This is a genomic window from Okeania sp. KiyG1 (genome assembly GCF_014132355.1).
Classification (GTDB): domain Bacteria; phylum Cyanobacteriota; class Cyanobacteriia; order Cyanobacteriales; family Microcoleaceae; genus Okeania.
Window position 1 is genome coordinate 1 of the sequence record NZ_BLZO01000169.1, and the last position, 50,878, is coordinate 50,878.

38 protein-coding genes, 1 tRNA gene and 1 pseudogene are annotated in these 50,878 nt (G+C 37.1%); 21 read left to right on the forward strand and 19 right to left on the reverse strand.

From position 1 onward, the window contains the following. The first annotated feature begins 102 nt into the window (after positions 1 to 102). Together SAGCYANO_RS37085 and SAGCYANO_RS37090 are read left to right on the forward strand one after the other, a co-directional pair. A tRNA-Leu gene (locus SAGCYANO_RS37085) sits at positions 103 to 184 on the forward strand. 31 nt (positions 185 to 215) lie between these two features. Next, positions 216 to 386, forward strand: coding sequence for a hypothetical protein (locus SAGCYANO_RS37090; protein ID WP_202224610.1), 171 nt, complete (start codon positions 216 to 218; stop codon positions 384 to 386). 667 nt (positions 387 to 1,053) lie between these two features. Here SAGCYANO_RS37090 and SAGCYANO_RS37095 read toward each other — a convergent pair. From SAGCYANO_RS37095 to SAGCYANO_RS37115, 5 genes are all read right to left on the reverse strand, one after another. Further along, on the reverse strand, positions 1,054 to 1,347 hold the full coding sequence (locus SAGCYANO_RS37095; protein WP_375340063.1) for a hypothetical protein: 294 nt from the start codon (positions 1,345 to 1,347) through the stop codon (positions 1,054 to 1,056). Between the two features lie 192 nt (positions 1,348 to 1,539). After that, on the reverse strand, positions 1,540 to 1,854 hold the full coding sequence (locus tag SAGCYANO_RS37100; RefSeq protein WP_202224611.1) for a hypothetical protein: 315 nt from the start codon (positions 1,852 to 1,854) through the stop codon (positions 1,540 to 1,542). Positions 1,855 to 2,153: 299 nt separating this feature from the next. Then, positions 2,154 to 2,363: a hypothetical protein gene (locus SAGCYANO_RS37105; RefSeq protein ID WP_202224612.1), complete on the reverse strand. Its 210-nt coding sequence runs from the start codon at positions 2,361 to 2,363 to the stop codon at positions 2,154 to 2,156. A gap of 142 nt (positions 2,364 to 2,505) precedes the next feature. Continuing rightward, a complete protein-coding gene (locus SAGCYANO_RS37110; RefSeq protein ID WP_202224613.1) occupies positions 2,506 to 2,805 on the reverse strand; it encodes a transposase in 300 nt (99 codons plus the stop codon). A 555-nt stretch (positions 2,806 to 3,360) separates the two neighbouring features. Further along, a complete protein-coding gene (locus SAGCYANO_RS37115) occupies positions 3,361 to 3,531 on the reverse strand; it encodes a hypothetical protein (RefSeq protein WP_202224614.1) in 171 nt (56 codons plus the stop codon). Between the two features lie 328 nt (positions 3,532 to 3,859). Here SAGCYANO_RS37115 and SAGCYANO_RS51035 point away from each other — a divergent pair. The 3 genes and pseudogenes from SAGCYANO_RS51035 to SAGCYANO_RS37130 form a co-directional block, all read left to right on the forward strand. Next, positions 3,860 to 3,949 (forward strand): annotated as a pseudogene (locus SAGCYANO_RS51035) (hypothetical protein); the annotation flags it as partial. A 203-nt stretch (positions 3,950 to 4,152) separates the two neighbouring features. Next, complete coding sequence (locus tag SAGCYANO_RS37125) at positions 4,153 to 4,704, forward strand: DUF3611 family protein (protein ID WP_202224615.1); 552 nt, start codon at positions 4,153 to 4,155, stop codon at positions 4,702 to 4,704. A gap of 624 nt (positions 4,705 to 5,328) precedes the next feature. Beyond that, entirely contained in the window at positions 5,329 to 6,456 is a 1,128-nt protein-coding gene (locus SAGCYANO_RS37130; protein ID WP_202224616.1) for a helix-turn-helix transcriptional regulator, read from the forward strand. A gap of 645 nt (positions 6,457 to 7,101) precedes the next feature. Here the strand turns inward: SAGCYANO_RS37130 and proB are convergent. Next, positions 7,102 to 8,211 (reverse strand): glutamate 5-kinase, encoded by a 1,110-nt coding sequence (gene proB / locus SAGCYANO_RS37135; RefSeq protein ID WP_202224617.1) that lies wholly within the window; start codon positions 8,209 to 8,211, stop codon positions 7,102 to 7,104. Positions 8,212 to 9,071: 860 nt separating this feature from the next. Here proB and SAGCYANO_RS37140 point away from each other — a divergent pair. Further along, complete coding sequence (locus tag SAGCYANO_RS37140; RefSeq protein ID WP_202224618.1) at positions 9,072 to 10,142, forward strand: Gfo/Idh/MocA family protein; 1,071 nt, start codon at positions 9,072 to 9,074, stop codon at positions 10,140 to 10,142. A 668-nt stretch (positions 10,143 to 10,810) separates the two neighbouring features. Here the strand turns inward: SAGCYANO_RS37140 and SAGCYANO_RS37145 are convergent. Beyond that, entirely contained in the window at positions 10,811 to 11,167 is a 357-nt protein-coding gene (locus SAGCYANO_RS37145; protein WP_202224619.1) for a phenylpyruvate tautomerase MIF-related protein, read from the reverse strand. A 483-nt stretch (positions 11,168 to 11,650) separates the two neighbouring features. Beyond that, positions 11,651 to 12,130 (reverse strand): flavin reductase family protein, encoded by a 480-nt coding sequence (locus SAGCYANO_RS37150; RefSeq protein ID WP_202224620.1) that lies wholly within the window; start codon positions 12,128 to 12,130, stop codon positions 11,651 to 11,653. A gap of 421 nt (positions 12,131 to 12,551) precedes the next feature. Between SAGCYANO_RS37150 and SAGCYANO_RS37155 the strand changes: the two genes are divergently transcribed. Together SAGCYANO_RS37155 and SAGCYANO_RS37160 are read left to right on the forward strand one after the other, a co-directional pair. Beyond that, on the forward strand, positions 12,552 to 14,345 hold the full coding sequence (locus SAGCYANO_RS37155; protein WP_237397050.1) for an ABC transporter substrate-binding protein: 1,794 nt from the start codon (positions 12,552 to 12,554) through the stop codon (positions 14,343 to 14,345). Between the two features lie 1,006 nt (positions 14,346 to 15,351). Then, positions 15,352 to 15,792 carry a hypothetical protein gene (locus tag SAGCYANO_RS37160; protein WP_202224621.1) on the forward strand — a complete coding sequence of 147 codons (441 nt, stop codon included), beginning with the start codon at positions 15,352 to 15,354 and terminating at the stop codon, positions 15,790 to 15,792. Positions 15,793 to 18,258: 2,466 nt separating this feature from the next. Here the strand turns inward: SAGCYANO_RS37160 and hetR are convergent. Continuing rightward, positions 18,259 to 19,158, reverse strand: a complete 900-nt coding sequence (gene hetR / locus SAGCYANO_RS37165) for a heterocyst differentiation master regulator HetR (protein ID WP_202224622.1) — start codon at positions 19,156 to 19,158, stop codon at positions 18,259 to 18,261. Between the two features lie 571 nt (positions 19,159 to 19,729). Further along, positions 19,730 to 19,969, reverse strand: a complete 240-nt coding sequence (locus SAGCYANO_RS37170; protein WP_202224623.1) for a hypothetical protein — start codon at positions 19,967 to 19,969, stop codon at positions 19,730 to 19,732. Positions 19,970 to 20,904: 935 nt separating this feature from the next. Between SAGCYANO_RS37170 and cysC the strand changes: the two genes are divergently transcribed. The 11 genes from cysC (at position 20,905) to SAGCYANO_RS37220 (ending at position 36,273) form a co-directional block, all read left to right on the forward strand. Beyond that, positions 20,905 to 21,432 carry an adenylyl-sulfate kinase gene (gene cysC, locus SAGCYANO_RS37175; RefSeq protein WP_202224624.1) on the forward strand — a complete coding sequence of 176 codons (528 nt, stop codon included), beginning with the start codon at positions 20,905 to 20,907 and terminating at the stop codon, positions 21,430 to 21,432. A gap of 23 nt (positions 21,433 to 21,455) precedes the next feature. After that, on the forward strand, positions 21,456 to 23,111 hold the full coding sequence (locus SAGCYANO_RS37180) for a polysaccharide biosynthesis/export family protein (protein WP_202224625.1): 1,656 nt from the start codon (positions 21,456 to 21,458) through the stop codon (positions 23,109 to 23,111). Between the two features lie 2,430 nt (positions 23,112 to 25,541). Beyond that, entirely contained in the window at positions 25,542 to 27,959 is a 2,418-nt protein-coding gene (locus SAGCYANO_RS37185; protein WP_202224626.1) for a polysaccharide biosynthesis tyrosine autokinase, read from the forward strand. Between the two features lie 390 nt (positions 27,960 to 28,349). Continuing rightward, positions 28,350 to 28,472, forward strand: a complete 123-nt coding sequence (locus SAGCYANO_RS48510; protein ID WP_255502857.1) for a hypothetical protein — start codon at positions 28,350 to 28,352, stop codon at positions 28,470 to 28,472. Positions 28,473 to 28,559: 87 nt separating this feature from the next. Continuing rightward, positions 28,560 to 28,790 carry a hypothetical protein gene (locus tag SAGCYANO_RS37190; RefSeq protein ID WP_202224627.1) on the forward strand — a complete coding sequence of 77 codons (231 nt, stop codon included), beginning with the start codon at positions 28,560 to 28,562 and terminating at the stop codon, positions 28,788 to 28,790. Positions 28,791 to 28,987: 197 nt separating this feature from the next. Continuing rightward, positions 28,988 to 29,206: a hypothetical protein gene (locus SAGCYANO_RS37195; protein ID WP_202224628.1), complete on the forward strand. Its 219-nt coding sequence runs from the start codon at positions 28,988 to 28,990 to the stop codon at positions 29,204 to 29,206. A gap of 770 nt (positions 29,207 to 29,976) precedes the next feature. After that, positions 29,977 to 30,780, forward strand: a complete 804-nt coding sequence (locus SAGCYANO_RS37200; protein ID WP_202224629.1) for a COP23 domain-containing protein — start codon at positions 29,977 to 29,979, stop codon at positions 30,778 to 30,780. 155 nt (positions 30,781 to 30,935) lie between these two features. After that, positions 30,936 to 31,757 carry a serine protease gene (locus SAGCYANO_RS37205; RefSeq protein WP_202224630.1) on the forward strand — a complete coding sequence of 274 codons (822 nt, stop codon included), beginning with the start codon at positions 30,936 to 30,938 and terminating at the stop codon, positions 31,755 to 31,757. Between the two features lie 201 nt (positions 31,758 to 31,958). Then, entirely contained in the window at positions 31,959 to 33,380 is a 1,422-nt protein-coding gene (locus SAGCYANO_RS37210; protein WP_202224631.1) for a serine protease, read from the forward strand. Between the two features lie 128 nt (positions 33,381 to 33,508). Beyond that, positions 33,509 to 34,837 (forward strand): serine protease, encoded by a 1,329-nt coding sequence (locus SAGCYANO_RS37215; RefSeq protein ID WP_237397051.1) that lies wholly within the window; start codon positions 33,509 to 33,511, stop codon positions 34,835 to 34,837. 950 nt (positions 34,838 to 35,787) lie between these two features. Then, the gene (locus SAGCYANO_RS37220; RefSeq protein ID WP_202224632.1) at positions 35,788 to 36,273 is read left to right on the forward strand and encodes a hypothetical protein; all 486 of its coding nucleotides are present in this window, start codon (positions 35,788 to 35,790) and stop codon (positions 36,271 to 36,273) included. A gap of 377 nt (positions 36,274 to 36,650) precedes the next feature. Here SAGCYANO_RS37220 and SAGCYANO_RS37225 read toward each other — a convergent pair whose 3' ends face one another. The 7 genes from SAGCYANO_RS37225 to SAGCYANO_RS37255 form a co-directional block, all read right to left on the reverse strand. Next, positions 36,651 to 38,054, reverse strand: coding sequence for a (Fe-S)-binding protein (locus SAGCYANO_RS37225; RefSeq protein ID WP_202224633.1), 1,404 nt, complete (start codon positions 38,052 to 38,054; stop codon positions 36,651 to 36,653). A gap of 626 nt (positions 38,055 to 38,680) precedes the next feature. After that, positions 38,681 to 39,061 carry a hypothetical protein gene (locus SAGCYANO_RS37235; protein WP_202224635.1) on the reverse strand — a complete coding sequence of 127 codons (381 nt, stop codon included), beginning with the start codon at positions 39,059 to 39,061 and terminating at the stop codon, positions 38,681 to 38,683. Positions 39,062 to 39,213: 152 nt separating this feature from the next. Beyond that, on the reverse strand, positions 39,214 to 39,624 hold the full coding sequence (locus SAGCYANO_RS37240; RefSeq protein ID WP_237397052.1) for a pentapeptide repeat-containing protein: 411 nt from the start codon (positions 39,622 to 39,624) through the stop codon (positions 39,214 to 39,216). 50 nt (positions 39,625 to 39,674) lie between these two features. Continuing rightward, positions 39,675 to 40,223: a pentapeptide repeat-containing protein gene (locus SAGCYANO_RS37245; RefSeq protein WP_202224636.1), complete on the reverse strand. Its 549-nt coding sequence runs from the start codon at positions 40,221 to 40,223 to the stop codon at positions 39,675 to 39,677. Between the two features lie 128 nt (positions 40,224 to 40,351). Continuing rightward, positions 40,352 to 40,522 (reverse strand): hypothetical protein, encoded by a 171-nt coding sequence (locus SAGCYANO_RS37250; protein WP_202224637.1) that lies wholly within the window; start codon positions 40,520 to 40,522, stop codon positions 40,352 to 40,354. An 87-nt stretch (positions 40,523 to 40,609) separates the two neighbouring features. Continuing rightward, complete coding sequence (locus SAGCYANO_RS48515) at positions 40,610 to 40,732, reverse strand: hypothetical protein (protein ID WP_255502447.1); 123 nt, start codon at positions 40,730 to 40,732, stop codon at positions 40,610 to 40,612. Between the two features lie 135 nt (positions 40,733 to 40,867). Next, positions 40,868 to 41,836 (reverse strand): formylglycine-generating enzyme family protein, encoded by a 969-nt coding sequence (locus SAGCYANO_RS37255; protein WP_237397053.1) that lies wholly within the window; start codon positions 41,834 to 41,836, stop codon positions 40,868 to 40,870. 254 nt (positions 41,837 to 42,090) lie between these two features. Between SAGCYANO_RS37255 and SAGCYANO_RS37260 the strand changes: the two genes are divergently transcribed. Further along, positions 42,091 to 42,771 (forward strand): pentapeptide repeat-containing protein, encoded by a 681-nt coding sequence (locus SAGCYANO_RS37260; RefSeq protein WP_237397054.1) that lies wholly within the window; start codon positions 42,091 to 42,093, stop codon positions 42,769 to 42,771. Positions 42,772 to 42,987: 216 nt separating this feature from the next. After that, positions 42,988 to 43,644: a pentapeptide repeat-containing protein gene (locus SAGCYANO_RS37265; RefSeq protein ID WP_202224639.1), complete on the forward strand. Its 657-nt coding sequence runs from the start codon at positions 42,988 to 42,990 to the stop codon at positions 43,642 to 43,644. A 31-nt stretch (positions 43,645 to 43,675) separates the two neighbouring features. Here the strand turns inward: SAGCYANO_RS37265 and SAGCYANO_RS46545 are convergent, their stop codons facing one another. Together SAGCYANO_RS46545 and SAGCYANO_RS37275 are read right to left on the reverse strand one after the other, a co-directional pair. Then, entirely contained in the window at positions 43,676 to 50,173 is a 6,498-nt protein-coding gene (locus SAGCYANO_RS46545; RefSeq protein WP_237397055.1) for a DNA/RNA non-specific endonuclease, read from the reverse strand. A 213-nt stretch (positions 50,174 to 50,386) separates the two neighbouring features. Next, the coding region (locus SAGCYANO_RS37275) for a hypothetical protein (protein ID WP_202224640.1) at positions 50,387 to 50,878 on the reverse strand (492 nt) is incomplete at its 5' end.

Below are 50,878 nucleotides of genomic sequence, written 5' to 3' on the forward strand. Positions count from 1 at the left end.
ACCTGTATTGCGTGCTAGAGAAATTGATAGATGGTCAAGTAGTCAAAAATATTTGGATCTCTTGCAAAATTTGACAAGAAATGATTATAATAGTCAAAGTAAGGGCGGGTGGCGAAATTGGTAGACGCACCACACTCAAAATGTGGCGACTTCGGTCGTGAGAGTTCGAGTCTCTCTCTGCCCACTTCTACTAAAATGAGGTGGTATTTTTATATATGGCACAAAGATTAAAAAGGTGGGAGTCTCCTCGTTACCAGGGAAGAAATATTAAAGGGAGAGGAGGAACTGCTAGATTAAGGCAAGTCAAAAAGCAACAACAGCAACTCAGAAAAAATCTAAAAAATCAGGAAAGTGGGAACCGAGGGTTCCCATTTTTTATTTTTTGATAAAACTTCGATCGACTTTAACAAATAATCATTTCAGGCACTAAAACTTTTTTTCTCAACTTCTAACCGTCCTTAATTTTTCCTGAATTGTAAGAAATGTCTTACCTACTACTATTGCTTTAGACTCTCCACATATATAACAGTACCATCTTTAGCGTTTGACAATAAATTTGAGCGAAAAGGGAGTAGGAAGTAGAGAATAATAAATAGATAAATGTCCGCATTCTATACTTTATTTTAGGACAAGTTACTTACCTAAACTTACCTAATCTTCTTGATAGTTGATGCTCCCAGTGCTGAATAATTTCCTATAGCTAAATTTTTAATATCTCTATCTGAAAACTAATCTCATGTAAGCTCAACTCTATAAACTTAGCCTGCTTAATCAAAGTAAGTTTACCAAGTACCGAGTGTTCAAATAAACTATAAATATGGTTATATAGTAGTTTAACTTAAAGATGAGACGTTTTTTCGTTTGAAACTCCCTCATAACAAGAAAGTTTTGTCTCAATCTAAAGTTAAATGACTATAGTTTTCTACAGAATGGTCTAGTAAGGCAATATTCTCATAAATAAGGTATATGCTTAATCTTAATCAAAAAGCCACGAATATCAAAAGCTTGACTAATTTTGATAGGAGATGAAGAATTATTGCCGATCATATAATTTTAAGGAAGATGATTTTTCTTTCTATTTAAAATTGGCAGTTGTGGACGAGAAGAATTAGACGGTAGATAATATTCTGGAACAGGAGTAGGTCGATCGAGATGAGAACGCTGTAACAACCAGAAACGTAATATAATAGCGACTCCTACTGTACTCATCCCCAGGAAAAACAGAGACCAACTTGCCCCTAAACCACCAATAACAGCATCAACCGATCCTACTGTCACGAAAAAACTAGCTAAAGGCTCTTTTCGATAAGCAGCCTTCAAGAATTTTGGCCATAAAGCTTCAATCATAAGCTTAATTTGATACAACTTAAATTTACTCGTAAGTTTCTTAGATTCAAGGGAATTAACTAATTGTCTAATAAATGCCCTTTATATCCTTATAGATATTAATAAACTAACTATAGTTCGTAAAAATATAGTCAAATATGACTAATCCTTATTTTGCAGGTGTTACTCTGACTGGGTGAACTACAACACCCTCTATCCCATGGTCAAAGACATAAGGGAGCTGCTTTTTTCATTATGTTTAGAGAACCGTTGACGTAACTCATTGATTAATCCAATGCTTGCGGTACAATTGCATTCCTCTTTGTCTTGATGCAGTCGCTCATGGGGGAAAACCCCTTTGGCCGCGCTGCATCGCTTTATTCTTTTTCCAGAAAAGGTGACTTGATTTTTCTCACTTTTGTTGTAAACAGGAATCAAATCATTATCTATAAAACTTGATGCGGAGGTATAAGATTCTTCTGTAATAATTACATCTATTCCTACCATCTTGGCTTTATAAGATAACATTTCTATTAACTTGTTATAGGGAACAGATACAAAGTTATGAAATATTTCTTTTCCCTAAATTTATCTTCTGCTTCCACTCTTCATTGTGCCCTATTATCAATGTTCCTATTTTCTGATTAATCAGGGTATTAATAATCAAACGAGATGATTTATGAAGATAATCATTGATTTTAAATTCTCTCTTTATTACATAAGCTTTTTCAGTCTCTTACTTGATTGATTTTCCTGGAGTTGAGATTGTAGGAAGCTTTTAACTTTATTATAGTATTGATTGATAGATTTTAACGGTCTGCCATTTATCACTCTTGGGTTTTATTCCGGCGCTTGATTAAAAGTTTCGGCTGTCGCCGACATGAAAATGTAGCTAAATTGTTTAATCCTATATCAATACTGGCACAACGATTTTTTTCTAGCTCGTATTGTTTTTCGCATTTCTCATAAATCACCTCTATTACATAATGGTTAAGTCTAGGGACGAGACGAACTTGTTTAATTTGTGAAGTAGGCACTAAAGTTTTGAGATAAATCCCTGTTTTACTTGGATTAATAATTCCTTGTTTTAATTGCCTCTTGCTGATGGTTTGTGTGGTATAAACTACAAGATTTCTTCCCGTTATTTTATTTTTATATCTAGGAAGACGAGGACGAGCATTAAACTTTGATGGGTTCTGTTTGATAAACTTCGTTCGCTGCTAAAAACTTTTCGGTGTTTCTATCTAGTACCATCAAGATTTGTTGAGATACTTTAGCTGGAATTGCTTGATAATCTGATTGAGTCGAGAGTGTTTTTTGCAGGTCATAATAAGATAGATTTGTCTTTTCAAATATAAAAGACTGACGAACTAAATAATTAGCATAGTTATAGAGATTTTTAGACAATAAACACAGTCGATCAATTTCAGCATAAAACCGATGATTTTTGTATGGGATATGTCTCTCAACTAATTTCATAAATCAAGGAGTTAAAATTATATTAGGATTCGAGGACGCGCGGAATTTTTCTGATTATTTAGTCTGAAACTAAGCGTGCCAATTTCATTATACTATTAAACCTTTAGCCTTGGAGTTATTAAATTTTGTCAAATATTTAGTAGCTATGCTTGTATAAATCAACGAAGATATTTGACATTACTTGACTATATATGACTATATTTACGTATAACTTTTATTATATTGCCATATTAAACTTTAAATCAGAAAATTACTGTTGATTTTTCTTGCATATTCAATATTTAGCAATTAATTAATACTAAATATATTGAAATTGTCAATGTGGAAAGTGAATTAATTGCTACAGAGAACTAATTCTCACTCTAGGAATAATTGAGATTAATGCAGTATAGTTGCAAACTAGATAGAAATTGTTGGTAAGTGCTTGACAATATTAGGCTTACCAACAATATACTTCTACTATATTTTTATTATAGATAGACTTTTGTATTGGTTTAATCCCTATTATATATGGTGGCTAGTAGCCCTCTGTATAATTTAGGTATAACTAAAACTTTAATTGAGACCTAACCAAGATAGTAAACCTTCTCCAGTAAAGTATTCAATTGCCAGAGTTAATACAAAGCCAATCATAGCAGCTCTGCCATTCAGACGTTCTGAATATTGGTTAAAACCGAATTTTGGTTCATCCAGATTAGGTTTAGTAGTAGGTTGTGGTTGCGTCATAATCAATGGGTCTCGAATTTAATAAAGTTTACAAATAGAGTTGTTTATTTACAATTCTTAAATATATTTTTAAAAGGAGTTGACCTAGAGTCAACCACATTGCCAAAATTCGATCAAATATCCGCAGAAAGCCCCTACTGTAATCCTCAATTCAGAATCTTATGGGAATATAAGTCTACATTTCTCATATTGCTCAAACATCAGCATAAATGTTAAAGTTTTAAGTATATTTAGGCCACTGGTCTATATATCGCTAGCGTCAGTCTCTTATTGGGCAAACTCCAAGAATGTTTTGGCAAGTCTTTAGGAGACTTTAGGAAGAACTCATTCTTGTCCGCATTGCGACATAGTAATAGACCGCGACTTAAATATCGCGATAAATATAAAAAATAGGGCGACAGGACCCAGACGTCCTTAGAGCTTCGTGGAACCCGACGAGAGACCGGGGCTACGAAACGAGAGAGCTTACACTAATTTGACGCTATAGTGTGGGAGATGTCACACCAGACAAGATTAATCTGGTCAGGTCGGTGCGCGAGAAACAAAAACCACCTGTAGCGTTTTCTCTCAAGCACAACGTCGTGAGTATATCAAAGCATTGACAAATACATAAGCATAAATATGTCAAACTTATCAGACCTACCAACTGCTGTTAAGCAAGTAGCTAATTCACTCCGGTTAGGCGGATGGGCTTGTTTCTGGTCCCAACTTGTCTTGGGGGTAATTTCAGGCTTCATGTTTTTATTTGCTGTTTTCATTTTACCTGATCGAATGAATGAAGGAGGTGCAGGAGGCAGCCTATTGTTTCCAATTTGTGGGCTTGTAGTACTAGGAGTCAGCATCTTCTTTTCATTTCGTTACACTCGCTTGGCAAGGCAATTACGAAAGCCTGAAGCTTCTTCAAGGCCAAGTAGAGCAGATACAACTCAACAAGTGAAAAGGACTTTAATTACTAACTTGGCTGGGATGGCTCTAACTTTATTAGGAGCAGAAGCAATTGGAGGTATTTTATTAGGCGAATCATTAGTTATGGGAGCGTCTGTATTTAACTCTACGGAACTAGAAAAATTTACACCGGATATTATTATACTATTGGGTAATACTCACATTATTGTGGCTCATTTTATCGGAATTGTTGTAGGACTATTTTTACTAGATCGAGTTTACAAGTAGTCAGTAAAATTGCATTTTTACAGCGCAATTCATTTAAGTAGACTACAAAATTATTTTGGTTTAGGGAGTAGCGAATAGGCATTAGGATAATGCTTTGGTCACTGTAGTCTATGTATCTGACAACTTCTATAAACTGTTTTCAATAATTATCTGAGAAAAAAATTTGTATATTCAGTTAATAGTTTTGTAGAATTGCACTTTCTATTGATACTTTAACTGGATTATTAATTTGTAGGCAATTAATCTATCTATAAAATTTACAGCAAATTTTAGGAAGCGTGAAGTACAGTTTGAGACTAATCTATAATTTTTATTCATTCCCAGTTAAGTGTTCCCTGTTCCCTAAAGCATAAAACTTTGTACCTTATAAAATAAAATCGAAAACTGCTGTATATAAAATTAATGACTATATTAAATATGGCAAAAACTATTTCGCAATAGATAAATTAAAGGTTACTCGTTAGAAAAATTTGCCAGGAAAAGAAGAAACTGAAATATTTGGAAACTTGTATAAAAAACAAAAATTAAATCTTCACGCTTCTTATATCCGGAATTAACAGTAAGTTCCAGAATAAATTACTTAGATTACTCCTATTAACTATATATAAAACTAAAACCATAACTATGGAATTAAAACCTACATCTGGTTATAGTTTTTCTGGGCATATTCCTATAGAAATTGGTCAAGATAATTGGCGATCGCTACTGAGTAATATCGAAGCTGAAACTTATACTAGCCAAGTATATAGTGTAATGTTGACTGACATAAAAACTTCTCTAGAAGAAGCAGTAGCTCAAACCCAATCTCAAATCGAAGCGTTAGGACTAGAACCAATAAAACTCAGCCTAAAAAACTTGACTAGAACATTAATACCAGAAGAAAAAACATCTTCAGCAGACCCAATTTACTCTCATTCTCACAATATCAATGAGCAGAGAGAAAATATTAATTACCAAAAAATGAATCAGGAACAGTTAATCCAAAATAACCAAAATCAGCCTCAAACAAACATGAGTACCAACCTAACTACTACCGTAGAATCAGACATTACACCCGAATCAACCTTAGCATCCATAGATACCCAAAACATGGAAACTAATCTCTCAGAAAATAACCAAAACTCCTTAGAAGAGTTACCACCAGAAAATAATCGACGAAAACGGCGAAAAAAACTCACAAAAGCAGAAAAAGCAGCCTTATTAGTTCAAGAAAGAAATACATATCTACAGCAACTAGGGGAAAAACTACAAAAAGCACGAAAAATGCGTTGTTTATCTATGAAACAAATTCATAAACAAACCTTCGTACCCCTTCATTATCTAGAAGCCATAGAAAAAGGCCAAACAGAGGAACTACCAGAAGATGTATATCTTCGAGGATTCATCTTTCGTATAGGTAACGCTTTAGGATTTGATGGAGTAGCTTTAGCAGAAGCTTTACCTATGTCCGATCCACTTCAAGGGTTAATGCCATCTTGGTCTAAATCCAATAAGAACATTGGATTAGGTATAGGTCCCATTCATCTATATGTAGGTTATACAGCTTTAATGGCCGGCGCAGTAGGTGGACTAAATTGGATGTCTCAACAACCAAGTCCAGGAGCAAATCTTACTCCAGATAAATTAGACACTCCTGATTCAGTTGCTCACTCAGATAAACATTTAGAAACTACTCAAACACCAGGATTAAAATCTACTAAAGGTAGTTTAGTAGTTGGTTCCGATGTTGCTCCACCAGAAACAATGATTTGAAGAAGAAGTTCAATAATTAATAATTAATAATTAATAATTAATAATTAATAACTGGAGAGTACAAAGTTCTTCTAAAGAATGATTAGCTGTCAAGACTAAAAGTATTACTGGAAAAGGCTTACAGCACCTACAAGTTAGATAGCTGAAAGCCTTAGCTAGCAATAGTTATTCCTAGAACTTTGCACTGTCTAGTTAATAATTAATAATTAATAATTAATAATTAATTAGGGCTTGCTGATTAAATCTCAAAGTTTTTACAGATAAAGGTAAGTGCCTTTTTAAGTATCAAAAAGTGCGAGGTTTTAGGCGACTCAGGTTCAAAATCTTAGGATTTTGGTCAAGAGTTGGACATAAAAATCAAGGGATGATTCTTTCTACTATCTCCTCTATAATTCCCCGTTCCTCCTGTCTCCTGTCTCCTGTCTCCTACCCCTACCACTAATACTTTATGAGCGCAAACCCTAATTAGGGTTTGCTGATTAAATCTAAAAGCATTGACATATAAAGACAAGTGCCTTTTTGAGGTCGAATTGCAGTGCTTGGTATCACGTCTAAAACGCTTAAATTTGAGCGTATTTTTAGGCGCATAGTTGGGCAGAACAATTGACTCGGTCCTCCTGAGGACTGACTTCCAGTTGAAGGCTGTTAACATTTGATGACAAGGTTATCCCTATGTACTACTGTGTCAGATCCTGTATAGCCCAAAATATCAGGTATATCTTCTGAGCGACAACCCAGAATTTGTTGCAATTCAGTATTGCTGTAGTTCACAAGTCCCCTAGCTATTTCCCCACCTTCTTCATCGCACAGTTCTACAGCATCCGATGGATAAAACTCTCCTTCTACTTGAGTAATACCAGCAGCTAGTAGAGATTTACCAGATTCAGAAATTGCTTGAACTGCACCCATGTCCAGATAAAGCTTGCCCGCAGGTACTAAAATATTGGCGATCCAATGTTTGCGGGCATTTACTGGTTGTGGTTGAGGTTCAAACTGAGTCCCAATGGATTCTCCATTCAGAATTTTTAGTATATTAGCAGGAATTTGGCCATCAGTAATGACGGTTCGTACTCCTGCCGCTGTGGCAATTTTGGCAGCTTCAATTTTAGTAATCATTCCACCAGTTCCTCGTCCACTAACAGAATCTCCAGTTTCAACTTGAAATTCTTCGAGTTGTTCTATTCGCTCTACTAAGGTAATAGGTAAAGCATCTGGATTATTTCTAGGGTCGGCAGAATATAACTTGTCAACGTCGGTTAATATAAATAACCAATCAGCTTCTACTAGACCAGCAACTAAAGCTGATAGAGTATCGTTGTCTCCGAATTTCAGTTCTTCCACAGCAGTAGTGTCATTTTCATTCACAATTGGGACTACATCCATTCGTAACAATTGTTGAAATGTATTGTAAGCATTGACATAGCTACTACGTCGTGAAAGCTCGCTCCTAGTCAGTAAGATTTGGGCCATTGTTTGTCGCAAAGATGTAAACAAGTCTTCGTAAACTCGCATTAGTCTTCCTTGACCCACTGCTGCTACTGCTTGCTTCATGGCAATATTACGAGGTTTTTCAGTTAGTCCTAGGCGATCGCAACCTACACCAACTGCTCCAGAAGAAACCAAAACGACTCGATGTCCCTGAGAACGTAGATTGGTAATAGTCTCGATCAAGCTAGCAATTGTGGATAAAGCCAAATTTCCAGATTCAGAACGAGTCAGACTGGAAGTGCCTATTTTTATTACTATTGTTTTCATCGAAAAATATTGAGCTAATTTTTGATTGCTTCGACTCTTAGAAATTACCTCAAAATTAGAAAACACCAAACCCTTTATAAACAAGAGATTGGTGTTTTCAGATTTTTATATTTAAGACCTTTATATTTGCTGGCCTCAATTTAATTTTTATTGAAGTTAATTATTTCATAGAGTTTTAGTAAATTGGGAAAATCATAATATTTTCTTTAGATTTGGGTTTAACGAAGTCAGGAGTCAGAAGTCAACCCACCCCTAACCCCTCCCAACCCACCCTAACCCCTCCCAGGAGGGGAAGTAGGGGCGAATGGCCATTTCCTGACGCAAAGCTGCCGCTAACGCCCTTCAATAATTGATAATTGATAATGGATAATTGATAATTACCTCTCCCTAAAAGGAAGAGGATTGAATCAAAGGAAAATTTTTTCTTGTTTCTCCTTAAAAGGAGAGGCTTTAAACCTTAATTATTCGGTAAAGAAGTTATTTTTGTAACGGGGATTTGAGCAAACCTCCAAAAATATTTCGCCTTAAAACGCGGGGTTTTAGACCCATATTATTTTGATAATTTTTTAGATATAGCGATAGTTATACTGGTTTTGAGTTGTGAGATATTGAAAACTGTTAGGGAACAAAGAACAGGGAACAGGGAAAATTTAATTTATAACTTCTGACTTCTAACTTTTGACTTTTGACTTCTAACTTCTAACTTTTGACTTCTAACTTTTGACTTTTGACTTCAGCTACAGCTATAGCACTAGCTCCCGCCAGCAAATATAAGATAAATTTGCAAAGGCTGAACAAAAAAACCTATTACCTTACTCTAAATAGGTGTGGTGGAGGAGAATCTAGGAGTGCTAAATAGAATGTCTAAAGTATATTCATCCGTTTTTACGAAACATGGTCAACCAGAATCTCTTCGTGTAGGAGTTATTGGGGTTGGTAATATGGGGCAGCATCATACCCGTGTCCTAAATTTACTCAAAGATACAGAATTAGTTGGTGTCGCAGATATTAATGTGGAAAGAGGACTCGATACTGCTAGTAAATATCGAGTTCGTTTTTTTGAGGATTACAAAGACCTTTTACCTCATGTTGATGCTGTATGTGTAGCAGTCCCGACCCTTCAGCATTACGCTGTAGGGATGACTTGTTTAGAAGCAGGAGTCCATGTCTTAATGGAAAAACCTATTGCTGCTAGTATCGCCGAGGCCGAATTTTTGGTAAATACTGCTGCTGAAACTAACCTAATTTTACAAGTAGGGCACATAGAAAGGTTTAATCCTGCTTTTCAAGAACTTAGTAAAGTCCTCAAAACTGAAGATTTATTGGCCTTAGAAGCTCATCGGATGAGTCCTTATTCTCATCGAGCTAATGATGTGTCTGTAGTTTTGGACTTAATGATCCATGATATTGACTTGTTACTAGATTTAGTTGCTTCTCCAGTTGTCAAACTAACTGCTAGTGGAAGTAGTGTTTCTAGTTCTGGAAATTTGGATTATGTAACAGCTACTCTTGGTTTTGCCAATGGTATTGTGGCGACTTTAACTGCTAGTAAGGTGACACATAAAAAATTACGTTCTATTATTGCTCACTGTAAAAATTCTTTGACAGAGGCAGATTTTCTTAACAATGAAATTCTGATTCACCGTCAAACAACAGCAGATTATGTGACTGATTATGGTCAGGTTCTTTATCGTCAGGATGGTTTAATTGAAAAGGTTTATACTAGCAATATTGAACCTCTTCATGCAGAGTTAGAGCATTTTATTCATTGTGTTGGTGGAGGAAATCAACCTTCAGTTGGAGGAGAACAAGCTCTTAAAGCATTACGGTTAGCTAGTTTAATTGAAAAAATTGCTTTTGATGGTTTAGCTTGGAATTCAAAAGATTCAGAATGTGATTTGTTGAATACTTCTATGTTAAAAGTAAGTTAAAGTATAGGGAATAGGGAATAGGCAACAGGCAACAGGCAACAGGCAACAAGCAACAGTGGGAAAAATATTTCCCTCTCTAAGGTTTATTATCAATATAAGTCCTAAGCAACCCATTCTTTGCTATGGGAATTATTCAATATAGCAATTCTCATATTGGTGAGGTACAAAATTCGTTTTTTTTAGGGAGTAAGGAGTAGGGAGTAGTAATTGGAGAAACAGGGGATAGAAAAAAAGAAAAACAACTGTATATCACTAATTTGAGAAGCGCTATATAAGTATTATTTCTTGAATTAATTACTCCGCCTTGTTGATTAATTTAGGCGGAATTTTATCGCACAAAGAAGAAGAAATACCTGGGATGGGAGCAAGATGCTCCCACTGTTCTCGTAACAAAAATAATGACAATGCACGACTATTACCAAATAATTAATAATTAATAATTAAATAATTCAGCTTACTTTGCCGACCCTTTCAAGGGGAAAAAAGCGGTCGAAGGGTGGGTCTCTACTCCCTAACCCGAAATAATTTTGTAGTCTACTTAAATGAAAAACGCTGTAATTTTTAATATTTTGATGAGGGCAGTTTTAACATAAATTATGAATAATTTACTCACTCTCAATTATGAGTTAAAACTACCCTATATAATTCTCGGAAAAAAGGTAGAAAATTTAACCAAATGTGGAACTATTCCAGCCCCACATCGAACCTTTAGCGTCAGAAAATTCTATATAAATTCGATTTTTTGGTACGCCTAAAACCTGATTAATTTGTTGACAAAAATCTTGACTTATTCCTTTTGTTTGCTGAGGGTTCATACTACCAATACTCTTAATTTCCATGTAGCAGACAGGTTCATCACTACTACCACCAAAAGTCATGGGAATATCTGATTCAAAAGTAGTCATTACATAAGATTCTGGTTTGCCAAAATGCTTCGCCATACCAGAGGAAAGGTTTTTTAAGAGGCTGTCAATTTTATCTTTTTCTGGTTTAGAAACAGAAGTTTGAACTTTAATTAGTGGCATAAATCAATCAATAATTAGGGTTTGCTGAAAAAGTCTTTAAGTAGGTGCAGGAGACAGGAGACAGGAGAATTTAGAGGAGGTAGGAGTAAGAATTGTAATAATGATTTTTCTGCCCAACTATGCGCCTAAAATATCAAATTTTTGAGCATGAAGAGCTGAAAAATTTGCACTTTTTTCGATACCAAAAAGGCACTTGTCTTTATATGTCAATGCTTTTAGATTTAATCGGCAAAGTAATAAATTAACAAAAAAATGGTTATAGCTTAATCTAGTAGATATGAGCTAAAGAGCTATTCATCAAAACTATATCTATATAGCACTCATAAACATCAAAAAGCCGATCACTGAGTGCCAATTAATATATAGTGTTTCTTAAGCTACTGAGGTAGAGTTGTTTTTGTTCTGTTCTTATTTCCTACTCCCTACTTTCTAAAACAAAGGAATTTTGTACCTCACCAACATGGGAATTGCTATATATGACAATTAACCACCATAATTCCAACCTGTACTTTCTAACAATAGAGGGTCTCCCTCACGATGTACACCTGCAGCAATTACTTCTCCTACATATACAGTATGGTCGCCTTCTTCCACAGCACCAACAACTTTACATTCCACATAACCAAGAGTATCTGAAATAATTGGACACCCAGTTTCTCCCAGATAAAATTCTATATCCTCAAATTTATTTCCCACACGACGTTGAGGTTTGAAAAATTGTTGAGCTAAATCTTTTTGTTCTGCTGCTAAAAAGCTCAGAGAAAATACCCCACTAGCCTTAATCATGGCATGGGATTTAGAATCTTTATTTACACAATTAACAATTAGGGGAGGCGCAAAAGATGCTTGCATTACCCAACTGGCTGTAAAACCATTAACTTCCTCACCATCCTTAACACCACAGATGTATAATCCGTGAGGAATCTTACGCAATATTGTTTTCTTCGCCTTTTCGTCTAACAAAGTTTTACCTAATATTATTTATGAAGGTTACATTTTATATTTTAACAAAACTTAACGCATTGTGGTCAAATCTAAAAATTTACCGAAAAATTGTGGTTTAAAGCCTCCCCTTTTAAGGGGATAATAAATAAAAATTTTCATGATTAGTCAATCCTATCCGTTTTCAAGGAGATGTATTTGTTAATAATTAATTATTAATTATTAATTATTAATTGTTGAAAGGACTTACGCAAATTCTTAGACAATACGCTATAAGTAGGGGGCGTTTTGCTACCGCATAACTCCGTTAACGCTCCGCGACATGTAAAGCGGAGCTTTGCGGAGCGCAAATGCCATTCGCCCCTACATCGAAAAATATACAGCACATTTTGTGATGTGATTATAAATTTTGCTCGCTAAATAAAAAAAAATTAATATTTTAATGATGTTTTCTCTAAACAATTTTTTCAAGAAACTAACTCATCAAAAAATTTGGCGTTTTATAGCAGTAGCATCAATAATTGCCACCTTAGCGATCGCCTGCAACAACATCCAAAACACCACAAACTCAGAAACACCAACCATCCCCGAACCAGGTACCCTCGTTTGGGCGCGCTACAGTGACTCCGACACCCTCGACCCCCACAAATCAACATCACCATTATCTAGACAAATAATCGATCAAATCTACGACACGCTTTTGGCCTTCGATGACCAAGGAAAAATCCAACCAAACCTAGCCAAAGAATGGTCAGTCAGCAATGACGGCCAAGAATATACCTTTAAACTCAACGAAAATATCAAATGCCATGATGGCACAACCTTTGATGCGAATGCCGTTAAATTTACCATCGACAGAGCGATCGACCCTGAGACAGAAAACTACACCACAGAAAGTTGGGGACCAATAGAAACTGTTGAAGTTGTGGACGACCTCACAGTTACAGTCAAAATGTCTCAAGCTTTTAGTCCCTTTCTCCGCTTTCTCGCCGATCCTTACTCCAGCATGATATGTCCTTCTGCCATTCAAACCTATAACAACAAATTTGGCATAGAAGGAGTAATAGGTACAGGTCCATTCAAATTTACTGAGTGGACTCAAGGGGAACAACTTGTACTGGAGGCTAACCCAAACTACAAAAATTATGGGCGACAGGTAGAAAATTCTGGTACTCCTTACATCAAAAAATTGATCGTTAAAACTATGCCAGAAAGGGAAGCGCATTTAGCAGCACTCAAGTCTGGAGAAATTCATTTAACTGAACCCCCACTAGAAGAAATTTCTGCTCTTGAGGAAGACTCAAAATTCAAGCTTCATACTGCTGAGAATACTGGTCAAATAGTATTTTTAGAGTTCGTTACTTCCCGACCTCCCTTTGACGATGAGAAAGCAAGACAAGCAGTAACTTATGCAATAGACCCCAAAAAAGCAACTGAGGAAGTATTTGCAGGTTTAGTTAAACCTTCCGAATGCCCGATCGCGGATGTGATGTTTCCTAGTGATGAAAAACTTTGTTCGGAGTTTAGTATTAAACCAGACCCAGAAGAAGCAAAAAATCTATTAGATGAACTTGGTTATAGTGAGGATGAACCATTAGAAATAACTCTTTTAACTTGGAAAGGAGGAAACCGTCAAAAAGTAATAGAAAATTTTCAAACTCAGCTAGAAGAAGTGGGAATCAAAACTAAGTTAGAAACAATGGATATTGGCACTCTTAATGCCAGAATACAACAGGAAAATAGTCAAACAGAAGGTAATGGTGTTATTGATATGATGGGTTGGTCTTGGTATGACCCAGATTTTCTTTATACATTGTGGCATTCCCCTGGTTGGATGGGGGGTTATCACAGTGATGAACTGGATACATTACTAACAGAAATGCGAACTACAACTAAGTTAGAAGAACGAGAAGAAAAAGTTATAGAAGTTCAGAAATATTTGTTGGAAAATGCAGTGATGATGCCACTTTATAGTCCTGGTTGGATGTGGAGTTATGTTAGTAGTTCAGATGTTGAAGGTTTTAAGATAGGTGCTTTTAATCGACCTTTATTTAATGATGTAAAATTGTCTAATAATGTAGAAGAGAAAGAAGCAGTTCAGTCTCCTGCAAGTTCTGAAAAAGAAGAAGTAGAACAACCAGTTACTACAGAAGAAGGTCAAGAGGATGGAGAGTCTATTTCTTCACCAATAAATGAGCAAGAAGTAGAAGTTTCTCCCTCTCCTGAAAATGAGTGATTAAGTCTTGAAGAAGGAAGAAGGAAGAAGGAAGAAGGAAGAAGTGGATGGGGATAGTCTTTTACCGAATAATTAACTAATTAATAATTAAATAATTCGCGCCTTGAAGCCTCCCCTTTTAAGGGGAAAAAAGCGGTCGTTGCGGAGCTTCCCGTAGGGTGGGATGGATGGGTTTCCTAACCATATCCAATCGACCAAGAGAAGAAATAATATTTCCTTATATTCAATTCCGTAACGGTTTTAACCTTCTTGTAATTATCAATTATCCATTATCAATTATTCATTAATGAAAAACCACTTCTTGTCTACAAACCTCAACTAATTGTCAACACTGTCTAAACGGGGATATTATACAATTTATCAAAAATTTTTCTACATTTTATTGAGTAGGAGCGAACGACCGTTCGCCCCTACATATCTTGAACACTGAATAGCACAGATGCTATCGGATTTGGGCGTTGGTGATTTCGGCTATGATTGTGCTTTAATGGCGATAGCCTAGCTATTAATTGAAAAGCATTTTATATTTGGCAAAATTTAGGTTTCATAGCTTGATTCACCAACGCCCGGATTTGATATTAAACTCAAAAGAAAAAGTACAAAATAATATCAAATAATTAGGGCTTGCTGAATAAATAGAAAAAGCTGATCAACTAAAGATTTGAGCCATTATCTGTGTGAAAAAAGTGCCAGTTTTTTGCTCTCGTGATCTGCAAAAAGCAAGGATTAGGAGAAGATGAAACGGGAAGTTTTGAGAAATAATTGTTCCAATTAGATTCTCTCAATCTACGATTTCTACTGACTACTGACTACTATAAACAGCAAGAATAGTTTTTCAGCAAACCCTAATTATATGCCAATTAATATGGGAAAATAATCTTTAAAATCTACCCTTTTAGTTGTGCAAATTAATTAATTATCTGGTTTATAAAATGGAGGCAAAATTTTGCTTTATTTATAATTAGATGAAGGTATCCAATAAATAATTAAAAAGTATGTTCCTGCTTTGACTACCATAGGTGTAGATTTTTTGAATTCAGAAGTAGAAGAAGCAATTTATTACTGTTCTCAAGATTTGGAAGATGCTTTTAGGACTACGATCTCTTATTGGTATTGGAAAAAAAGTAATGGAGAAGATTTTGATGCACCAAATAATTTTTTAATTAAAGCACTTAAAGACAATTGGCATCCTTACAAATGGGATGATAAATGGATGGAAAATCAAATGTTTAAAAGTAAAGGAATGAAGTTGTGGGATGAAGCTGAAGTTCACTGGGGAAAAGATAAGCGGAATTATCTAGTGGTTGATATTCAAGAAACGATTATAGGAACAAGAGCGACAATAATTTTTAGGAGTGGAAGAAGTATTGATTTGCGGAAAGTTAGTAGGATGACTTGGGAAGAGTTACTAGAATATGCTGAAGGAGGCTATAGAAAATTGTGCTAAATAATAAAAATTTATCTGAATAATTTTACAGTGAAGTTGTTTGGGCAGTTTGCTAATTACCGAAAAGCGACGTTGAAAGCCCTCGTGTTTTAACCGGGGGATGAAAACAAGCGAGTCGTTTAGACAAGACTTCTTTAGTTGTCCTGTGTTATTATCTCGATCTACAAACGTTTAGACAAAAGTAAGCAGAAAGCTAGGGTTAAACTTAAAGCCGACTGTGTAGGGGCACTTTGACTTGTCCCCAAAGAGCATATCTTTGGTCAGCTAAGAAAAAACGAAGCAATATGGATTTATCCTGTTGCGTAGTATCAACTTAGAATCCCCTCGGCAATAGCTGCGGGGAGTAGTCAAACATTACAAATTACCGAATAATTAAAACGCTTTTCACCTGAGTAGACCACAAGGTCAGCCATCTATTGTGGAATTCGCAGCTATTTGCACAATTAAATGTATTTCATGATAATATTTTCTGACGACAAAGAATTAGCCCTGGCCTACTCCTGAACGGACGCCATTCGCAGCTTTGCGGAGCGCAAATGCCATTCGCCCCTACGACCCTACGACCCTACTCCTCCACTCCCCTACTCTCTAAAAAGACTTATTCAGCAAACCCTATTTAAACTTGTCCATGTCTTGGATAAGTAGCTACAGATATTGACATACTCTCCGGTCTAAAGGCGCGGAGATTCTCCTGAAACCAGGATTCTTGGTTTGCGCTCCGCAAGGCTACGCCAACAACGAGTCCACTTAAATTAAACACCTTGCGGCACCTAACCCAGGGATGGTTCTCACGCCTGCGCGTTTGCTCTATTCCAAGAGCCTGTTCCCGTATGCCCTACGGTACAGTTCAAACCTTAAAAAAACTTTGGTTCTCTGATACTTGTTGCGAGCGAGCAATTCCTAAGTACAAGCATTCCTGTACAAAACCCCATAACTCTTCTCTTGGTCAGCATTCCGCAAGCGAGCTGACGGCGACGCGGGGTCTGACCGCAGTTTTCAAGGTGCAAACGCTACAAGTTAGGTAGCTATAGGTTTTTAGAGCGGTTGAATACCTTTCCGTGAATTTAAGCATAACATAAAGTCCCCCTAAAAGGGGGAGGCTTTAAACCCAATCTTTCGGTAAAATAACTAAAAATTATCAAAAATTAATTTAAGCATTAGTTATTTAAAATCAAATTAGCAAAATTAGTTCAACATACCTTTTTTGGGTGTAATTTAGGGCGAAAAATGATGCGATAGCACAGCTCGCACCTCTATTTCCTACCCCTCTAGAAAAAGCTGAAAATATTGATAGATGAACAATACAGCCTTTATTGCTCAAAAGTAAAAATTAGTGTATTTTGGAGTAAAGAATTTGGCTCTGCCTAGAAGCTTACTAAAATGATAATACCGCAATGTGATTTATATTTTGCCACTCTAGTTTCATTTAATGTAAAGATCGAATGCTGGAATATTCTAAGATGTTTTTCCACTCAGATCCTTCCTTCCTTTCTCCTTTTTCCCAAGTTCTATAAATCTACGGGCAACTAAGAAGTCAGGACTCATATCAAATCCGGTTGAATTTACTATTGTAGTTGAGGGTGTGGAGATGGAGATTAGGGGAGTAGAGGAGATTGAAGGCTTGAAGTAATTATAGAATTACAAAGATATATTAGATTTGTCTCTAAATTGATTGATGGAAAAAATTGCTCAAATTAAGAAACAGCAGTAATTACAGATGTCACGAAAATCTCTAAAATCCTTACTTGACTTGGGTTTGTCAGTTTTTTGTAGTTATAAAGCTACAAGTCTATATATATAGCAGTCGAAGGAAAGGTGTTTGACAGTTAATATCAAATCCGGTTAAATAACCTCACAACCAATAGCTTAAAATGCTTATTATCAGGTTATTGGATCTATGTGCAATTAGGCGGATTTGATATAAAAAGTTTAAAACTCAGATAACGTAAGACTTTTCTCTCTTCCTTGTTTCTTCTTCCTTGTTCTTTCTGCTATGTCCTATGTAAGCTGATTCTATATCAGAAGGCGCGAAGTAATCCCTGGCTAAGTTTTTCCTGCTCAAAGGCTTTGTAAAAAGCATAGATCGATGTCACAGACCTATTTGCAAGTACTATAACTACTGAATTATACGATAATTAATTATCCTGATACTATCAGGACTTACCCATGAAGTACGAAAAACTATGACTTGAGATTACTTGCCTATCAGTAGCTTCGGACGGAAATACGTTGAGATGCATAAGTCCTAACTATATCGCACCATTATCTGTGCTACCTCACATAGAATTGGTATAACACCCAACACCTACAACCTAACGCCTAATTCTGTACAGCCTCACATAAAATTGGTATAAAGTTGTTTAATAAGCTAATTACAAATTAGCCACCTTCACTTGAAAATTCAATTAAATCAGGAGCTAGAATAACTTCTAACTCCTCAATGAGCGAAGTTTACAAGTAATTAGACTAATCATCCTTGGGGCCAAAAACCATCTGTACCACCATTTGTTTTCCGTCTGATTGATGATAGCGGTCTGCCCAATGTCTAATGATTTCGTCTAACTCTTCTTTAGCTTGCTCATAGCGGTCTGGAGAAATATCAAACTCCTCCAAAATACGCATTACATTATTGTTTTGTTCTGCCCAATCTCTCATCATACGGAAATAGCGAGCTGTATCCTCGACCATGATATAAGTGCGTTCCTCCTGATCTTCTGGGGAATAAGAAGATCGAGTTAGGGCATAAAAAGGCATTCCCCAAGGAGAATCCACCTTTGTAACCGTACCAGAATAAATCAAGCGACGTTTAATATGTTCTGCTAAAGCTTCACTCAGAGGCATTCGGCGTTCTGCTGGTAAATCTTCCTGAGACCGTCTGTGTAAAAACTCAATTAATTCCATAAACTGAAAAGAATTAATCAATTTGGCATCAGGCATATTAGGGGGCAGTTTAGTTTCAGTATATCGCTTTTCCTCAGTAGTAAGATTGTTACTAGGAACCCTTGATTGCCCAGGAGTCCAAGGATACTCTTCTAGCCACACATAGGGAAACTGAATCAAATAGCGAGGCTCTTGAGAACCCAACATTTTTAGTAGTTTACCTTTAGTGAGTGCTTCTTCTACTTCTTGCACAATTACTTTAACCCGTTTAGGTTCTATGTGATGCAGATGTCCTGTCATGCGCAGATTTTGATTTTGTTCAACATAGGTCATATAAATCGCACATTTAGCCGCAGTTGCAGCTGCATCCAAGAAAGCTCCATGACGATGCCCGCTCGTCCTCATAGCACTAAACGCCAGATATAACATAATCTGATCCATAGCACTCGGGCTAAGGCTATTAATCAGATCGGTATCATTTTTCATTACAATCCCCAAAATAACAAAAACATAACAGGCATAGTATCATCCTCTATTAAAAATTAAAAATATGCTAACAATGATGATACTTAAACAATAGAAAGTCAGCCAAATACAACTCTTGTGCCAAACAAATATACATCTTTGAGACGTCTTGGATTTGGCATAAGAGCAGGCACGCAAATTCAGCGTGCAAATAGTTTGTTATATTAGTAGATTTTGACACCCTGTGTACTTTTGACTGACATACATATATATATCAATTCTATATCAATATAGCATATAAAAGTACCATCGATCCCACTTATAGCAGTAGTATCAATGGTTACTAAAGTTAATAAACCATTTAGATTTTATGTTTTCTGTTAAAAGTTAAAGGTCTGAAGCTATATAGTTTAAATATCTAACAGCTTACTTTATGGTACTGAAAATAAAATTCTCTCATTCATTAATTAACAAGAGAATTTTTGACAAATTTTCAGATATTTAAGATTGTCAAACCAAAGGCTCAAACTATTTGAGCAAAGATATAATTAAGAATTCAAACTTAATATCACAGGAGACATTTTTCTGAACCTCAGCGTCCACTACCACGATGAGGACATTTGTCACTTTCAAGCTCAGAAGTACAAATTGTGTTTACAAAAGCTCGTATGCTTCTCTTTCTGACACGCTCGTCATGAGTTCTAGTTCGAGCAGAACCTCTGAAAAATGTAGAAGATAATGCTACTTCATTGTCAGTGATTAAAGCTTTGCTACTAGGAGCATTACCTAGCAATAATAAAAAGGAAAAAATAATCGCTGTGTAATTTTGCATAGGTTTTATCCGTGTGAGAGTATCTATTCTCTGATACGGATATTGAAGAGAGAATCAGGATGTTTTGAAATAACTTATGAATTTAATTTGCTTTTATACCGATTTTTAGCACTAAAATATTTACCAATAATTGTGGGGAGTAAGTAATACTAGGACTGAAAAAAAGGGGGTTAAGTAAAAGAATATTAAAGTGGGTTGACGAATAGAAGCGGATTTAAAATTCAAACCTCAATTAATTCTAAAGATTATGAAAGAATGAAAACGAAGCTTCAACTATCTACCCATTATTATCCGGTTTAGATAGCCCCCATTCAGTAAATAAAAAATAAAATTATTAACAGGTTGATGGCCTACAGCAGTTTTTAGATGGGTAAACCACAGTTAAAAAGTTAGGTGGTAGGTGTTATACCAAGCTTGAAAAAAGAATATTACAAATAGTTTTACTCCTTTAGATGTGTAGATGTGAAATAATTTCGGTGAAATTACTGTATTGTTAAAGTTTTGAGTTCTAAAAATATTACTTTTAACTGTCAGACCTGTGTCTTATATCATGTCCGGATAATTAGTGATAAAAAAAACTTCCTCTTTCTTCTTCTTTCTTTCCTCCTGAGTCCTGAATCCTGAGTCGTTTATTTATAACTATTTAACCGGACATGATATTACATTCTGTTGGTGTAGCCTTTCCGCAGGAAATGGAAACCTCAGAATTACGCACTGGATGCATGACTTTTGACTTCCGTGAAACGGTATTAGGTGGTAGGTGAAACAAGGGCTACGAATCTCACAATAGACTGCTGACTTTGTGGTCTACTCGGATGAAAAGCGCTGTAAAATTTTATTTTTTTTTGTCAAAAAATTTACATGAGTATTACCTACTAATTCAAAAATTCTGGTAAAATATAGAATTAGTCAAAACTCGCAAAAATTAACTTAAAATGGAAAAAGGATTCATTTTGTGGTTTACAGGCTTAAGTGGAGCTGGGAAAACAACTATAAGTAAGGTTGTGGCAGAAAAGTTAAGAGAAAGAGGTCGTAAAGTAGAAATATTAGATGGAGATATAGTTAGAGAAAATCTATCAAAAGGGTTGACTTTTAGTAAAGAAGACCGAGATATAAATGTCCGGAGAATTGGATTTGTAGCTCATCTCCTTAGCCGTAACGGAGTAGTAGCAATTACCGCAGCAATTAGTCCCTACAGAGAAATACGCAATCAAATTAGGGAAATGGATGAAAACTTTATAGAAGTATATATAAACGCACCTTTAGCAGTATGTGAAAAACGTGATGTAAAAGGATTATATGCCAGAGCTAGGGCAGGAGAAATTAAAAATTTCACTGGTATTGATGACCCTTACGAGCCACCAGAAAGTCCAGAAATTATTTGTTGCACAGATAAAGAAACATTAGAGGAAAGTGTAGCTCATATAATTAGTAGTTTAGAAAAATCAGGTCATTTGGCGTAAAAAAAATAGGGAGGGAATCAGCAATGAGGCAAAATAAATCTAGAGACCGCGAAGATGAAATTTTGCTAATAAAATCTTTATCCAAAAATCTAAGTTATGGAGTAATAGTTTTATTATGCAGTTGCTGGAGATTGACATATTCTGCACAAGCTCAACCCCTCTCTCAAAAATTTCAGACCCCACCAGCAAACTCAACTTTACCCAAATTTACAGAATCTTGGCCTGAAGGTACGGAACCAAAACCACCACTGCTTCCTCCAGCACCAGAACCAATATCTATTCCTGAACCAGAAACTCCTTTGCCAGACTCAACAGCATATACACTCGGCAGTGGCGATCGCGTTCAAATAGATATCTTCAATATGCCAGAATATAGTGGAGAAAATGGCCAGCATAAAGTACAAATTGATGGGACTCTTAATTTGCCATTGATAGGTAATGTATTGGTTGAGGGAAAGACTTTAGATGAAGCAAAAGAATTAATTCAAGAAAAATACGGGGAATATCTACAAATATCTATAGTTAATCTCAATCTCTTAGCAGCACGTCCATTAAAAATAGCGATCGCTGGAGAGGTCCAACATCCTGGTTCGTATACTATTTCTCCTATTGTTGATGGAGGGGAGGATGTTCAAGGTGGGACTCAATTACCTACAGTGACTAAAGCGTTACAGGTTGCAGGTGGAGTGACGACTTCAGCAGATATTAGGCAAATCAAAATTCGTCGTACCCTACTCAATGCTCCAGAGCAAGTCATTAGTATTAATTTATGGGAACTACTGCAAGAGGGTAATTTGCGTCAAGATATTCCTCTGCGGGATGGGGATACTTTATTTGTCCCTAGTATTACTGAAGTTAATCCAGTAGAGTCTGCTCAATTAGTAAATGCTAATTTTGCTGGTACTAATACTCAACCTATCAATATTGCTGTGGTGGGAGAGGTGGCACGACCTGGTCCATATATATTAGAAACAGGTATTGACCAAAGTCTGCTTTCAGCTACAGAAGAAAATTTAGATTCTACGGAAGCAGATAATAATGTTTCATCTGCTCAAAATACTAAGTTGCATACTGTTACTAAGGCAATAAAAATGGCAGGGGGTATTACTCCATCTGCGGATATTCGACAAATTAGGGTGCGCAGACTAACTCGTGCTGGTACGGAACAAATTATTAAAGTAGACCTTTGGCAACTTCTGCAAAATGGGGATTTAAACCAGGACTTAGTTTTAGAGTCAGGGGATACAATTTATGTTCCAGTAGCAGATGAAGTTAATTTGGATGAATTAGCGGAAGTTACTGCATCAAGTTTTTCTCCTGGTAATCTAAAAATTAATTTGATTGGAGAAGTTGTTAACCCTGGACTAATTTCTATGGTTCCGAATAGTACGCTTAATCAAGCTTTATTAGCGGCAGGGGGTTTTAACCAGGGAAGAGCTGAAACTGAAGAAGTGGAGCTTATTCGTCTTAATCCAAATGGTACGGTTACTCGTCGTCAGGTACAAGTAGATTTTTCTGCGGAAGTTAATGAGGAAACTAATCCTACTTTACTTAATAATGATGTGATTTTAGTTGGTCGTTCTGGTCGAGCGGCTTTGAGTGATAATGTTAGGGGTGTTTTAGCTCCTTTTAGTCCTATTAACAGAATTTTAGGGGTATTTTTAGATATTTTTGATTAATTTGGAAGGAAGAGGGAAGAAGGAAGAAGGAAGAAGGAAGAAGGAAGAAGGAAGTAGGAAGTAGGGAAAATATTGCGTTTGATATATCAGTAGCTCCATATAATAGTAGGGAACAGGCAATAGTGGGAAAAACTTTTCCTCATACAAATATTTGCTCAAAGCTTTATATAATTTTAGTGATGTTTATTAAGCTGTTAAAAATTTGTTAAACATTTAAGCTATATATCTCAATTTTGGGAAAGCCAACAGGCAAAATATAGTATTACGAAAAGCAGTCCCAAACGCTTTTAGCAATGGGATAGAGGAGCCAGTGCGTTGGGCGGGTCTCCCGACTTGAAGCAACTGGCGTGGTGTTGTAGTTCACCCCGTTAAGGTAACACTTAATTAAAACACTTGTCTAGGAATATTTTTCTATAGATTTAGTAACTATAAAACTAAACTTGGTCTTATATAGAATCCGGTTATATAGTATATGTTGATAATTCTATAATTACTTAAATATTTAATCTCCCCCACTCCCCACTCCCCACTCCCCTACTCCCCTCCTGGGAGGGGTTAGGGGTGGGTCCCCTACTTCCAACTATACAATCACTATTAAACCGGATTTTATATTAGCTGAGAATTAAAATTATTGAATAAAGATATGTAGCAGTTCTAGGTCTGCTATGAAATATTATTAAATTTATGTAAGCATTTCCTGCGGAATGCGGAGCTAACAGCTATTAGCAGTCAGCTATCAGCTATCATGATGAGGTTTTAATGAATATAGACTGTTGAGCGCCAGCTTTTATAGTTAGTAGTCGTGTAAAAATAACTTGAACAGTTTTTTTAATGGAAGCTATATTTCACAATTTATCCCAGATAAAATTTGTACAACTTATTATTACATGGCTCCTTAAGTATAAATTCTGCCTAAATTAGTAAAGCTTTTATCTAAAACTAAAAGCAATAGCTGATGGCTAATAGCTGACAGCTGAATGCTTACAAATTTATCTTGCTTGAGTGACAGTAATAATACCAATTTGAAAAAAGAATGCTACAAAAAGGTAGACCTCGATCGGATATGCTTAAAAATAGCTAGTATAGTTCATTTTAGAGAGTTATTTATATCGTTTTTCCATTTTTTTAAACATTTATCCCTTCTTCCTTCTTCCCTCTTCTTTCTTTCGTACGGACTATGCAACGTCCCTACCATTTGTAACAAACATTTATCACGCTTGGTATGACTTTATTTTTGGGGTTGCACGCTATGGAATGATATTGCCAAAAATTAGTTAGAATTTGACTAAAAAAAACCATTAATTAGAGTTTGTTGAAAAAGTCTTGTGAGTGAGGGGAGGAGTCAGGAGTTAGGGGAATTATAGAGGAGATAGTAGGAAGAATCGGATATAGTGATTTTTCTGCCCAACTCTTGACCAAAATCCTAAATTTTTGAATCATTACCACCTAAAACCTAGCACTTTTTGATACTTAAAAAGGCACTTACCTTTATCTGTAAAGACTTTTAGATTTAATCAGCAATCCCTAATTAATCATTCTAGCAATTGATTAATCCAAAATCAAATTCAATCAAAAATCTAAAATCATTCGTCACTGTACAAGGTCTTATTTTTAACTTTTAAATTTATAAATATGAAACTCGAAAAAAATTCCCTAACAGAGAATATAAAATTAAGATGCGTCTTAGTTTAGAATTAAAATTATTGAATGAAGATACAGGGTGTTTCATATCAGTGATGTGTATCTGTGGCGGACAATATGCCTGCAATACAAAAATTCGTGCGTTGTCAAAAGAGAAGATGATTGAGAGAATGGTAAATTATAGAACTCATTTGCTATCTTCATAAATACTAAGTTTTTTTAGCTAGGAGACAGGAGACAGGAGACAGGAGACAGGAGGTAATACCATTTCTCACGCATTTTTGCTACATCTCCTAGGGAGTAGAGAGTAAGGAGTGGGGAGTAGGTAGTAGGGTTCAAAGGTATAAGATATTTTGTATTAATGCCGATAATTCTCTACATTCATTACTGAATCATTATTATTACTTAATAACTGAAGTTCATCGGAAGTATAGTATTATTTTTGGGAATTGGTATAACAGAGAAGAGGGAATATGTGGGGAGAAATAATACAAAAAATTCAACACTCCTTCAGATGATTTTTCCTAAAAATTGATGCGCAAAAATACTTGACTACCATAATTATATAGATATCAAATGGGTTCTATACAATTTGATCGAGGAAAAAGCCAATTTCGCTATAATTCATTTTTTCATCTGACAATGCAAAAATTCGAGCGTTAATGTTTTTACCTCATATACCACCGAATCTACTGTATATAATAGTTGCAGGTCTGCCATGGAAATTTTTAAAATTATCTTGCTTGAGTCACAGTAATAACTTGATTTTTAACTTGGAAATTTATAGATATGGAACCAGAAAAAAACTCTCAATTATCTTTATATAATAATCGCGGTCAACTCTTAGACCGGAGGAAAAATTTTAATCAGAATCAATATATCTATGAAGCTGAATTTCATCAACTAGAGGAAAAATTATCTCCAAAAGAAAATAAAATTTGGAATTTAGTATGTCATCGTTTTTTCTTGATTTTCAGTGTCGCAACTACCACAACAACAGGAGCATATTTCTGGACTTTAAATCAGATTCCTATATATCAGGGAAAATTTCAAATATTAGTTGAACCAGTTACAATTACTAATTCAGTCAATTATCAATTAGGCACAGAAACAGGAAATTTAACTACAAATTCTCAAGAAAATTGGCAGCAACAAGCAGCTAAAATTATTTATGGCACAGGGGAAGACAGAATCACTTCATATCCCAACCAAAATATTCAACAAAATCAAGAATTAGATAAGTATGGCTTAGATTATAAATCTCAAATTCAAGTCTTAAAAAGTCCGCAATTTATGCAGCCAATAATTGCGGAGATACAAAAAGAATATCCGGAAATAAATTATAATTCTTTGTTTAAAAAACCCGATAGGCAACTGTTTAGTCAAGAGAAACTAAAAATTGAAAGATTAGACAATACAAAAATCATAGAAGTTAGTTATCGAGATTCGGATGCAAAAAAAATTCAGTTTGTCTTAGATAAACTGGCAGCAGCTTACACTGAGTATGGTCAGAATGACCGGGAAACTAATACTGATAAAGGATTGAATTTTATTGAAGAAGAAATTTCAAAAAATCAACAAAAAACCAAAGAATTACGGCAGAAATTACAGCAGCTACAGCAGGAATATCTGTTTATTAACCCAGAACTTAAAAGTCAAGAATTAGCAGCAGAAAGTAATCAAATTCAATCACAAAAACTAGAGAATAAAATATTATTAGACCAACAGCGATCGCTCTATGCTATGCTACAGAGTCAGTTGGGAATTAATCCAGAAGAAGCTTTGATTGCTTCAGCTTTAAGTCAAGCAGCAAGATATCAATCATTACTAAATCAATTACAGGAAGTAGAAACAACAATTGCTCTAGAATCAGCTCGATTTAAAGAAAAAGCACCTCAAATGCAAGCTTTATATCAAAGACGAGAAAAATTACTACCTTTGTTAAATCAAGAAGCAGAAAAAGTTATTGGCAGAGATATAGAAGAAGTAAGTAAGAAGGCTTTGGCTTTTCAAGACTCAGTTCGCTTAGAGTTAATTCATAAAATGATTTTGGCTGCTAATCAAATTGAAGTCCTGGAAGTCCGGGGTAAAGTATTAGATGAAGCTGAGGCAAAATTAAATGAATATATTGCAAAAATGCCAGAAGTAGTAGGGAGTTATCAAGAAATTCAGCAAGAATTAAAAAATTCAAATAATATACTCAAAGATTTGTTAGAAAAACAACAGCAACTACAGATAGAAGTAGTATTTGAAAAAGTACAACCTTGGGAATTAATTGCACCACCAGAATTGCTGAAAACTCAAAATGGTCAGTTAGTAACAATATCTCCAAATATGATATTAAATCTTGCCCTGGGAGGAGTAACAGGATTAGTATTAGGAATATTATTAGCTAAATTAGGAGAAGGATTTCAACAAGATGTTTTTCAAACACCAAAAGAAGTCAAAAAATCTATTGGGTTGCCATTGCTAGGAATAATTCCTATACATGAACAAAGAAATTGGATGAACGATGAACTAAAAGAAAATAACAGTTCATCTTTAGTATTATATCCCTCAGCTTTTCAAGAAGCCTTCCGTACTTTAAATGCTAATATTCGTCTACTAAATATAGAAAATCCCATTCATTCTTTTGTAATTAGTTCCGCAACACCAGGAGATGGTAAATCTACAGTAGCAGGTCATTTGGCCAGGGCAGCTGCCGCTATGGGTCAACGAGTCCTATTAATAGATGCCGACCTCCGTTGTCCACAGATTCATAATATGATGGGACTTTCTAATCAACAGGGTTTGAGTAGCATAATTGCCGATGGTGTGCCAATAGAAACTGCAATTCAGCGATCGCCCGTGGATGAAAATCTATTTGTTTTAACATCTGGCCCAATTCCGCCAGACCCAACGAAAATTTTGTCCTCACCGCAGATGCACCAATTAATTCAAGATGCAGCTACAACTTTTGATTTAGTTATTTGCGACACAGCACCATTATTGGGTCGAGCAGATGCTAGTTTATTATCAGCTTGTACTAATGGATTAATGTTAGTAGTGGGGTTAGGTAAGACAGAGCGAGAAGCTTTAAGTTTAGCTCTAGATGATTTGAGTATGGCAGGAGTACCGATGTTGGGAATAGTTGGTAATGGCGATCGAGCTGATTCTTATTATCAGCGATATTATGATTATGATTATGATTATATTCAGTCACGTTAAGAAGAAATGAAGTAGTCTTACTAACTATCTCAATAACACTAGGATTTACTTTATTTGTAGAGAAAATTATTTTGATATTTTGTCAACAGAATGGAGATTTTTATGTTGTCTCAGCGACTCTTCAACAATGAATAATGAATAATGAATAATGAATAATTACCTCTCCTTGAAAGAAGAGGATTGACAAATTCATGAAAATTTTTATTCTCTTGGTCGATTGGATATGGTTAGGAAACCCATCCATCCCATCCTAACGGACTGCTCCGCAAACGACCGCTTATTATCCCCTTAAAAGGGGAGGCTTTAAACCACAATTTTTCGGTAATTAAAGTTAGTCTGTTTGCTGGTAGTTTTCTTATTCTGATAACATCAACGTTGTTCATGTTTCCAATGATATCTTATCCCTTGGAGAAATTGTGGTATGACTATCAAGATGAGCCTTTAAGTATAAGGTGTGTAGAAACAGAGAATCAAATATATGTTCGAGATAAACCTCAATTAATTACTGGATAATTTTACGGTTTTCAAGACTATTATGTTTACGAATTAAGGATTAACAGACCTGGTAAATTAGTCGTTTCAGAGGGAGATAATTTATATTTGTTTGACCGCTCATTAGGAGGAATAATTTCAGGCGAGAATAAGATTTCAAAAGAAATATTTTCTGGTATTTATTATTTAGGTATAAGCAGTTGTTGGACTTATCCTGAATTGTATAATCATACAGAAAAAAAATCTGAAATTTGGTATGTAGGAGAACCTCCAGCAAATGAAAGTAAAGTAAGCATTCAGCAGTCAGCCATCAGCTATCAGCTATTGCTTTTAGTTTAGGATAAAAGCTTTATTAATGTCTTACGACAAAAGTTGCCTCCTTTGTTCTTAAAGTCTATTTTAATTTAAACACTGTCCTTAAAAGAAACACTCTTGCTGCTGATAGCTGACAGCTAATAACTGAATGCTTACAAAGTAAATGGAAAAGTAAAGGGCAACCAAGGGATGTAATACCATTTTCAAAAAATACTGTAACAGTGCTTTATTCTGTTGGTAGGAGTTTTGAAATTAATACTGTAGCGACCTTTTTTGAATTTGGTATAACAGGACCGTGGATTGAAGATTGTGATGCAGAAGATGAATCTTATTATAATAATCGTCCTTATGAAATAAGCATCTATCTAAATACAAACTGGTCTTTAACTTATTTCATCTACATAATAATCTTTACCGAATTATTAATTATTAATTATTAATTATTAAATAATTCGCGCCTTGAAGCCTCCCCTTTTAAGGGGAAAAAGCGGTCGTAGCGGAGCTTCCCGTAGTGGACTGTTTCATCTTAAATGTTGCATTAGAAAATGGGGTGATGGGAACCCACCCCTCGCCCCTCCCCTCCGGTGGAGGGTAATTTGGGGGTGATGGGGGATGGGGTGACGAAAAAAGCGCTCTGCACTATTTTAGGTGAAACAGTCCAGTAGGGTGGGATGGCGTTTGCTAACGCACAACTAAGTTAACGCGTAGCGTCCCGGAGGGAACGGTCTCCTCGCCATATCCATGAGACCAAGAAAAAAGAAATAATATCTCCTGATATTCAATTCCGTAGCGGTTTTAACCAGAGGTAATTATCAATTATCCATCATCCATTATCAATTAATGAATAGCTTATCGATCGTCGTATATATTTCAGGAAAAACACTACTTAATAATAGACATCTCCTCCAAAAGAGGGAGTAGGGAGTAGGCAATGGGCAATAGGGAAAATTAATTGATAATTTATGGATAAGAATTGATTTTATTTTTGATTTTTGGAGAGGTCTAATATAATAAGGAAGGATGGGTAGTCCTGCATAGTAATGGTATACAAGGAAGAAAGAATGCTGGGCACGGGAGCAAGATGCTCCCACTGTTCTCGTAACAAAAATAATAACAATGCACGACCAATGAAAATGCACCACCACCAGAAGGATGAAAAAAAACAGCAAAATTAAAGTTTTCGCTGAACTATTGCCAGGAAATACTTATTATGGAACACCGAAAAATATTACCTATGGTCTGTACAGTAGCGATCGCTGCTCAAGTCCTAGTTATAAAAGTACAGTCCAGTTTTGCCCAACTCACAAACTTAAATACTACAGTTACTCAACTGAATACATCTGATGACGAACGAGATAATAGTCCCACTCGTTCAGTCAACCCTAAAAGGATACGTTACAGTCGCCGTTACGCATACAAATATAAGTTTGATTGTACGCCAGAAAACCAAACCGCATTAGTTGTATATCAAGCACGTCGTAGTCGTCAGGGCGAAATAGTTACATCTTGGAAGGAAGCGACTAAAAGACCTCTAATTCAATGGACACAGACAGGTGCAGTAGAATTTGGCGACAAGTATACTCCAGAAGTACGTTGTCAGGCAGTTACAAATAGATTTAATCAGCATTTTCTGAGGGGAGGAAAGCCAAATATGCCTCCTTTAAGTGAAGGAGTTGTTAATGGTGCGGCCGTAGTTTGTGCTGCTCCAGCAGGAAGTTGTAATGCTAGTAATTTGTTGTGGACTCTCAGAAGTAATAATAGAGGTACGAACGGTAAAATTCTGATGAATTTAGTAAGTTCTCTTAAAGGTAATGCTAGTGCTTCCTTAATAATTGAAAGTAGTGATGCTGAAAATGTGGAAAATCAAAGCCTTGAATGGGTAGAAAAATTGGCGGTTATTGATGGGTTGAAAGCATCATCAGTAAATCAGGAAAAAATGTTGGAGGTGGATATGGAAAATTTGATTGATCAAGTTATAGAAGAACAAGAAAAAATGGAAGATCCGGAGTTTTAAGGCTCCAATTCATTAATGGATAATGGATAATGGATAATGGATAATGGATAATGGATAATGGATAATGGATAATGGATAATGGATAATGGATAATGGATAATTACCTCTGGTTAAAACCGTCCTTGATTGAATAAATGAAACACCTAATAAGTTTAATGGCAATTTTTCCAATTTTTGGGGGACTTTGTCTTTCTAAGGTAGCATCAACACCCTCAGAAATGAATCTCCCACAAATTCAGGCAGTTTCTATTTCTACTATTAAGAATAATCCCACTGTAGAGGCGATCGCCAAACCTCTGACTGTTAGATTATTAGGAGAAAATATTGCTGGTTCGGGAGCGATTATTTCTCGGAAAGGAACTGAGTATTTTGTTCTAACTTGCGCTCATGTACTTGATTCAAATCAAGAAAATAAATTGACAGTTTTAACTGTAGATGGAAAGGAATATTCTGCTCAGAAAGATACTAGATTTAATTTTAGAGAACTGGATTTGGCAATAGTTAAATTTTCCACAAATAATGAGTACCAAGTTGCTGTTATTAATGTCAATTTGAACTTAAGTTTAGGAGAACGAGTTTATGTAGCTGGATTTCCTAATTATGAAAAGAAAGCAGTAAATTTAGTTCCTACTATAGATTTAGGAATTAAACCATATAATTTGACTAAGGGTAAGGTTATTCATCTACTTAATTTATCCTTGGAAAGAGGTTATAAAATTGGCATGAGTAATGAGATTGAAATTGGGATGAGTGGGGGACCAGTTTTGAATCAAAATGGTGAGTTAGTTGGAATTATTGGTCGGGCAAAATATGCTTTTGGTGGCTTTGATGCTTATAGATTTTCTGATGGTAGTCAACCATCGGAAGAGCTACTGGATGAATTAGTTGGTGCTAGTTGGGCAATTCCTATTAATAAGTTAAATCAACAAGATAATTTTTTAGAGATAGTCAAGTTTCACAGGAGTCAGGAGTCGTAGGGGCGAATGGCCATTCGCCCCTACAGGAGTCAGGAGTCAGGTAGGGTAACTGTTGATAGTCGGTAAAGTATGTTATTGAAATGTATAGCAGAAGAAAGAAGGAAGAAGGAAGAAGGAAAAATCTTACGTTGTCTGAGTTTTAAGCTTTTAATTTGTCCTAAACTTTTCTTCGACATTTTTTTTGAATAGGTGTAAAAAAATATGATTAAAATAAGACATATATTTACTGCCTTTATAACTGGATTTATTGTCAGTATTGGTAGTGGGGTAGATGCAGTTCCTAGAAAATTAACAGTAGAAGAAATTAATTCTATAGCAAAACAAACTACTGTTCTAATTGCTCCTGAATTAACAAAAGAAGAAATAGATGATTTGTTAGATAGAAAACCTGTGAAAAAATGGACAGTAGGTTCTGGAGTAATTATTGCCAAAGAAGGTAAAAAATATTATGTATTGACAGTAACTCATAACTTTAGTCAAAAACAAATAACTGCAGATACAGATTACGGCATAGTAACAAGCGATAGAGACAAGCGAGAAGTTCATCGGGTTACAGAAATAAATGATGGTAAGGAATGTAATGATGACTTTTTCAGAAGAATAAAAAATCAAAGCTTAGAAGCTACTTTGGTAAGATTTGGTTGTTTTGAAAGCCAAAAAATAAATGGTTATGACTTAGCAATAGTTAGTTTTGAAAGTAAAAATAATTATCCTGTTGCTTCCTTAGGAGATGCTAGTAAATTAAAAGAGGGAGATAAAGTTTATATTTCTGGTTGGCCGAAAATTGAAGCGGAACCGAAATTAAAACCTGATGGAACTCCACAATTAGATTCAGAAGGAAAAATAATTTGTAAAGATCCTGCACCTCGAAGGCAAAGACGTCTTGCATGGGGAAAATTACAAGTTTCTACTCCTGTTACTGAAGAAGATAATGGCTATAGCTTATATTATACAGATCATACTCGTCCTGGTATGAGTGGCGGTCCTGTGTTTAATAGTGATGGTAAAGTAGTTGGAATTCACGGACGAGGTTCAGCAAATAAACTTATTTGTGGACAAATATATAAATCAATATCTAACAATAATTCTGCTTCAAAAGATTCATTAGAAGCAGAAAATAATTGGCAGTATTCTAGTGAATTTGAATCTGAAAATACTTTGCTACAAAATCAAAAACAGCAGGCACAAAATGATTGGCAACCATTTTCCGAATTTGAATATCAAAATAACTTAGAAAATGATTCAAATAACAATAAAAATAATTCAGGTTTACTAGAGCAAAATAATAATTTAAGCTTAAAAAGGATGTATAGTAGTGCCCAAAATGTTGATTATTCTCGACAATTAATTACACAGGTGGGCATAAACTTATCTTTTAAATTAGAAGGTCCTTCAAAAAGCCTAATTGAATCAGAAATAAAACAAGTTCCTAAAATTCCAACTTCTCCTGAAAGTGGCATCAGTAAAAAATCTGAATTTATCGACCCAAATGAAGCAAATGAGGGCGGTTTTGAAGACCCTAATGATACCATAGAAAATATATATGAACTTTTTGGTTTTAATGTGGAAAATCTCGGTAGAGACAAACCATCAGGTGGAGATGAAAGCATCTTATTAGACTAGGATGTAAGCATTCCGCAGGAAATGCTTACTTATAGCGGTTTTCAAATAGATAGAGTACAGTGGCCAAAGCATTTTTCTACTCTCTACTGCCTACTTCCTAAGCAAAAAGAATTTTGTAGTCTACTTAAATGAAAACCGTTGTAACAATTACATTCAAGGAAAAAAATGTGTATTTAGTACAAGCTATAAAAATGCTCTATTTCTTGAGAAAACAAACCCTAAAATTATCTATTTTTCTAGGGGGAATACTGCTCAATTGTTTAGCACCAACTGCTGCTACTGCTCAACTTTCAATAGAAGAAATTAATTCCATAGCTCGACAAACAACTGTATTAATTGCTCCGGCATTAACCCCTGAATTACGGCAAGACTTAGAAGAAAATCGTAATAACCCATTACAAAAATCAGGAATTTGGAATCCAGGTTCAGGAGTAATTATTGCTAAAACAGGAAATAAATATTATGTCTTAACTGTAGCTCATAATTTTCTACAAAGACACCTTGATAGTAAAAATTATTGGCAGCAGTTGGGCGGTATCCCTTATTATGGAATTAGAACTTATGATGGGAAAGTTCATATTGTTAAAGACGTTAATGACGACCGGGGATGTCCTCTAAAAGGCAATCCTAAATTAACAGTATTGGTGAGATTTGGCTGTCGCGATCGCTTTATTGCAGGTACAGATATAGTTGACCGCAGTATTGGAACAGATCGAATAAGAGGTATAGATTTAGCGATCGTCACCTTTGAAAGCACAAACAGTTATACAGTTGCTCCTCTAGGAGACCCTAATCAGGTCAATATCGACGATAGAGTATATATTTCCGGTTGGCCTGACCCAGAAAGAGAGCAAGACCCGCAGACAGGTAGATGTCGTAACAGAGTAGCTCGCAGACAACGTCGTTTAGCTTGGGGTTTAGTCAGGGGAAAAATTAACCCTACTCCTGAACACCTGGGTTATAGTATTTTTTACACTGATGAAACTGCTGCTGGTATGAGTGGAGGACCTGTGTTTGATAGTAACGGTCGTGTCGTTGGCACTCATGGATTAGGTAGTCAGGGCAAACCTTTATGTGGCGGGAGTCTTGAGGCGGGAGGTGAATCTGATTCCGATAATGTTTCGAGTGGTGAGAATCTTGATTTTAATAAGTTGCAAAAGCGGTATAGCAGCGGGCAAAATGTTAGTTATTTTGAGAATTTAGTCAAAGAATTTGATTTTGATTTGGCTTTCAGACGAGAGCTACCTAGACCTGAAGTTATCAAAGCTGGTATCACACACATTAAAAATCTAGAAGTTGCTAGTCGTAGCGGTCAAGTAGAATTTGACGCGAGTGAGGATGTGTTTAATGACCCTAATGATGTTGTTGATGATATTTATAAACTGTATACGTTTGAGTTGGAGAACATGATTAGGGATGAACCTTCTGGTGGACCTGAGAGTGTATTGTTAGATTGATTCAAGAATTTAGAATTTAGAATTTAGAATTTAGAATTTAGAATTACCTCCCCATCCTCCCCACCCTCCCATCAAGGTTTCAGGAGTTCCTTATAAGGGATAGCTTAAAACCCACATTCCGCACTTCAAGAGCGTAACATAAAAATTAGTATAAAATCCGTAGCTTGCTTAGGTATTTATACTATATAAATTATCTTCATTTACCTCAATCGAGAGTCAAATTCTCAGTTATAGCAATGTGCGCTGGCATATTTACACATTATTTTTTGTACACCTTTTCGCTTACTGCATTTTAAGCTGGACATTGTAAATACCTGAGCGCTCATTGCTATAAATATGCCAGCATAAACACTTACTGAATCCTTGACTCCTATTGACCACTATAATTTACTTCTTACTTCTTACTTCCTTCTTAATGCATGACTTTTGACTTCTTACTTCTTACTTCCTTCTTAATGCATGACTTTTGACTTTTGACTTCTTACTTCCTTCTTAATGCATGACTTTTGACTTTTGACTTCTTACTTCCTTCTTAATGCATGACTTTTGACTTATACTACATTTTGTGGTGCGGAATGTGGGTTAAAAGGGAGGCTTTATACCACAATTTTTCGGTAATCAAGTTGCTTAGGACATAGACTGATGATGAACCTCAGACAGGGAAATGTTTTTCCCTTCCCTATTCCCTGTTTCCTGCTAGTTCCCTGCTATAGTACTAACACTTTACACAATCTTCATATATCAGAAATAATCAGCAATTTATTGTAATACCTACAGCAAGGTCTGTACAGCAGTTTATAGGAGTATTTATTCCGTTTTTAATTATCAAGATTTCGTAAAGACGGCATCAACCCTCTAGACAAACCTTTGATAAATTTGCAATTCTTAACTTATTAGGTGTAGTGAGTAATAGATCGAACCCTTAAATAGAAATTAAGAGAAAAACTTGAATGATAACTGCAAAAAAACTATTTTTAACTACGATGGGAACTGCTATTATCGCCTTATCAACAGGAATAATAGAAACTGCTACAGCTCAGAAAATTCTTGGAACTAATTCTTTCTTGGGCCAAAACAATTCTTTTCAGGTTGACTTTGATGAATATCTTGATGAAACAGACGTTACAGAGCTAAATCTAGACCTGTCGCCAAGCCCAAATGCTTCCTTTGATTTGGATAACAAATTTTTCTCCCCAGTAGAATTCGGGTTTGCTTCTCAGGTAAATAATACTAATAATTATTCTATTACCAATTTATTCGTTAGCAATAATCAAAAGGTATTAACTTCTTCTTTTCCCACAGAAACATTTAGTGGAAATAATCTATTCCATTTTGGAATTGACATAGACTTTTTTGTTAATAGCTTTTTGCTATTCAATTGCATAATGCTGATGCTAATTTTGCTTGTAGAGATATTAGCTTATCTGTATATTTAAGCGATCGCCAGTCTAGTTAAGCATTCAGCAGTCAGCCGTCAGCTAGCTTCCTATGGTCGGAACTACATTATCAACTATTTGTTATTAACTCATTATCATACTAGAGAGGAATTATCCACCAAGGAGAATTAAAATTCATTAATGAAATTGGCTATAGCCTAACCTCAGTTATTGCTTGCATAAATTCATACATCTGATTGCTGTTTGCGCAGCATGACAAACGGAAATGCGAGCTAGCTGAATACTTAAGATTTGTGTGAAAAAAAAGAGAGCGATCGCTCTCCATGTCTAAATTAATATCATGTCTGGACGATCGGTTATAAAAAACCTTCTGGCTTTTAACCTTTCTTTCCCTTCTGCCTTCTGCTTTCCTTTTCTTATAGCTTAACTCCTCGAATTGAATAATCTAATAACTCTATTGGATGCATTAAAATCATTTTCTTTCCTTGCAATTCTAAATGCTTTTTAATCTGCAAAGAACATCCAGGATTAGCAGAAGCAATTAATTCTGCACCTGTATTCAACAAATTTTCTACTTTTTGTTGCCCCAACTCATCAGCTATTTCCGGTTGCAACATATTATAAACTCCAGCACTGCCACAACACAAAGAAGCATCTATTGGTTCGCGCAACTTCACTCCAGGAATTTGTTGTAATAGTTCTCGGGGTTGCAAACTAATTTTTTGACCGTGTAATAAATGACAAGCATCTTGATAAACTATCCTCAATTCTTCCTCTTCAGTTAAAGGAGAGAGTTTAGCAGTTAATCCTACATTTGCTAAAAATTCTTGCACATCTTTAACATTACTAGAAAACTCTTTTGCTTTCTCAGAATATTCAGCATCATCTTGAAGAATATTGCCGTACTCTTTCAAAGTATGACCGCAACCTGCAGCATTAATAATAACAGCATCAACGCCAGTATTAGCAAAACTATCTATCATCTGTTTTGCCAAAGTATGAGCTTGTTTTGTTTGCCCTTGATGTTCTGGCAAAGCAGCACAACAACCTTGACTTTGAGGAATCACAACTTCGCAACCATTAGCAGTTAAAACTCTAATTGTTGCCTGATTAACTGGCGAGAAAAATATTCTTTGTACACAACCTAAAATCAAACCCACTCGATAACGTTTTTCTCCTTGAGCAGGGATAACAGTAGGATAATTATCCTGGAAAGAAGCAGCAGTAATTTCCGGTAAAATAGATTCCATTGCTGCTAATCTGGGGGATACTTTTTTCAGCAGTTCAGTTGCACGAATAAATTTCTGGAATCCTAATTTTTGATAAGCTAATAGAGGGATGAGTAATGGTCGTAATCTCTGAGGATATGGGAAAATATTAAAGATGAGATTGCGAATTAATTTGTCAGGTAAAGAACGTTTAATATTTCGTTCTACTTGCGGACGAGTTGCAGCAATTAATTTGTCATACTTAACATTGGATGGGCAAGTAGTTACACAGGCAAGACAACCTAAACAAGTATCAAAATGTTGGGAGGTAGTTTCATTGAGCGGTGCTTCCCCTTTGTTAATAGCATCCATAGCATAAATTCTGCCCCTGGGAGAATCCATTTCTTTACCAATTACCCTATAACTCGGACAGGTTGACAAACAAAATCCACAATGAACGCAAGCATCAATTAAATCGGGTGATGGTGGTTTTTGAGAGTCAAAACTCGGGTTATCTGTTAAAGATTTTAAATGTGGATTTTGCTGTAAAAAGTTGCTTTCTTTGGCGGGAATTGCTCCATCATTTTGGGTGTTTATGTCTTTTATCTGCATATCTTATATTCAAACATTTGTTGATACTAACTTTAATAGATCGTGCTATACATCAATCTTTTTGTCAATCGATAAATAGTAGAGAGCAATTACTAGCCCACTTGTAAAATTTTATTATAGCATTTAATAAGACTTAAGAAAACCAGCTTTTTGTAGAGAATTTACCTATAAATAATGCAATTTTTGAGTACGATTGTCAGAATACGACGAACTGTCATATTTATTGGCAAAAAGTAATAATTATATACCAAAAAAATTTTATATTTATTTTAAATATAACTATTATAGTTTAGTATTAACCATACTGAAAAATTACAGAGGTTGATAATGATATCATGTCCGGATAATCAACGATCAAAAAAACTTTTCCCTTCTAACCCTTTCTTTCCTTCTGCCTCCAGCATAGCTGCCTTCTGCCTTACCTCCTCCAAAGTGTAAGTATTCAACCGGACATGATATGACTACTTATCTATTTGAAAACTTCTTAGGGTTTTCTTTGCCAATGTCAGAACAACAAGAAGTTCCCCCTATAGCAGATGGTCCAGCTTTAGGAAGTTTCAATGCTTTTTTACCAAACCGGGGAAAACTATTGAGCTGCATTAATGATCTCAATTCCCTACTGATATCTAAGATAGACAAAGGCTGAAACTTATACAAGTAAATCGTTTTAAGCTGCAATTGCCCCTAATTGAACAAACCTTCGATCTACGCCTAATAGAAACCCAAAGCACCCCATTAGAATCTCGCTGAACGCCAGGAGCGTGTAAGTCAAACCGCAGCGCTCCCCAATCTGGCATAACAAAACGATTGTGGGTGATACTTTCACCATCCTTTAACTCCACAGCATAATTAGTTTGATAATCATCAGAGTCTGGATCGTTAGCTACTTTTGTTAGATGCTCCTCCAAACTACTAACATTACGCAAATCAACCAAATTATCCGTAGGTCGCACCAACGTAGAATTAGCGCTGTTATGATCAGACCACTCCGGAATTTCCCGCGACACAGCATTATTGTGCAGAAAACCATTGAGAACTACTTTCTAAAAGCTATAATCGTATCGTGGACCTTCTATATATGTTCCATCAGGCATTGTCATTTGCCAAACCAAAGCGTTGGGACAATAAATGAAGCGGGACTTGACGCTTTCAGCAATCCTTACCTTGGAGAAGTCCACTTGACCAGAATGCTTTCGGTTAAGTCAACGTTAGTGAAATCTGCACCTTCGAGTTTCGCTCCTCTGAGGTTGGCAGCAGTTAATAGACTTCTGGCTATGTCTGTTCCGCTTAAACAGGCATCCTGTAGGTTCGCTCCTGTCAAATCGGTCTCGTGTAGGTCGGTTTCTATGAGTTCGGCACCAGGCATATAAGCTCCAGCTAAATTGGAATTGCGGAGGTTGGCTAGACTGAGTTTAATTCTGGGAAGGTATGCTCCGCTCAAAATAATATTGCTAAGATCGGCATCCTCTAGAACTGATTCTCTACAGGTATCAGGAAAAAACCTAATTCCTGCAAAATTTCGTTCTCCTGCATTATAGCGATCGAGCAGTTGCTGTGGGGTGATGTACACGATTGACTTCCGGATAAAATATTATGTTTTGCTATTCATTATCAAACAAATTAGAACGACTTTCTCGTGTCTTCTACAGTTTGGGGACCTTCTATATATGTTCCGTCGGCCATTCTCATTTGCCAAAGCACAGCGTTGGGACAATAAATTCCCTGGGATTGGTTGCTTTCAGCAATCTTGGCCCGGGAGAAGCCGACTTGACAGAGAATGCTATCGCTTAAGTCAGCGTCAGTCAAGTCTGCTCCTAAAAGTTCCGTTCTTATCAATTGTGCGCCAATCAATTTAGCTCTAGTGAGGTTAGCTCTGTTTAAGCAAACATCCCTTAGAACCGCTCCTGTCAAATCGGCATCGCTTAGATCGGCATCGGGTAGGGCGGCCTGATGCATATAAGCTCCAACTAACTTAGCACCGCACAGGTTGGCTCCACGGAGTCTAATTTGGTTAAGGTATGCTCCGCTCAAAATAATATTGCTAAGATCGACACCGCATAAGAGAGATATATTTTCTTTAGCTCTAGAGCTATGCAACATTGTAATCCCGGCAAAATTTCGTTCTCCTGCATTATAGCGATCTAGAAGTTGCTGTCTACTGATGTACATTACTGGCCCTCTGGACATCATTGACCTCCTTATAAAATCTACCTTTTATTGTGGAACTCAAAGAGCTATGGCTCTTTGAGTTCTATATCGCTCTCAACTAGCGTTTTTAGCCTTGCTTAGAATCACCATCAAGGAATTATACTGGTATCGGTATAGTTTTCAATTACCTCCTGAATGTCTTTAGGAATATTTGAGAAAAAGTCTAAGCCCGTCAGATCCTCAATATCATTAACTGAGGAGATAATACTAACGCTAGAATTTTTCCAATTTTCTCCTTGTGGTTGAGGGACATTTTCCATCAGCAGTTTCCGGACGCAAATCCTTACCTCCTCCTAACAGAGTCATATAAATTTGACATCCTCCCCGGCCTAAAGGCACGGGGATTCCTACCGAGCCTTAGCTCCTCGGTGGGTTGACGTCTCACAGGCTGCTGCTACTTTGGCAGTAGTCTGACGCTTGCCTCCACGTCCGTTTAGAGTTTCCGAGTGCCCCCCGGCAACTAATAACACTATAGCATATATTCAATTCACTTAACATAAAAATAAAAAGTCGCCCTACAAGGGCGAGGCTTTAAACCCAATTTTTCGGTAAATGCTCCTGATACCCGTCTCCCAAACGACGATACAATTTATCCGGGGATTTCATCACCTGCCATTGCATACTACTCTAAAACCGAAAGCATCGTCACGGTCGTCCCGCCAGTTGTCGATACGAGAACCAGAAGAACAGGCATAAGGAAAGTCATCCCACGAACCGCCTCGCAGTACAGTACAAAGTTCATTTTCATCATTACTATGATAATTACTCTCATTCTCATTATGATCGAGCCAAGCACTTCCATCAGTTGGAGCATTTTCATAATTATCATGCCAGTCATCAGCGCACCATTCCCAGACATTTCCATGCAGATCGTATAATCCAAAGGCATTAGGAAAAAATTGACCCACAGGGGTAGTCTCTTCTCTATCTTCGCCTTGAGGTTCATCAGCATAAGTTTCTGAACCATTAGAATTAGCTAATTCTCCGGCGATCGTCTCCCCAAAGTGGAATGGTGGATAAGTTTCTCCGACTTCAAGGTTTAGAGGTTCTTTCACCCCTCGACAAGCATATTCCCATTCTGCTTCACTTGGTAATCGATAACTTCTTTCGGTTAGTTTTGAAAGTCGTTCACAGAATTCTACAGCCTCATACCAATCTACCTGTTCTACAGGTCTTTGCCATCTATCTATTCCTTGGTATGGTTTTTTTAAGTAAGAGGGGTCTGGATCTAAATCTAGCTTAACTTTGAGGTCTGTTCGAGAGGCGATCGCTCTCCATTGAGCTTGAGTAACTGGATATTTCCCCATAAAAAATGGAGAGACTGTTACATTATGTTGGGGACGCTCACTATCACTACTTTTTTTTTCACTTTTAGGAGAACCCATTGTAAAAGTGCCACTAGGAATAGCAACCATTTCTAATTCAACTCTATCTGCAAGGGTCTCAATAAAGTAAGAGGCGGTGCAAATTGTAGTTTTGATAATTTCCCCGCGTCTGTTAACAGTCGGGGTTTCAAATTCCCACTGTTGTAATTTCAGCTCTGATAAACTTTGACGAATTTGCCAATTATTCATAATTTCTTTCCTGTATTTTAGGGGATTTCTGGAGAAGTTGCGTGAAGTGTGCGCTCCTATCATCAAACCATTAGTAGGCAAGAGCATATCATCGGACTAATGCCTTGTAGTACAACCTTAAGTTGGTAGATAAATGTTTAGGAGTTATTGTACATTTCTCATTCTATCACATTAGACATTTCCTTGTCTCCTATTTTTAGCTCTCCGACTAAGGTTGATATAGTTGATGATGTCGGGCTATATTGGAAAAGTTTATGGATGTACGAGAATTTATGAGACGGAGGGCTGCAGGGGAAATTGATTTTACCAATGTTGACCTTAGAGGTGCTAATCTTAGTGGCTTCAAACTCAGCAAAATAGTTTTGATTGGCGCTAATCTCAGTGGTGCTAATCTTATTGGTACTAACTTGAGCATGAGTTCTATGTCCAAAGCCAATCTCACTGGGGCTGACCTCAGTGGTGCTAATCTTAGTGGTGTCAAACTCAGCAAATGGGTAAATTTGATTGGCGCTAATCTCAGTGCGGCTGACCTCAGTGGTGCTAACTTGAGCATAAGTTTTTTGTCCAAAGCCAATCTCACTGGGGCTGACCTCAGTGGTGCTAAATTGAAAAGAATAAAATTAACTGATGCTATACTTGTGAAGGCTAGGTTCAGAGGTGCTATTTTGAAAGATGCCAGTCTTGCTGGTGCAAACCTAACTGGTGCTGACCTCAGTGGTGCTAACCTCTATCAAGCAAACCTGTATAGAGCTACCCTTACAAATGCACTCTTAATTGGTGCTAACTTGAGGAGAGCTGATTTAGGAAATGCTGGCTTCGATGATGCCAATTTAACAAATGCAGATCTTAGAAACGCTGTTGATGGTTACATTTCCGGAGCTATTTTCTGTAATACAATTATGCCTGATGGCGAAGTTAATAACCATGACTGTTGAGTTCTAAAATCGGGAGAAAAGGACGTTGCTTACAACGTCCCTATTTTAATTGATATGTCTGACTCCAGCTCTACTTGACCTTTATCCCCGTAAGTACCAGCAATAATGTAAGCTTGTTTACCCTGTTTGACTGCCATATCCCTAGAAAATTTGAGTTGAGGTGCCCTATGTATTCATGTTATAACTGTTGATGCAAAGAGATTTGGAAGACAAATTATGGATGCGGAAGAATTGCTCAGGCGTTACAGTGCTGGAGAAAGGAATTTTACTGGTGCTGACTTAAGAGGGATCGAATTAAGAAATTGTCATCTTGAAGCAGCTAACTTTACCAACGCCGACTTCACTCAAGCTAAACTGTCGAGAGTTAATTTAAACCGAGCCAATTTAACTGATGCTAATCTCAATCAAGCTAAACTAAGCTATGTAAAGCTAAATGAAGCTAATGTAATACGTGCGAAATTTAAAGAGGCTTCTTTAGGAGGATACCAGATCGAAAATATCAACCTGGAAGAAGCCAATTTTCAAGGTGCAAGGTTAGAAGATATCGCAATTGGTAATACCAACATGAAGAAAGCTAACTTCAACAACGCTTGTTTGATAGAAGTTTCCTTATTTAAAGTTAACCTCGATGATTCCTGGTTGATTGAAGCGAGCTTTGGTCATGTAATACTAAAGAATGTGACTTTGAGAAATACCAATCTAGAAAAGGCAATTTTTTGCGAGACTAGCTTGGAAGATGTTGACCTTACTGGAGCCAAGATAACTGACTCCAATTTCTGGTCTGGCAACACTTTTGGAACTATTACTACTCCCGAAGGAGAGTATATTCAAGACTATTGGAGGATTTTGCTAGAGCAAAGATCGAAAGGATAAACAAGGTTGATGTATTAACACAGAAGACGCTTTAAGGATTGAAATTTCCGATGCGGTCTTCAATAATAGCTTGGATTTCTGTGGGAACGTTCGACAGAAAATCGTAACCAGTTATTTCTTCAAGATCATCTACACTAACCCGCCATTCCCGCCATTCACTAGGGTTTTCTACTGTTAAATCTGTTCCATTTGGTAGTTCGTAGGTTCCTGCGGCAGGAGCTGCTAGATTATTAAATATTACAGCAGTAACTTGTGTATCTTTAGTAATATCTGCAACTCCCTGACCTGCTTCCAGAGGAACCACAACTTTCCAAGCATAAGCAGGAATTCCAATACCTTTAGGATTTGTAGTCCATGTATCGTTGGTGCCTCCTAGAACCACCCTGCCTTCGTCATTCGTAGTCACAAAATTCCTGATTTCTCCAGGAGGTTGAAAACGTGGACCATCAGGAGTATCTATTATTTCTGGTCTTTCAGGATCGTACTCAGCCCCGCCTGCAATAATGTACAGTTCTCTGTTGCTATTGCTGGCGACAGCATTATTACTTTCGAGTTCTAGACCTCTCCAGGGACTATTAAAAAACTGATTCAAGTCACGATTTTGGGGGATAATATTTGTTGTTGTAAAAGTTGAATACACATCCTTAAATGTCCTGTTTCGATCGTCAACAGGCATCATGTGACCCCGCTGAACTCTGAGATCTGGAATAATATTGTTTTCCCTGTAATCGGGTGGTTGAGTTACTACCCAATCAGCCGGAAGGGCGTTGTCTGGTACCCAGGGATAATCACCAGATATGGGGATTTGACCGATAGGAAAACTAGCATCAGGAGGTCCAACTTCATCAGGAAAATCAGGACTAAAAGCCGGAGTAAAACCAACTGGAGGATAATTATCAGAACGATTATTCCGTGCATCATTTTGTTCAATATCTCCCAACCAAGACTGATTGAGCTGCCAACTTACCCAATTAGGACCTTTGTTCTCATCGCTATAAGACAGGGTGTACTGAGGCTTTTCAATCAAATAATTGTTTCGTTGCGGATCGTCCTCATTTTCAGGGTCAAGGCTATTACGAGCATTGCTAGGATTTCCCAACTTGGTGTGAACTCCTTGGAAGAAGATATCATCTAAATACACTGGATTTGTGCTACCTTCGACTTCAAACCGCAACCCTACCGACTCGCCTCGGTACTCTTCAGGTATTTCTAGTTTGAAGGTTTCTAACCCCTCAATTCCATAACCAACTCTGTCGCTGTAACGATCGACATAAGTGCCACCTTCATAGTCATAGTAACCAATAGCATTGGGTCGATGTCCCGAATTAGGATCGTCTGCTATCCGCAACTCTATGGGTTCTAATTTTTCCCAATCATCATCGGGTTCGTTCCCTTTAATAGAAACCCAAAGCACCCCATTAGAATCTCGCTGAACGCCAGGAGCGTGTAAGTCAAACCGCAGCGCTCCCCAATCTGGCATAACAAAACGATTGTGGGTGATACTTTCACCATCTTTTAACTTCACAGCATAATTAGTTTGATAATCATCTGAGTTAGGATCGTTACCTACTTTTTTCAAATGCTCCTTCAAACTATCTACTTTTTTCAAGTCCACCAAATTATCCGTAGGTCGCACCAACGTAGAATTAGCGCCGTTATGAAAAGACCACCCCGGAATTTCCCGAGAAACCTGATTTCGCACAAAGTCATGTGGCTTAGTCACCGCATCAAAATTACCATTAAACAAAGTCGGCACGGCAAAGTCACCCCGCATTCGTTCGCTATCGGTATTGTCAAAATCCACAGGTACTTTATTTACACCAGTTTTCGGACGCAACTTCTTACCACCTCCTAACACAGAATAAAACCAACCAGTACCAATACCTTCCCACGGCAGACTCTCAATCTCATCCTCTGGAAACACCTCCTTGTGATTCGGCACATACCAAGGATTCAACCTCGGTGTCAATTCCTCATCTCCCTCACCTCGGCGATCGTAAAACTCCTTATCAAACAACTCCTGACTCGTCGGGTCTCCTTGACGGCGGAAAACAACATTCTTTTGGGAACCATCCCATTCCAAGTCTTCCCATTCTAAATTACTCGTCCCAGCATACCAGGATACTACTCGCCCGTGGACTCCAGCTAGACCCTTAAACACTTCAATATCGCCAAACTTAATCGGATCGGTTTCCTTAGTAAATCCTGCACGACTCGACAGATAATTCTCATTATCATCAGAATTTGCCCCCAAACGAATGCTCACATCAGCCTCTCCTAGTAATGGTGCATTGGAGTCTGGGTTTTTAGAACGCCACCCTTCTCGCGGCCAAGGATCGCCATATTCATCTGTTTCTGGCAATCGAGGAATATCCCGACCTGCAGGTGTTAAAGTTCGCCCTTCTAAATCCGGAACAGTTTGATAATAGTTATCAGCAAAAGTCACCCGATCCCACACCTGCACCTTGGGTTCATAGAAATCGCTGAAATCTAATTCAATAGGAGGTACTAAAGGAAATTTTACCTTAACCACATCCAAACTAGGTTGATTGAAATCATGGGGATCTAAAGTCGTCATTTGCAAGTCGCGGTTGCTAGCATCAGTACCTCCAGCATTCGGAAAAAATGTTCCCAAACGCTGAATCATTTCGCTATTGACAACAGTACCCCTACTGAAACCAATAAAGTGCAGCGGGGAGTTAAACAACGCCCCTTGGTTGCGAATCAAATCACCATTTGCATCATATAAACCAGCAGTAGGGTCAAGAGAACCTACACTACCTCCGAGCCATTGGTCTAGTTGTACCAGGGAAGAAAATATACTATCTGCTGCTGCCTCAGAGAACCCAGAATCAGGAATCCCCGACTCATTATCGCCAGACCAGTCAGAAAGCAACACCAAAGGTTTCTGACGATATTCATCTTTGAGTTCGTCGTCGCCCTCTAGCAAATATTCTAGCAAAGCATCCTTGTAACCTGGATCGCTCGGTTCCAGACCCTCCGGAAAATCTTCAGGAATGCGCCCCTGTTCGTCAACAGGCACCCAATAGCCAGTAGGGCGATCGTAACGCATCATTAGACCTCCATTCTGGGAATCCAGTCGATTCTGGGAATTGAGAATATCTCCACCCAACTGATAGAAAGCTTCGGGTACTCCTGGTCGATCGAACAGAGGTGGTTTAAAACCGTGGGTGATAATGCTGGCACTGCTAAAGGTATTACTATCGTCCTCTGGCAACGTTGGTTCCAACTCGAAAGAAGCAGACTTAAATATTTGGTCAACATCACCATCTTGCCTGTAAGCTTCTACACCCCAGTAATAGGTCTGACCCACAGTTAAAGTGCGTTCCTCTTCCAATTTAAAGGATATGGGAGTAGCATCTGTGTCGTCAATTTCAGTGCCGTCACCCCAATACCAAGTTCCTCCCGTACCTGCTTCATCTTTTTTCCAAGTTACTGTCAAAATCCGGTTAGGATTAAAATCATCTTCCTCACCATATTGGGAGACTTCCCATGGTTGTGATAGTAAATCAATTTGTTCGCCTTTGGTCAGTCCTTGCTCTGCCAGAAATGGGTTGCCATTAGGGCCAGAGAAATCCACAAAATTATCCCATGGCAGTAAACCCTCATTTTCCTCAAACACGCTCACAAATAGACTGATTTCCTCAATTTCATCAGGAGACTCAAATTCCCATTCAAACTGCGGCAAGAGGTCTTCAGTTGTAGATGTCGGTCCGGTCAAATTCAACCAATCAGAATCGCCGGGACTTGCAGCCATCCCGTATGGCAGAAAACCTAAAAATATAGGCGATCGCTCTCCACTAGAAGCAGCAATACTAATATTGGGATTGATATCGTCAAGGGGAGTGCTAGTAAAATCGACATCTTCCGGTGGGTTTTCTAAAGTCTGTATTATCTCCTCCACATCGAAGATATAAACATCACCCTTAATATCAGCGTCAAAAATACTAGGATTAGACACATACAGATACTTATCGTCGTTACTCAACACCACATCGTGAGTAAATGCGTCTTTAACAGGTCGCGTTGCTGCCACTAATTCGGCATCCTCACTCAACGGATCTTTTATAATCCCAATATTGCCACCCTCATTAGACCCACCTAATATATTTCCATTCCTGTTACGACCTGCCACAAACGCATAAGAAGCATCCTTGGTCAGCGTTACTGCATAAGCTTGTTCTACGTCAAAATAATCTCCAGTCAGCCCCAAACCCAAAGGAACATAGCGAATATCTGCATTAAAACTTAGGGAGTCATCATTAGTAATTTCCAACACTCCAAAGCCATTGAAATCGAGATCTTGATTTCCATTCGTAAACGTCATCATGTCTGCTTCATTACTCGCCGACAACCCAAACGCCCCCTGCTCAGTCTCAAACCGACCTATTTGTTCGTGCCACTTGCGTTCATTAGGTTCCGACTCCCCTGGTCTGTCTTTGGGATCTATATTTACCACATAAATATAATCATCCTTACTCGTCACGAACAATCGCCGACTCTCGCTATTAATCGCCAACCTGTTTAAAGCTTTATTGTCCTCAGTATCTAATATAATAGTCTCAACTACCTGATGATAGGTATTTGAAGACTGGTCGATATCCAACACATAAACGTGAGGTTTACTTTCATCCGCAATATAAGCATAGTCATTTTGCAAGTCGAGAGCTATATCTACCGGACGTGATCCTGTAGGTAAAGGAATAGGTTCGGCGACATCTGGAGTTTCTGGTACATTATCCACTTGAGACAACACCATCGGGTCTAATACAGCTACCCCACCAGAAAACTTCAATGGCACATATACTCGACTATTATCGCTCGTTACTGCTAAGGTTTCCGGGCGGTCATAACTGTTTCCACCCACAGGAATTACAGCTTTCAGTAAGTCGCCACTACCAGTATCATTAACCACCATCTCCGGTGCGCTAGCATCTATAACAGCTACATCATCCGCACTCGCCATAGCCACAAACACATACTCGGTATCATTTTCTAACTCCAGCTTATTACTCTGATACTCGACTTCCTCATAAATAGGTTCGGTCTGATTTACCCCCACCAACCGCTCCTGTTTGCGAGTTATCTGAATCTGAGAATTACCCAATGTCACAGTTTTTGGTACTTGAAAAGCGACTTCTACCCGATTTTCATCCAACTGTTGAGTCAATTCTGGTATAATAGTTCCTTCATAAACCTGTTGCCCGATAGAAAATTCAGCTACTAAATCTTCAAACCGACTGCCCTTATCCGTTAGCAAGTCATCGGGATCTATCAGTGCATTATCAGCAGTCAAGAATAAAACAGGTTCATTATTTTCAAAAGGTTGGCCGTTCTCATCATTAAACTTCAATTCTGCCCCTTGCAACACGGGTGCTTCTGTAGGGTCTGATTCTGGTGCTAAAAGATTCAAGGTTGTTTCAAAAGTGGCCAACCCATCTGCTGCTCGTTCGACTCCTATTTCCGTCACCACTGGCAACCCTTCTTGGGGAACTGCTACTACATCTACTGTAGAAATATCGTGAAAAACTGTAAATGCAGGTCGTGTAAAGAAAGCATCAGGGGCGAGTAACTGACCGATACCCAAGAAAGGATCAACAATGCCTAAAAAGGCGAGGGGAGAGTTATAGTTAAGACTGAGTGCGCCCGATACTAAGGTAGGAATACCAATGCCATCGGAGAACGCTGCCATATATTCTCCAGGTCTGAGTATTCCTGGATAGGGCGGTGATGTGGTGCGAATAAATCCATCGGCATCAACGACTCCAGACTCTTCTTGCAACCAAATATCATTCCAAGTACCTGTTTCATCTGGTAATGCACCTTTACGCAGAAACCAAACTTCCGTTCCTGTTTCTACACCTGTTGGTGCTGGTATCGCTAATTGTGCTGGAATGTCTAATTTATCATCCTCTATCTCTAAGTTAAATGCAGTGGCAAATTCAAATCCTTCTGGCACTGGTAGGGATAAGTATTCTTGTTGTAGTGGTGTCAAATTAACTAGAGTTTCTTCTGTTAACGCTCCTGGAGCTAACATTACTAATGAGCCATCGCTACCTTCAACTACACCACCATTTTCATCAACTGTTGCAGCTCCCATCTCAGGTTGATCTACCAAGACTGGAATAGTCGCCGACGCATCCCCATACTCAACCGTAACAGTTGTCTCCCCAACCCCCGTAGCAGTTACTAAACCTTCATCACTAACCGACAAAACATTCTCATCCGCAACAGTATAACTAATATCTCCAATATCAATTGTCAATTCAGGAGAGTCTACCAATCCATCCACTGTCACGGATAACTGTCGCGTACCAGTATTAGGTAAGGTAATAGCATCTGGATAAGTATCTAATCCATAAATTGCTGCTAAGGATAAAACTTCAGGCCCTGGCAAGTCTATTTCTGAGAATGTAAATTCAAATTCAATAACATCTGAAGCAAAATCATGTTCGTCAACTGCTTGTAGATACAGAGTATAAGCTCCATCTACAAATACATCTCCCAAAATATTCTCTAAGAATTCGGGGGTTAATTCTAAAGATCCATCTATTTCTAATTCGGCTGTTAAATCGATAAATTCTTCAGTGGAACTATTGTTTAAATTCCCAGTTAAACTAACAATTTCACTACTATCATTTACAGTACCAATTATTGTTGTATCAGAAGTAATTTTATCGTCTAGTGAATCTCCTGTATCGTTAGCTAATTCTACAGATATTTATGGTGCAATGGTATCTAAGGTAAATTCAAATTCTACAATTTCAGAAGCAAAATCGTTGGAGCCAGTACCTTGAAGATTTAAGAGATAAGTACCATAAGTTAATGTCTCTCCTAAAATATCTTCTAATAATTGTTGGTCTAATTCAAAAGTTCCATCCTCTGATAATGCAGCCGTTACATCCACAAAATCTTCTACAGGAGTATCGTTAAAACCTGCTTTGAAACTAACAACTTCACTGGCTGTATTAATAGTACCAATTATTGTCGGCTCGGAAGTAATTCCATCGCTATCATCTGTTCCTGTATCGTTGACTAATTCTACTAAAATATCTGATGCTTGTGAGTCTAAGGTAAATTCAAATTCTACAATTTCTGATAAGTTATTATCTGAGTCTGTAACTTGAAGTTTTAGGGTATAATTACCATCAATCAGCGTACCTCCTAAAACATCTTCTAATAATTGTTGGTCTAATTCAAAAGTTCCATCCTC

Bases quoted from the DNA above. Each gene is read 5' to 3' on its own strand.
- SAGCYANO_RS37090 (WP_202224610.1), top strand. From the start codon at position 216: ATGGCACAAAGATTAAAAAGGTGGGAGTCTCCTCGTTACCAGGGAAGA.
- SAGCYANO_RS37095 (WP_375340063.1), bottom strand. From the start codon at position 1,347: ATGATTGAAGCTTTATGGCCAAAATTCTTGAAGGCTGCTTATCGAAAA.
- SAGCYANO_RS37100 (WP_202224611.1), bottom strand. From the start codon at position 1,854: ATGTTATCTTATAAAGCCAAGATGGTAGGAATAGATGTAATTATTACA.
- SAGCYANO_RS37110 (WP_202224613.1), bottom strand. From the start codon at position 2,805: ATGAAATTAGTTGAGAGACATATCCCATACAAAAATCATCGGTTTTAT.
- SAGCYANO_RS37115 (WP_202224614.1), bottom strand. From the start codon at position 3,531: ATGACGCAACCACAACCTACTACTAAACCTAATCTGGATGAACCAAAA.
- SAGCYANO_RS37125 (WP_202224615.1), top strand. From the start codon at position 4,153: ATGTCAAACTTATCAGACCTACCAACTGCTGTTAAGCAAGTAGCTAAT.
- SAGCYANO_RS37130 (WP_202224616.1), top strand. From the start codon at position 5,329: ATGGAATTAAAACCTACATCTGGTTATAGTTTTTCTGGGCATATTCCT.
- proB (WP_202224617.1), bottom strand. From the start codon at position 8,211: ATGAAAACAATAGTAATAAAAATAGGCACTTCCAGTCTGACTCGTTCT.
- SAGCYANO_RS37140 (WP_202224618.1), top strand. From the start codon at position 9,072: ATGTCTAAAGTATATTCATCCGTTTTTACGAAACATGGTCAACCAGAA.
- SAGCYANO_RS37145 (WP_202224619.1), bottom strand. From the start codon at position 11,167: ATGCCACTAATTAAAGTTCAAACTTCTGTTTCTAAACCAGAAAAAGAT.
- SAGCYANO_RS37155 (WP_237397050.1), top strand. From the start codon at position 12,552: ATGATGTTTTCTCTAAACAATTTTTTCAAGAAACTAACTCATCAAAAA.
- hetR (WP_202224622.1), bottom strand. From the start codon at position 19,158: ATGAAAAATGATACCGATCTGATTAATAGCCTTAGCCCGAGTGCTATG.
- SAGCYANO_RS37170 (WP_202224623.1), bottom strand. From the start codon at position 19,969: ATGCAAAATTACACAGCGATTATTTTTTCCTTTTTATTATTGCTAGGT.
- cysC (WP_202224624.1), top strand. From the start codon at position 20,905: ATGGAAAAAGGATTCATTTTGTGGTTTACAGGCTTAAGTGGAGCTGGG.
- SAGCYANO_RS37180 (WP_202224625.1), top strand. From the start codon at position 21,456: ATGAGGCAAAATAAATCTAGAGACCGCGAAGATGAAATTTTGCTAATA.
- SAGCYANO_RS37185 (WP_202224626.1), top strand. From the start codon at position 25,542: ATGGAACCAGAAAAAAACTCTCAATTATCTTTATATAATAATCGCGGT.
- SAGCYANO_RS48510 (WP_255502857.1), top strand. From the start codon at position 28,350: ATGATATCTTATCCCTTGGAGAAATTGTGGTATGACTATCAAGATGAG.
- SAGCYANO_RS37200 (WP_202224629.1), top strand. From the start codon at position 29,977: ATGGAACACCGAAAAATATTACCTATGGTCTGTACAGTAGCGATCGCT.
- SAGCYANO_RS37205 (WP_202224630.1), top strand. From the start codon at position 30,936: ATGGCAATTTTTCCAATTTTTGGGGGACTTTGTCTTTCTAAGGTAGCA.
- SAGCYANO_RS37210 (WP_202224631.1), top strand. From the start codon at position 31,959: ATGATTAAAATAAGACATATATTTACTGCCTTTATAACTGGATTTATT.
- SAGCYANO_RS37215 (WP_237397051.1), top strand. From the start codon at position 33,509: ATGAAAACCGTTGTAACAATTACATTCAAGGAAAAAAATGTGTATTTA.
- SAGCYANO_RS37220 (WP_202224632.1), top strand. From the start codon at position 35,788: ATGATAACTGCAAAAAAACTATTTTTAACTACGATGGGAACTGCTATT.
- SAGCYANO_RS37225 (WP_202224633.1), bottom strand. From the start codon at position 38,054: ATGCAGATAAAAGACATAAACACCCAAAATGATGGAGCAATTCCCGCC.
- SAGCYANO_RS37245 (WP_202224636.1), bottom strand. From the start codon at position 40,223: ATGTACATCAGTAGACAGCAACTTCTAGATCGCTATAATGCAGGAGAA.
- SAGCYANO_RS37250 (WP_202224637.1), bottom strand. From the start codon at position 40,522: ATGGAAAATGTCCCTCAACCACAAGGAGAAAATTGGAAAAATTCTAGC.
- SAGCYANO_RS37255 (WP_237397053.1), bottom strand. From the start codon at position 41,836: ATGAATAATTGGCAAATTCGTCAAAGTTTATCAGAGCTGAAATTACAA.
- SAGCYANO_RS37260 (WP_237397054.1), top strand. From the start codon at position 42,091: ATGGATGTACGAGAATTTATGAGACGGAGGGCTGCAGGGGAAATTGAT.
- SAGCYANO_RS37265 (WP_202224639.1), top strand. From the start codon at position 42,988: ATGGATGCGGAAGAATTGCTCAGGCGTTACAGTGCTGGAGAAAGGAAT.